Origin of the sequence: Hymenobacter polaris (assembly GCF_012927305.1) — a bacterium.
Lineage (GTDB): Bacteria > Bacteroidota > Bacteroidia > Cytophagales > Hymenobacteraceae > Hymenobacter > Hymenobacter polaris.
Genome location: NZ_JABBGH010000001.1, coordinates 2,336,242 through 2,393,912, shown reverse-complemented (window position 1 = coordinate 2,393,912; position 57,671 = coordinate 2,336,242). Strand labels below are relative to the sequence as shown.

Here is a 57,671-nt window from a genome sequence, read left to right as displayed (position 1 = left end):
GCCAGGTCAACGACGCCGTGAAGGAGTGCCGCCAGCTCGGCGACGCCGACTGGCTGGTGGTGCTGGGTTTCGCCTTCGACGACGCCATCGAGAACCGCGCCCAAACTACCAGCGCCGGCACCTTCCAGGTGACGCGCGCCCGCATCGGCGAAGACTTGCTGCAAGAGGGCCTGCTGAAAAAAGACAAAAAAGCGGCCTCCTTCGTGACCATCGGCGAGCCGGAAATCGGGCTGCTGCGCGACGCGGCCACCGGCTCGGCCACCGTGGAAGTGCGCGGCCTCGACATCTGGGACCCCATCAACAACCGGCTGGCGGCCCGCTCGGTGGAGGACATCGCCTACTGGATGCTCGACGACGACTACGACGGCTCGAATTTTCTGGTGCGGCAGGTGTTTTTCTGCGGCGGCGAAAAAAGCGAGTTTCGCAAGTGGCGCCAGAAGCTCGACTTACAAGCCAGCGCCTCGGCCAAGCAGCGGGCCGAGCAAACCCTGCGCATCGAGCTGGACGAGGACGCCTGGGAGCGGCTCTACGGCTTCCAGTCGCACCCCATCGAGGCGCGGCCGGGCCGGCGGGTGGCGGTGCGCGTCATCAGCCAGTTCGGCGAGGAAAGCACGCAGGTGCTGACGCTGTAGCAAGTTATTACTTATTTATTACCCCGCCTTCCACTCTACTATGCATACCAAACGCCCCGACCGATTAGCGGCCGGGGCGTTTCAATTAGCACCTATTTGGTGTCCGCCGTAGCCTAGGGCGTAAGTACCGTGTAGCCGAAGGGGCCGGTGGTAGCGGCGTAGGCCACCGCCTCGTTGGCTTGCGCCAGGGGGAAGCTGCGCACGTCCAAGCCATCGAGCGGGAGCAGGCCGGCGCGCACGAGGGCCAGCAGGCGGGCGGGGGCATCGGGCGAATACATGTACTGGCCCATCACGGTGATGGAGTGGCGCATCAGGTGGGCGTAATTGAGGGTGAGGCCCACGCGCAGGCCGCCCATCAGCACGGCGGTGCCACGGGGGCGCACGGCCATTACGGCGGCCTGGGCGGGCGCGGCGTCGGGCAGCGGGGACAGGATGTCGAGCACCTTGTCGAGGGGGCCGGCGGCCTGCTGCATGCGGGCAGTGTCGGTGGCCTGGTCGCCGGTGAGCACGACGGGCACCACGCGCGGGCCGTGGCGGCGCACCAGTTCGGCTAGTACGGCCTCGTTGCGGCCGGGCGCTACCACGTGGGCGGCGCCCATGGCCAGCGCCACGGCCACGCCGGCGCTGCCGTAGTGGCCGGTAGCTCCGCTGATGAGCACGGTTTCGCCGGCACGCAGGCCAGCCGCCAGCAGGCCACCGTAGGGCACCAGCATCGTGCTCATGGCGGCGGCCAGGCGGCCGGCCTCCGCGGCGTCGATGGGCCCTAGGGGCAGGGCGTTTTCGAGGGGCACCAGGATTTGCTCGGCGAAGGCGCCGTGGCGGAAGTGCGCTTGCAGGCGCTGAGCGCCGGGCGAGGGCGCAATCAGGCCTTGCAGCATAATGTCGGGGGCGGTGGCCTCGTCGCGGGCGCGCACGGTGGGGTCGCAGAGCACCCAGTCGCCGGGCTGGAGGCGGGTGGCGTCGGGGCCTACCGCCCGCACCCGGCCAATGGCGCCGATGCCAGGGGCCAGCGGCAGCAGCAGAGGGTATTGGCGGGCGCCGCTCAGTACCTCATTCATGTAGGAGATGACTGGGGCGGCCACCACGTCCACCACGGCCTCGCCCGCGCCGGGCTGCGGGTCGGGCAATTCTTTGAGTACCAGCGGCGTGTTAAACGCCCGTAGCACAGCAGCTTTCATGCAGCGACTTCATAGGGGTTGATGCGCGGCAAAGGTGGCGGGCGGGGGCGTTACCAAATGGTAAAAAGCAGCCCCACCCCCGGCCCCTCCCCTGTGGGGCAGGGGAGCCGCGGCACAAGCCTTGCGGTCGCTAGCGTCAGGCTCCCCTCCCCCGCAGGGGAGGGGCTGGGGGTGGGGCTACCCCGCCCGCCGCAACCGGCTCAACGACTGCGGGGTGATGCCCAGGTAGGAGGCCAACATGCGCTGGGGTACCTGCCGAGCCACTTCGGGCTGCCGCGCCAGCAGAGTGCGGTAACGGGCGGCAGCATCTTGGCCGAGGTAGGCGCGCTGCAAGGTCAGCTTCGCCAGCAGTTCGTGCTGGATGAGGCGCTGCAGCAGCGCGGGCAGGTAGGGCAACTGCTGGCTAAGCGCCGCTAGCCGGGCGTGGCTGATGGCCAGCACCTGCGCCGGGCACGCGGCCTGGATGCGCAACGGGCTGGGCTCCTGCCGCTCGAAGCTGGCCAGCAGCGTGCATAGCTGGCCCTGGGTGCGAAATGCGTGCGTGGTTTCGCGCGGGCCCGTGCCGTCGGTGATGCGCAATACCCCTTGCACCACGAAAAACAGTTCCTCGCATACGGTATTGGGGGCCGTCAGCCACTCGCCCTCGCCGGCCGGGCGCGGGTGCCAGGCGGCCAGCAGCGGGGCCTCGTCGGCCAGCGGAATGGGGCCAAACGCGCGCAGGCAGGCAAGCAGCGAAGCAGACATAGCGGCGGGCCCGGCCGGTAGTAGCCGGGCGGGGCTAGCATACGCAACTTGCCTCCGGCCGGGTCGGCGCGCCTTGGGATTTGCTACCCCGCCGCCTACATTAGTGCCCTACACCCCCCAGGCTGCCATGCACCTTACCCCCAAAGACCTCGACAAGCTGGTACTGCACCAGGCCGGCGTGGTGGCGCAGAAGCGCTACGCCCGCGGCCTGCGCCTCAACTACCCCGAGGCCGCCGCCCTACTCGCCACCCAGCTGCTGGAGTTTATCCGCGACGGCGAGTCGGTGGCCGCGCTCATGGACAAGGGCAAGCAGCTCCTAGGGTTCGTCGATGTGCTCGACGGGGTGGCCGAGCTGCTGCCCGAGGTGCAGGTAGAAGGCACCTTCCCCGACGGCACCAAGCTCGTGACCGTGCACCAGCCCATCTGCCGCGAGCACGGCCGCCCCGAGCTGGCCCTCTACGGCAGCGGCCTCAGCCGCCCGGCCGCCACCCCCGCGCCCGCCCCGCCCGCCCCCGTGCCCGGCGAGTACCTGCTGGCCGAGGGCGACCTCATCCTCAACGAAAACCGCGCGGTAATCGAGCTGGAAGTGCTCAACCGGGGCGACCGGCCGGTGCAGGTCGGCTCGCACTACCCCTTCTTCGAAACCAACCCCGGCCTGGACTTCGACCGGGCGGCGGCCTTCGGCTACCGGCTCAACATCCCGGCCGGCACGGCGGTGCGCTTCGAGCCGGGCGAGCGCAAGCGCGTGCAACTGGTAGCCCTAGCCGGCGAGCGCCGCGTGTACGGCGGCAACGGCTGGACCAGCGGCCCCCTGGATGAAGCCGGCAAGCAGCAGGCGCTGGGGAAGCTGGGGTAACTGAGGTTTTCACTCCTCAACTGATTCACCTATGAAACTCACCTTCTCAACAACTATACTTTATGTGGTTGCGACCTCTGCTTTTGGCCAAAGAGTTTTATCTACTAATCCTTTGGCCATAGAAGATTACAAGACCATTGAAAAATTCACCCTAGAAGTCACCCGACTTAATCTAGAAATTGAGCCACACGGCTTCAGCAAGAAAGTTCAGCAACTAGGAGAGGGTGAGCGTTTTGTAACGTTTGCTTCCTCTGGCAATACCATCAAATACTACAAAACGGGTAATGCCAAAGTAGGTGGAAAGCAATTTATATACAGCTGCAAATTCACTAACGCTGCTGCTATTGCAAGCTTGATTCCCTTCCTCTTGCAAGAGAAAAGCGCACTTATTCCAAAAAAATACCGAGCTTCAAACAAGATTAAGATAGAGGATACCGCTGGGTTTTACGAGCTTGATATTACATTCTCAGGCAATAAAATCAACCAGATAATTTACACAACGCATCCCGATTAATACTATGTCCCTCCCCCTTTCCCGCCAGGCGTATGCCGCCATGTACGGCCCCACTACCGGCGACCGGGTGCGCCTGGGCGATACCGATTTGCTGATTGAGGTCGAGCGCGACTACTGCGTGTACGGCGAGGAATGCAAGTTCGGCGGGGGCAAAACCCTGCGCGACGGCATGGGGCAGGCGGCCGGCATCGGCCCCGCCGAGGCCCTGGACCTGCTGATTACCAACGCGCTGGTGCTCGACTACACGGGCATCTACAAGGCCGACGTGGGCATCAAGGGCGGGCGCATCGTGGGGCTGGGCAAGGCCGGCAACCCGCACATCATGCCGGGCATTACGCCGGGCATGGTGGTGGGCGTAACCACGGAGGTGGTGGCCGGCGAGGGGCACATCCTCACGGCGGGCGGCATCGACTGCCACATCCACTTCATTTGCCCCCAGCAGCTTGGCGAGGCGCTGGCCTCGGGCGTGACCACGATGGTGGGCGGCGGCACCGGGCCGGCCGCCGGCACCACGGCCACCACCTGCACGCCGGGCGCGTTCTACATCGAGATGATGCTCAAGGCCACCGATGCCTTCCCGATGAACTTCGGCTTCCTGGGCAAGGGCAACACCTCGCGGCCCGAGGGGCTGGCCGAGCAGCTGCAAGCCGGGGCGCTGGGCTTCAAGCTGCACGAGGACTGGGGCACCACGCCGGCCGCCATCGACCAGTGCCTGGCCGTGGCCGAGCAGCACGACGTGCAGGTGTGCATCCACACCGATACGCTCAACGAGAGCGGCTTCGTGGAAAACTCGGTGGCTGCCTTCAAGGGCCGCACCATCCACTCGTACCACACCGAAGGCGCGGGCGGCGGCCACGCCCCCGACATCATCAAGATTTGCGGCGAGCCGAACGTCATTCCCTCCAGCACCAACCCCACGCGGCCCTACACGGTGAACACCCTGGACGAGCACCTCGACATGCTGCTCGTGTGCCACCACCTCGACAAGAACATCCCCGAGGACGTGGCCTTTGCCGAGAGCCGCATCCGCCCCGAAACCATCGCCGCCGAAGACATCCTGCACGACATGGGCGCGCTGAGCATCATCTCGTCCGACTCGCAGGCCATGGGCCGGGTGGGCGAGGTCATCACCCGCACCTGGCAAACGGCCCACAAAATGCGCCGGCAGCGCGGCCCCCTGCCCGAGGATGCCGCCGCCCGCCGCCCGCACGACAACTTCCGCGCCCGCCGCTACGTGGCCAAGTACACCATCAACCCCGCCCGCGCCCACGGCATGGCTGCCGAAATCGGCTCCATCGAGCTGGGCAAGCTGGCCGACCTCGTGCTCTGGAAGCCAGCCCTATTCGGCTCCAGGCCCGAGATGGTGCTTAAGGGCGGCGTCATCGTGCAGGCCCAGATGGGCGACCCCAACGCCTCCATCCCCACGCCGCAGCCCTCGTTCTCGCGCCCTATGTTCGGGTCGTATGGCCAGGCCGTGGGGCCGTGCTCGGTCGCCTTCGTATCGGGCGCCTCGCTGGAAACAGTAGCCGGCTACGGCCTCAGCAAGCGGGTGCTGCCGGTACAGGGCTGCCGCAGCGTCGGTAAAAAAGACATGGCGCTTAATGACTACCTGCCCAACATCGAGGTGGACCCGGAGACGTACCGCGTGACGGTGGACGGCGTGCATTTGACCTGCGAGCCGGCGCAGACGCTGCCGCTGGCGCAGTTGTATAACTTGTTCTAGCGGAGTACCCCCCCCCGGCCCCCTCTCCCTGGGGAGAGGGGGCCGGGGGGGGGCGAACGCCCGCACTACTCCCGCGCCGCCGTGTCCCTAGGCAGTACCGAGGCCGCCAGTTCCTCCTTCAAATCTAGCTCGTTTTCCAGCTGGCGAATTACTTCGTCGTCGTACTCATTTTGCTGGCGTAGCTGCATGAGGCGCTGGCGCTGCGTGCGCAGCAGCTCGGCCAGTACGGCGTTGTAGCCGCTTATGGTATCGGCGGCAGTGGGCGAGCCGTCGGCGTGGGCAGCCAACTCGTAGTGGTGTTGAAGCAAGTCGAGCAGCTCGTTGGCGGGCGCCTGGCCGTCGTAGCGCTGGGCTAGCTCGGTGAGCGACTCTTGAGCCAGCAGCTGCTGCAGCGCGCGGTGCTGCTCGGCGGCCGGGCGCAGGTGGTCGCGGTCCTCCACGCCGCCCACCCAGCGGATGAGCAGCGGCAGCGTGAGGCCCTGGCCGACCAGCGTGACCAAAATAACCACGAAGGTGATAAAAATGAGAAGGTTGCGCAGTGGGAACGGCTGCCCGCCCGCGCCCAGCAGCGGGATGGCCAGCGCCGCGGCCAGCGACACCACCCCGCGCATACCCGAGTAGCCGGCCACTAGCGGGCCGCGCCAGCCGGGGTGGTCGTCGGCTACCGTGATGAAGCGGCTCATAAAGGTGCTGAACGGTGAGCCTGCCAGGGCCGCTACCAGCCGCACCCCAATAATAACGGCGCTGATAAGCAGGCCGTACTCTACGGCCTGCCAGCGCGAGGTGCCGTCGAGGCCGGCTACCACTTCGGGCAGCTCCAACCCGATGAGCATGAACACGGCGCCGTTGAATACGAAGCCTAGGGTGTTCCAGGTGCTGTAGGCCTGCTGCCGGGCGGTGGCCGAAAAGACGGTGTGGCTATGATAAGATAGGAACAGCCCGCCGCTCACCACGGCCAGCACCCCCGAGCCGTGGGCCCCCTCGGCCAGCACGTACATCAAGTAGGGCGCCGTTAGGGTGAGCACGGTGGTGAGGTTGGCCGCCGGGCGCAGCCAGCGGTGAATGGCGTAGAAGCCCCCCGCTACCCCTAGGCCCACCGCTATGCCCACGCCCGTCATCAGTACTAGTCCCATGGCCGCCTGGTGCCACACAAAGGTGCCAGATACCACCGCCATCGTCGCAAACCGGATGACTACCAGGCCGCTGGCGTCGTTTACCAGGCTCTCGCCTTCCAAAATAGCCAGCAACCGGCGCGGCAAACCCATGCTACGCATAATGGAAGTAGCGGCCACGGCATCGGTGGGCGACACGATGCCGCCCAGCACGAAGCCCAGCGCCAACGTGCAACCCGGAATAAACGCCCGCGCTGCTAGCGCCACGCAAGCCGCCGTGAGCAGCACCATGCCGAAGGCAAAAAATAGAATTACCCGCCGCCAGCGCCAGAAATCCTTCCACGATGTGGTCCAGGCCGCTTCGTAAAGCAGCGGAGGCAGGAAAACCAGAAAAATCAAATCCGGGTTAATGCGAACCAGGGGCAGGCCGGGCAGCAAGCTGAGCCCTAGGCCCCCCAGCACCAGCAGAATAGGGTAGGCCACCCGCAGGCGTTGGCTTAAACCCACTAGCAGGCACACGGCCAGCAGCAAGCCCAGGCAGAGCAGTAGCGTATCGTGCATAAATTCACAAGCAAGCCCCGGCTAGCGCACGGAGTTAAGGGCCGAAAGTAAGGCTTACTAAGCTCGGTGGCAATGCGTTGGTTATGCTCGTCCCCCTAGGGCTCGCCCTGGCGGCTAAGGGCCGGGCAGCTGCGTAGTAGCAGTTATTGGGTTAGCGCGCCATGCCCTAGGCGAGCGGTTGCTACGGCCTAGGGCACTGGTATGGGCAGTTTTCGCTGGCTGCTTAGTTTTCGTTGTTGCGGGCGGCCTCGTCGCGGTTGAGCTTGGTGAGGAACGACTTGGTGAGCGGAGTTTCGACCTCGTAGCCTTTGCGGCGCTCGTTAGCAATGGCGCTCTCGCCGGTGGCGGGCAGGGCGCGGTTTACCCAGGCCAGGATGTCGGTAGTGGTGCCGGGGGCCAGGCCGTGGAAGCCCGCCAGCAGCTTGGCCGGCAGCGATAGAATCAGCTCGGCGTCGCCGCGGCGCATCGAGTTCCAAATGCGGCGGGCGGCTTGCTCGGCGCTCATCGTGAAGCCGGGCAGCGCGTCGGCAATGGCAAACCAGGCGTACTCCTTTTCGTGCTGGCCCTTCACATCGGCGTTTTCGGCGCTGCCGGTGCGCAGCAGGCCGGGGCACACGGTCGTCACGTAAATGCCGTACTGACTTAGCTCGGCCCGGAAGCCTTCGGACAAGCCTACCAGCGCAAACTTGCTGGCGCTGTAGGCCGAGAGGTGCGGAATGGCCACCTTGCCCCCCAGCGACGAAATATTGACGATGCGGCCCTCGCCGCGCTGCTTCATGCCCGGTAGCACGGCCTGCATGGTGTGGAAGGGCGCCCAGAAGTGCGTGTTCATGGCGTCCTCAAAATCGCGGGCGTCCATATTTTCGAGCGGACCGCCCACAATCACGCCGGCATTGTTTACCAGCACGTCGATGCTGCCTAGCTGCTGCTCTACTTCCTGCACCAGGGCCTTTACTTCCAGCGGGTTAATTAAGTCGCGGGCTAGCGCCAGCACCTGGGCATTGGGGCCGCCGTAGCGCAGCAGGTCGCGCCGGGCGCGGTCCAGCTCTTCCTCGTCGCGGGCGCAAATGGCCACGCGGGCACCTTCGGCTACGGCGCGGCGGGCCAGCACCAGCCCTAGGCCCCTAGAGCCGCCGGTAATGAGCACGGTGCGCCCGGTAAGCTCATACGAGCCGCGGCGGTTGCGCCACACGGAGGTAGCAATGGCAGCCGCGCTCAGGCCGGCCAGCCACAGCCACGAGGAAGACGATTTTTGGTGGGAAGACTTCATGCTCCTCTGTATGCATTTAGGGCCCGAAAGGTTGCACGGCTCAGGTGTTTGTAGGTCTTCGGTGCTGACCTCATCTTTGCTGGTAATCACCTAAGCAGTCAAGTATGGACCTGTTACTCGCTGCGGCGTGCCTATTGGCGTATCCAGTAGCACTGGCTATATGCTACTATCTCATTACTCTGCTGCACGAACTGGGGCACGCTATAGCAGCACTAGCTATCACCACCGGGCCAGTAGAGGCTTATGTAGGGTCATATGGGCTCGCAGCACCCAGCCGGCAGTTGCGGCTAGGGCGGCTGCGCTTGTACTTGCACCTGAATCCCCGGCTGTGGCGCCGTAGTGGCGGCTATTGCCAGCACGAGCCAGTAGCGAGCGCCTGGCAAAATATCTTGATTTTGCTGGCTGGCCCCGTCTTGCCGATGCTCGTGAGTGGGCTAGGCTTCTACATAAGTATGCAATACCCCAACGGCTGGTGGCGGCTTCCTCTGTTTCTAACTGCTTTTCTTGCTTTTTGGAGTATGCTGACCAATTTGCTTCGGGGTAACCAAGTAAAATTGGCCAATGGCCGCGAGGTCTTGAATGATGGAGCACAGATACGGCATTATTTGCGCCATCGCCAGCAATATCGCCTAGCGGCGCAGGCGCAGCAACATGCCGAAGCCGGCCGCTACGCCGAATGTGCTCAGCTATATGTAATCCTAGCTCAACAGTCCCCGCTCGAAGCTTGGATACTGCGTAACCTGCTGAATAGCTATTGGCTAAGCGGTCAGTTGGATGCCGCATTAGCCAGTAGCCAGCGCCTCGAACAGGAACTTGCCCAGGATTTTACCGACGAAGACCTCCTTATCCGCGCTAATTTATTAGCGTGGCAGGGTCGATATACGGAGGCTTTGGCCATCTATAAGCAGCTTCTTACGCAGCCAGCTCCGTACTATGCCGCTTACAACAGCCGGGGCTATACGCGCAGTCTACTGGGCCAGCAAGAAGCAGCCTTAGCCGATTTTGACCACGCCATTGCCCTTGAAATAGAGTTGGCTTATGCCTACGCCAACCGGGGGTTGGCGTGGTTGCGGCTAGGCCACTCAGCTAAAGCATTAGCTGATATTACGCATAGCTTGACGCTCAGTCCAACCGAAGTTTATGGCTACCGCAACCGGGGTCTCTACTACCTTGAACAAGATGATTTCGCTGCGGCCTTGGCGGATTTTAAGCAGGCCCAGTTGCTAAATCCCTTCTTTCACGGCATTGAGGAATGCCTGCGCCGGGCTGGTCAGCAAATAGGCGCTACCTCCTAGGTATGGCAAGTGCCCAAGGGTATGCTTAAAGCTACTTAACCTAGCTTATTCTCGAAAAAAGCCAGCGTTAGCGCCCAGGCCTCGGCGGCGGCATCGGGGTTGTAGCTCGAGCGCTCGTCGCAGTGGAAGCCGTGGTCGGCGTAGGAGATGATAGTATTGAGGTAGGGCTTGCCGGCCGCCTCCACGGCCGCTACTATCTGCTCGCGCTGCTCTTTGGAAATATGCTCGTCGAGCCCGCCCCAAAAGAATAGGTGCGGCGCGTGCAAATCGGGGGCCAGGCCCGCGTAGTGGTGCAGGCCCCCGCCGTAGTACGACACGGCCGCTTGCAGCGGCAGCGTGGCATTGGCCACGAAGGCAACCTGGCCCCCCAGGCAAAAGCCGATGGCCCCGATTTTATCGTTTTGCACCTGCTCCTGGCTTAGTAGCCAGTCGTAGGCCGCCTGCGCATCCTGGGCCAGGCCCTCGGCGGTAATGGCCCGATAGTGCGGCGCGGCGCTCGGAAAGTCGTCGTAGGCAATTTCGAAACCCGGCGCGGCGGTGCGGTGAAACAGCTCGGGCGCCACTACCACGTAGCCCGCAGCGGCCAGCCGGTCGGCCACGTTGCGGATGTGTTGGTTTACCCCAAAGGCTTCCTGAAAGAGAATGATGCCGGGCGCCAGGTCGGTATGCGCCGGGAAGGCCGTGTAGGCGTGCAGCTGGGTGCCGTCGGCCACGTTCAGAATAAGGTGGTTGGGAATTCTCATGGGAAAAGGTAAAAATGGACGCGCTTCGCTGCCAGCAACAAGGCGCCGCTACTGCATGTTTTGAAAGGCTTTTGCTGGCCTACCCGCCCTAGGGGCTCGTGGGCGCCACGGCCTGGCGCTAGCTCGGTAGCGGCAAAAAGGGCTTACTGCCAGCAATGGGTTGCTGTGGGCAGGCCAGTTGGTGGCAAATCGCTTCGACGTAATTAATTGAAGCCGATGAGATTACATATGGGCAAGTACTAATTTGGAACTTTTCTAAACAATCTATTTGGAAAAATTCCAGATAAGCGATGAATTTTGCGCCAGATTTGAATTAGTCTAAATAAAAACCGATGCGCCAACTTCTACTGCCCGTTTTGCTAGCGGCCACCGCGCTGCCCCTAGCCAGCTACGCCCAAGTCACCACGCCAGAGCCAGCCGCCAGCCGTTCGCGGCGCGGCACCGGCACCATCCGTGGGGTGATTAAAACCAGCGACGGGCAGCCCGCGGCGTTTGTGAGCGTGGGCATTGCCAAGCTCGGCAAGGGCGCCAACACGGCCGAGGACGGCACCTTCGTGCTAACGGGGGTAGAGCCGGGCACCCACTTGCTGCAAGTATCGTTTGTGGGCCTGCAGCCGCAGCAGCAAACTGTGACGGTGGTGGCCGGGCAAGCCACTAGGGCCGATTTTGCCCTCACCGAAAGCGCCGCCGACCTGAGCGAGGTAATCGTGACGGGCACTAGCGTGATTAACCGTCCGGCCTCGGCCAGCAAGGCCGACATCGCGCCGCTCGACCTGCCCCAGAGCATTGGCGTGGTGAGCAGCACCGTGCTTGCCGACCAGCAGATTAACCGCCTCGGCGACGCGCTGCGCAACGTAAGCGGCGTGTCGCTGACCCAGCAGCGCGGCGGCGTGGCCGAAACGTTCTCGGCCCGCGGCTCCAGCATCGGCGTGGGCGGGGCGGGCGGCAGCATTTTCAAAAACGGGCTGCTTTCCAACACTCAGGGCTTTCCTGATGCGAGCACCCTAGAGTCGGTAGAGGTGCTGAAGGGAGCGGCGGCCCTGCTCTACGGCAACGTGTCGGGCGGCTTGATTATCAATATGGTAACCAAGAAGCCGCGCTACGAGTGGGGCGGCTCGGTAGAAATGCGCGCCGGCAGCTACAACTTCTACAAGCCCATTATCGACGTGTACGGGCCGCTCACTAAAAACCTGGCTTTCCGGGTGGTGGGCACCTACGAAAACGCCCAGAGCTACCGCGATGTGGTGACCTCGAAGCGCCTGTACGTGAACCCCTCGCTGCTCTACAAGTTTGGTGAGAAAACCGACCTGCTGGTGCAGGGCGACTACCTGCGCTCCGACATTACGCCCGACGCGGGCGTGGGCATCATCAACCTCAATGCCGAGTCGCAGCTACTGCCCAATACGCCGCGCTCGCGCTACATCAACACGGCCTGGGCCTACAACGTGACCGACCAGGCCAGCGGCTCGGCGGTGCTCAACCACCGCTTCACGGACCAGTGGCGGCTGAGCGCCATTGCGGGCGTGCAGGATACCCGCGTGCACGGCTTTGGGGCGGCCGTGCCCAACAATGCCATTGCGGCCAACGGTGACTACACCCGCACCCTGAGCGCGGTAAACACCAGCGAGCGCGACTGGAACGGCCAGCTGAACCTGAACGGCAAGTTTGACACCGGCTTCCTAGGGCACCAGCTGCTGGTGGGCGCCGATGCGCTACGCATTACCAGCACCAGCGCCACCTTCAAGTACCAGGATGCCACGGGTAAGATTGGCCCGGCCTACGATAAGATTAACCTGCTCGACCGCTCGAAATACGCCGAGCGCTTCGACGTGCCCACCATCCTGGACACGGCGCGCACTACCTCGCCCTCGTATCGCTTCGGGGGCTACGTGCAGGATTTAATCACCATTACGCCCATGCTGAAAGTGCTGGCCGGCGTGCGCTACTCGTGGCAGAAAACGCAGCAAACCAGCATTGAGAACTACGATAAGCAGCGCACGCGCCCCGGCGTGGCCTTGGATAAGGTAGACAAGGCTTGGTCGCCGAAGGGCGCGCTTATCTTCCAGCCCCTGCCCATGCTGTCGTTCTACGGGAGCTACGCCAACAACTTCTTGATTAACACTGGCACCGACATCTACCTCCAAAACCTGTCGCCCTCTATTGTTGACCAGTACGAGGTGGGCGTGAAGAGCGAATTGTTTGGCAGCCGCTTGTTTGCCAACGCTACGGTGTACCGCTACGTGAACAACAACTTTGCCCAAATTGCACCTTTCGACCAGTTTGGCAAGCCCAACGGCAACACCAATATCAAGGAGCTGACCGGCGAAACCACCAGCGACGGCGTGGACATCGACGTGAGCGGCAGCTTCACCAAGAACTTCTACTTCAACACCGGCTACGCCTACAACTACGCCCGCTACACCAACGCCGGCACCACCGTGGGCAGCCCCGTGAGCGGCGAGCGCCTCACCAATAACCCGGCCCACACCGCCAACGCCTCTATCTTCTACACCTTCGACCAGCCCGGCCTGCGCGGCCTGAAGCTGGGGGCCTCGGCTTTTTACACCGGCCAGCGCCTAGGAGGCAACAACAACACCGTGGGCCAAACCGGCAACTACAGCCGCCTTATCACCCTGAGCGGCTTCACGACCGTCGATTTGTCGGTAGGTTACAGCTACCAGCACTTTTCCATCCTGGCCAAGCTCAGCAATATCACCAACGAGCTGAACTTTCTGGTGCACGACCGTTACAGCATCAACCCCGTCCCGCCCCGCCAGTTCCTGACTACAATAGCCTACCGCTTCTGAGCAATTGGTTGACTCAACCGGTTATAAACAACTAAAAAGAACGTCATGCTGAGCTCCGCGAAGCATCTCTCCCACGCCGTCTAGGGTCACTAACCCAACGAAGCGGCAGAGATGCTTCGGCAAACTCAGCATGACGTTCGGCTTATGTCTGGCTACCTCAGGCCGCGCGCCACACCTCCCAGCCCAGCTTGCCAATAAACACGCTCACCACCCCCAGGAACAGCACCCGCACGAAGCCCGTGCCGTAGCGCAGGGCCAGCTGCGTGCCCAGCCCCGAACCCAGCGCGTTGCAGGCGGCCATGGGCAGCGCAATTTCGGGCAGCACCTGCCGGGTAGCCACGAAGTAGCTGAGGCCGGCCACGTTGGTAGCCACGTTCACGATTTTGGCCGATGCCGAGGCCGCCACGAAATCGTAGCCAAACAGCCCCACGAAGGCAAACAGCAGCAGGCTGCCGCTGCCCGGCCCGAAAAAGCCGTCGTAAAACCCCAGGCTAACCCCTAGGGCCGTGCCCGCCAGCAGTTCGGCGCGGCCGTGCAGGCGCGGGGCGTGCAGGCTGCCAAAGTCTTTGCGCCAAAATGTGTAGGCGGCCATCAGCACTAGCAGCGCCAGCACCAGCGGCTTCACCAGCTCTTTGCTGAGGCCGCTCACGGCGCGGGCGCCCAGCAGCGCAAAGCAGCCCGCCACCACCGCCGTAACGGCCACCGCGCGCCAGCGAATGGGCACGCCCCGCAGCCCCCGCAAGTAGCGCGCCGCCGATACCGCCGTGCCCGCGAGGCTGGCTACCTTGCCCGTACCCAGCAGCGTAGGCACCGGCACCTTCGGCAGCAGGAGCAGCAGCGCCGGCAGCTGAATGAGGCTGCCCCCACCCACCATGCTATCGACCAGGCCCGCCCCTAGGGCCGCCAGGCACAGCCAGGGTAGGGTAGGCGGGAGGTCGGGTAGGGACATGATTGTTAGGGTAAATGCTTAAAACAGCACGTCATGCTGAGCTTGCCGAAGCATCTCTACCGCGCAAGTAATCCTAGTGTTTAGAATTACTTACGTGGTAGAGATGCTTCGGCAAGCTCAGCATGACGTTCTCTTTTTCTTCGGCTGAGAGCCTTAAAACGGCGGCTCCTCGAAGCTGTTGCCCTTAGGCAGCGCTTGGGTGGGCTCGTTCATGCGCGAGCCCAGGCGGATGGTTTGCGGGGCGCCGTAGCTGGCCGCGTCGCCGCCCGCGCCGCCTTCGTTGTCGAAACTGCTGCTGGGTAGCCCGCCGGGCGTGTACGAGCTGTCGCCGAAGCCGCCGCCCCCGTCGAAGCCGTCGAGGTCGGCAAACTTGGTGAAGCGGCCGATGAACTTGAGTTGCACGGTTTCGAGTGAGCCATTGCGGTGCTTGGCAATGATGACCTCGCCCATGCCCTGGGTGGGGTTGCCCATTTCATCCTCGGTAATCTTGTAGTACTCTGGGCGGTACAGGAACACCACCATATCGGCGTCCTGCTCGATGGAGCCCGATTCGCGCAGGTCACTCAGCTGGGGCTTCTTGTCGCCACCGCGCGTTTCCACCGAGCGCGAGAGCTGCGAGAGGGCCAGCACCGGCACGTTCAGCTCCTTGGCCAGGCCCTTGAGTGCCCGCGAGATGCTGGCGATTTCCTGCTCACGGTTGCCGCCCGGCCGGCCTGGCTCGCCGCCGCTCATCAGCTGCAGGTAGTCGATGATAATCATCTGGATATCGTGCTGCGACTTGAGGCGGCGGCACTTGGCCCGCAGCTCCCGAATGCTGAGCGCGGGCGTATCATCAATGAAAATAGGGGCCGTCGAGAGCGACGAAATCTTGTGGTTGAGCTGCTGCCACTCGTAGTCGGCCAGGTTACCCTTCTTAATCTTCTCCGAATCCAGCTCCGCCTCGGCCGAAATCAGACGGTTGACGAGCTGCAGCGACGACATTTCGAGCGAGAAAATGGCCACTGGCTTTTTGAAGTCCACCGCCGCATTGCGCATGGCCGACACCACGAAAGCAGTTTTGCCCATGCCCGGCCTAGCCGCAATAATCACCAGGTCAGATGGTTGCCAACCGCTCGTCACGCGGTCGAGGGCGGCGAAGCCGCTGGGCACGCCGGTCAGGCCGTCCTTCTGGTGCTTCTTTTCCTCCAGCTCCTTAATGGCTTTCACCATCAAGTCGGCCATGCTGTCCACGCCCTTGCGCATGTTGTCTTCCGAAATTTGGAAGATGGCTTTCTCGGTGGAGTCGAGCAGCTCAAACACGTCCATCGTGTCCTCGTAGGCGTCGCGCAGCACGTCGCTGGCGTTGCGAATCAACTCGCGCTTGATGGCGGCCTCCAGGATTTTGCGGGCGTGCGACTCGACGTGGGCGGCCGAGTTGATGTGCATGGTGAGGCCCGCCACGTAGCCCACGCCGCCGGCGCCTTCCAGCTCGCCCATCTCGCGTAGCTCCTGCACCACCGTAAGCTGGTCGATGGGCTCCGACTTATCAAACAAGTTGTTGATGGCCTTGTAAATACGCTGGTGGCCGTCTTTGTAGAAGCTGTGCGGCTTCAGAATGTCGATAACCGTGGTGAGGGCATCCTTCTCGAGCATGAGGGCGCCGAGCACGGCCGCTTCCATTTCGAGGCGCTGGGGCGGTAGCTTGCCGGTGGGCGAGGCGGGCACGGGCACGCGCACCCCACGCACGCCCTGAAAGGCGGCGGCAGCGCGGGCGGCAGATTGCTTGAGACGGTCGTCCATACGGTCAGACATTGGGTAAGCGTGGGAAGAGCGGAAAGCGCAGAATATAACGTAATAAGCAAACCGGTTTCAGCTTAAAAAGCGGCTGAGCCGGCTAGGGCGTAACTAACAAAGCTAACCACCGCGGCTAAGTAGTACAAGGATTATTAGTTGCAATTGGACTAAGCGGCCTCTGCGCAAGCACCATAGCTTTTGCCAGGCCCAGGCGGCGCGCCCACCGGGCCGGCCGGCCAGCCCAACCAGCTAAGCCGCCGTACTTTCGCGCCCCGCACTAAGTCGATTTTAGCCCCTTGGAACGCATTCACCTCATTGCCGTCGGCGGCAGCATCATGCACAACCTGGCGCTGGCCCTGCACCGGCGCGGGGCGCAGGTCACGGGCTCCGACGACGAGATTTTTGAGCCCGCCCGTACCCGCCTGGCCGCCGCCGGCCTGCTGCCCGCCGCCGAGGGCTGGTTTCCCGAAAAAATCGACGCGGGCCTAGGGGCCGTGATTGTGGGCATGCACGCCCGGCCCGACAACCCCGAGCTGGCCCGCGCCCAGGAGCTGGAACTGAAAATCTATTCCTTCCCCGAGTACATCTACGAGGCCAGCAAGGACAAGCAGCGCGTCGTCATTGGTGGCTCGCACGGTAAAACCAGCATCACGGCGCTCATTCTGCACGTGCTGCGCTTCCACGGGCGGCAGTTCGACTACGCGGTGGGCGCCCAGCTGGCAGGCTTCGATTTGATGGTGCAGCTGACCGATGAGGCGCCGGTTATCATCATCGAGGGCGACGAGTACTTGTCGTCGCCGGTGGATAGGCGGCCCAAGTTTCACTTGTACCAGCACCACATCGGGGTGATTTCGGGCATCAGCTGGGACCACATCAACGTGTTTCCGACCGAGGAAATCTACCGCGAGCAGTTCCAGATTTTTGCCGACCAAACGCCTAAGGCCGGCGTGCTCATCTACGACCGCGACGACGAGCAGACCCAGCTTGTGGCCGTGCCCACCAACCCCGACGTGACGTACATCGGCTACGGCCCGCACGAGAGCGTGGTGCGCGACGGCAAAACCTACCTGCTCACCAAGCGCGACGAGGAGGTGCCCATCCAGGTATTCGGCGCCCACAACCTGCGCAACATATCGGCCGCCAAAGAGGTGTGCAAGCAGCTGGGTATCAAGGGCAAGGATTTCTACAAGGCCGTGGCCACCTTCCCCGGCGCGGCGCGGCGCCTGGAGCTGGTGCAAGCCGGCGCCACTTCGGTGGTGTATAAGGACTTTGCCCACGCGCCGAGCAAACTGCGCGCCACCGCCCAGGCCCTCAAGCAGCAGTACCCCGCGCGCCGCCTCGTGGCTTGCCTCGAGCTGCATACCTTCAGCTCGCTCAACCCGGCGTTTCTGCCCCAGTACGCGCACTGCTTCGACGCGCCCGATGTGGCCGTGGTTTACTTCAACCCCCATGTGCTCGAGCATAAGCGCCTGCCGCCCCTGGCCCCCGCGGCGGTGCAGCAAGCCTTCGCCCGCCCCGATTTGCAGGTTTTCACCGACAGCCGGGCCCTAGGGGAGTTTCTGCACCAGCAGGCCTGGGCCGACACCAACCTGCTGCTGATGACCAGCGGCACCTTCGACGGGCTGGACCTGGGCCAGCTGGCCACGGACGTGGTGGGGGAGGCACGGGATTAGGGCAGTAGAAATAGAGAAGCGGTCATGCTCATCTGGCGTCCGCCTGCCGAAGCATCTCTACCGCTCCGTTAGCGAATCGTGCAACGATGTAGTAGAGATGCTTCGGCAAGCGGACGCCAGATGAGCATGACGGGCTTTTTATGTTTGCCACCAAATAAAAAAGGCCCGGTAGCTACTTGCTGCCGGGCCTTTTCACCAAACCGAACCCTAGGGCTTAGTTCTTCAGCGAAGCCATGTCGATGACGTAGCGGAAGCGGACTTCCTCATCCAGCATGCCATCGTAGGCTTTGTTGATGTCTTGAATGTCAATGAGCTGCGTCTCGGGCAGAATATTGTGCTCGGCGCAGAAATCCAGCACTTCCTGGGTTTCGGCGATGCCGCCGATGACGGAGCCAGCCACCGAGATGCGGTGCATGGCCAGGTTCATGTTGTTGAGCGGCGCCTTATAAGGGCCCAGCAAACCCACCGTGGTTAGTGAGCCGTTGCGCTTGGCCAGCGGCACGTAGTCGTTGATGTCGAAGGCGTCGGGGATGGTGATGAGGATGAAGTCGTACTGGCTGGCGTGGGCTTCCATCGCCTTCGAGTCGGTCGAAAGCAAGACCTCGTGGGCGCCCAGCTGCTCGGCGGCGGCTTGCTTGTCCTTGTCGCGGGTGATGGCAGTTACCTGCGCACCCATGGCGCGGGCCAGCTGCACGGCCATGTGCCCTAGGCCCCCAATGCCCACCACGGCCACGCTGCTACCGGGGCCCACGCCCCAGTGCTTGAGGGGAGAGTAGGTGGTGATGCCGGCGCACAGAATAGGCGCGGCGGCTTTGATATCGAGCTGGGCCGGAATGCGCAGCACGAACGACTCCTTCACCACAATGTCGGTGGAGTAGCCGCCGAAGGTGTTGAAGTCTTTGTTCTGCGGCTTCATGTAGCCGTTGTAGGTGGCCGTCCAGCTCACGGGGCCTTCGCAGTAGTTTTCCTCGCCGTGGGTGCAGGGCTCGCACTGCCCACACGAGTCAATCATGCAGCCCACGCCCACGATGTCGCCCACTTGAAACTTGGTCACCTCGCTGCCAATTTCCTGCACGCGGCCCAGCACCTCGTGGCCCGGCACGCAGGGATAAATCGTGTTGTGCCAGTCATTTTTTACCTGGTGCAGGTCGGAGTGGCACACGCCGCAGTACAGCACCTCGATGTGTACTTCGTCGGGTTTGGGGGCGTAGCGCTCGACTTCCATTTCTTTCAGGCCGCTGAAGATGGAGTTGCTGGCGCCGTAGGCTTTGACTTTGTAGGACTGCATGGGAAACAGGAGGTTGGTTTAGGGAAAAGGAACCGTAGAATGAAACGTGTCGCACGGACGCGTGTACTTACGCGTCAAGCTGTCAGTGAGTTATCACGAGGCTTTCAGTGATAATTATTTAGTTGGCCTAAGCGCCTGATTGCAAAGGCCAACGCTGTGGCTACGGTGCGGCCAGGGTATCGATAGGGCTGGGTTTCGCGTAGCAGCAGGCAACCAAGGCCCCTAGGGCCGGTAAGCCTCCTTTTTCAATTCCCTCCTCTTTTGTGATATGAGCAAGCAACAACAAGCCCCCGCCAAGAAGCCCCGCGTGTGCGTGACGGGCGGGGCCGGCAAGCTAGGCAAGGTGTGCGTGCAGGACCTGCTGGCCCACGGCTACGACGTATTTGTGCTGGATACCGTGCCCGCCGCCAAGGACGTGCCCCACATGGTGGTCGATTTGGCCGACTTCGGGCAAACGCTGGACGCGCTTTCGTCGGTAGGCCAGGAAATTTACGCTGGGGTGCAAAACCAGGCGTTTGACGCGGTGGTGCACCTGGCGGCCATCCCGGCCCCGCGCCAGTACTCCGACGCGCACACGTTCCAAAACAACATCATGGGCACCTACAACGTGTTTGAGGCCAGCCGCCGCCTAGGCATTCGCAACGTGGTGTGGGCCAGTTCGGAAACCACCCTAGGGGAGCCCTTCGAGAACGACGCGCCCTACGCGCCGGTGGACGAAGACTACCCGCTGCGGGCCAAGAGCGCCTACGCCCTGGCCAAGGTGCTGATGGAGGACATGGCCCGCCAGTTCTGCTACCAAACGCCCGATTTCAAGCTCATCGGCCTGCGCTTCTCCAACGTGATGGAGCCGCAGGACTACGAGAAATTTGCCAGCTACCAGGCCGACCCCGAGCTGCGCAAATGGAACATGTGGGCCTACATCGACGCCCGCGACGGCGCCCAGGCCATTCGTAAGGCCGTGGAGTGGCAGGCCACCGGCATGCACGCCTTCATCATCGCCAATGCCGACACGGTGATGGAGAAGCCCTCGGCCGAGCTGCTGCGCGAGGCGCTGCCCGGCGTGGAGGTGCGCAAAGAGCTGGCCGGCCACGAAACCCTGCTGTCGATTGACAAAGCGCGCAAGGAGCTGGGCTACGAACCGACGCACACGTGGCGCGATAAAGCAAACTGGCAGTAGGGTTGTTGTTTAAATGTGCGGATAGGGAAATAGGTAGATGTAAAAATTGAAAGAAGGCGGTCATGCTGAGCTTGTCGAAGCATCTCTACCGCATCGTTCGGGTATCGTTCGGTAGAGATGCTTCGGCTGCGCTCAGCATGACCGCCTATTTCCATTTTCTACATCCACCTATTTCCCCATCCGCACATCTCCTGCATTTTCCACATTCGCACATTAAAAACCTATGGAATTTACCCGCCTGGGCCGCACCGGCCTGCACGTATCCAAAATTTGCCTAGGGTGCATGACCTACGGCGAGCCCACCGAGCGCTGGCAGTGGGCCCTCGACGAAGAGCAGAGCCGCCCGTTCATCAAGCAAGCGCTGGAGCTGGGCATCAACTTCTTCGACACCGCCGACGTGTATTCGAACGGCAAGAGCGAGGAAGTAGTGGGCCGCGCCCTGCGCGACTTCGCTAAGCGCGACGAGGTGGTGCTGGCCACCAAGGTCTTCAACCCCATGGGGCCGGGGCCAAACGATAAAGGTCTCTCGCGCAAGCACATTATGAGCGCCATCGACGCCAGCTTGCAGCGCCTGGGCACCGACTACGTGGACCTCTACCAGATTCACCGCTGGGACTACGACACGCCCATCGAGGAAACGCTGGAGGCGCTGCACGACGTGGTGAAGGCCGGCAAGGCGCGCTACATCGGGGCCAGCAGCATGTACAGCTGGCAGTTCGCGCAGGCCCTCTACCTGGCCGATTTGCACGGCTGGACGCGCTTCGTGAGCATGCAGCCGCACTACAACCTGGTGTATCGCGAGGAGGAGCGCGAGATGCTGCCACTCTGCGAAAACCAGGGCATCGGCGTCATTCCGTGGTCGCCGCTGGCCAGGGGGCTGCTCACGGGCGGCCGCAGCAAGGCCCGCAACGAAACCAAGCGCGCCGAAACCGACGGCTTCGGCAAGAGCCTCTACGGCCGCGACGACGACTTCGCCGTAGCTGCCCGCGTGGACGAAATCGCCAAGGAGCGCGGTATTCCCGCCGCCCAGGTAGCCCTGGCCTGGATGCTCTCGAAACCCGTCATCACCGCCCCTATCGTGGGCGCTAGCAAGCCCGGCCACCTGGAGGATGCTGTGGCCGCCGTAGGCGTCAAGCTGACGCCGGAGGAAATCAAGCGGCTAGAGGAGCCATACCGCGAGCACCCGGTGCTTGGCTTCTCGTAGGTTTGGGGGTTTGAAACTAGTTATGCGGCTGTCATTGCGAGCTTGCGCAGCAATCGCACCAGCGCGACCCCTAGGGCCATCGTGCTGGTGCGATTGCTGCGCAAGCTCGCAATGACAGCCGTAATTCGTTCAACTTCCTTTCCAATTCCATGCGCTACCTCATTGCCCCCTGTACCGTGTATACTGGCTCGGCCGCGCTGCCGCACTACGCCGTGCTCGTCAATGGCGACCGGGTGGAGGCGCTGCTGCCCGTGGTAGCCGCGCCCACCGACCTGCCCCGGCGCGACGGGCGCGGCCTGCACTTGTGCCCCGGCTTTGTAGATGTGCAGTTGTACGGCGGGGGCGGGGTGCTGTTTTCGGTAGACCCTACCGTGGCTACGCTAAAGACCCTAGGGGCCTCCCTGCGCCGCGAGGGCACCACCAGCTTCGTGCCCACCATGCCTACTAACTCGCCCGATATGATGCGGGCGGCCGCCGCGGCCGTGCGCGAAGCCCAGCCCACGGTGCCCGGTCTGCTGGGCCTGCACCTGGAAGGGCCCTACATCAACCCCGGCAAAAAAGGCGCCCACCAGGAGGAGTTTATTCAAGTGCCTACCCCTGAGGATATAACGGTCTTGCTGCGCGAAACCCAGGACGTGCTGCGCCTGCTGACCCTGGCCCCCGAGCGCGTGTCGCCCGAGGTGGCCAGGCAGCTGCAGCGAGCGGGCGTGGTGCTGTCGGCGGGCCACTCGCTGGCCACCTACGACCAGGCTACGGCGGCGTTTGGTAGCTACTACCGGGCCGCCACGCACCTGTTCAACGCCATGTCGGGCTTCGAGAGCCGGGCGCCGGGCCTGGTGGGCGCCGTCTACGACCACCCCACGGCCCAGGCCAGCATCATCGCCGACGGTGTGCACTGCGACTACGCGGCCCTGCGTATCAGCCAGCGCATCATGGGCGAGCGCCTGTTCCTCATCACCGACGCGGTGGACAGCAGCGACCACGGCGCCTACCGCTTCCGGCGCGAGCACAACTACTTCGTCAACGAAAACGGCACCCTGGCCGGTTCGGCCCTCACCATGCCCCAGGCCGTGGCCAACTGCGTGCGCCAGGCCGGCATCGGGTTCGAGGAAGCCCTGCGGATGGCTACCCTCTACCCGGCCCGCCTGCTGGGAATGGACGGGGAAATCGGCCAGCTCAGCCCCGGCGCGCGCGCCGATATGTGCCTGCTCGACGAGGACTTTGCGGTGGTAGCCACTGTGCAGGGCGGCGACTGGCAGGAATATAAGTGATTGGTGGCTAGCGAGCAGCAAAAGGTGGTCATGCTGAGCTTGTCGAAGCATCTCTACTGGGCCGCCTAGGTTGTGCGGTAGAGATGCTTCGACAAGCTCAGCATGACCACCTTTTGCTGCTCGTTACCTCAATCTTTCCTATTTACCTCTTTACGCTTCTTCCCGCTGTCGTTGACGAGGAGCACGGCCAGGGCGGTGAGGGTGAGGCGCAGAGCCCATTTGGTGGCGGTGCTCATTACTGGTGCACAAAAACTTGGTTGGAAGGCAGCACCTTGAGCTGGCAGTTGCCGCCCACCGAGCCGTCGCCGCAGGTGGCGCCCATGATGTGGCCATCCTCAAAGTCGAAGAAGCAGGTGGGGCAGGCGGTGCCGGTCAGCACGTAGCGGTCGGCGTTGGGCGTGAGGTAGTAGGTGCCATCGTCGGAGCCGCGCAGGGGCAGCGCGATAGCCCGGAAGTTGCCCTCCTTCTGGCCCATGCCAATGAGGTAGTACGGGGCGCGGGGCTTATCCTTGGGGTCGTCAACCGGGGCCTGACGCACCAAAATGCGGTCGATGGTGGTGCCGTCGCCCAGCTGCCGCATCAGGGCCATCGAGAGGGTAGGCTGCGACGTTTTGTAGGTAATCTTACCCGCCTCGCCCACCTGCATAATGAGGCGGCTGCTGGCCGAGCCTGCCAGGGCCGCCGCGGCGCTGGCCGCCGCACTGCGGCCGCTGTAGTCGTGCGAGGGCAGCGAGCGGTCGCGGCTGCCGGTGCGGGTGGTTTCGCAGGCGGCGGTGCCGAGCAGCAGCGCGCCCGCCAGCAAGGCAGGTAGTGGGGGTAAGCCAACTAGGCGAGGAAAAGCGGGCATGTTTATTTAGATAGCGAGCGGAGGGGAGCGAAAGACAAATATCGGACGGCCGACTGGCAAGCTGACCTAGGTTATCCCTAAAAAATATTTCTTAAGCCCAAAAACCAACATCCTGCCGCCCCCGCCGGGCAGCCCCGCCGCGCGGCTGGCCACGGCCAACAGCAGGAGAGAACTGCCCTAACGAGGGCGGCAGGATGCAACGTAAAGGCTGGGCCCTAGGGCCCAGCCGGGCGTCAAGACCTAGGCGCGGCTAGCGCGGCTTGTAATATTTCAGCGCCTCGGGCATGTCGGCCTTGATGTCGGCAATGCGCTGGGCGTCGGCGGGGTGGTCGGAGAGGAAGGCGGGCGTGCTATTCTGGCTCTGGGCGGCCATGCGCTGCCAGAAGGCAATGGCGCCTTCGGGGTTGTAGCCGGCCATGGCCATAAAAATGAGGCCTAGGTGGTCGGCCTCGCTTTCCTGACGGCGACTGAAGGCCAGCATGCCCAGCTGCGAGCCGGCGCCCACGGCACTCAAAAAGATATTTTTGGTGGCCGTGGGGTTTTGCGAGAGCGCGGTGCTTAGGGCGGTGCTGCCGAGCTGGGCCACTAGCTGGTCGCTCATGCGCTCGGCGCCGTGCTTGGCTACGGCGTGCGAAATCTCGTGGCCTAACACTACGGCCAGGCCGTTCTCGTCTTGCGTAAGGGGCAAGATACCGGTGTACACCACTACCTTGCCGCCGGGCATGCACCAGGCGTTCACCGTTTTAGGGTCGTCGATGAGGTTAAACTCCCAGTTGTAGCCGTCAAGCTGCGCGCTCTGGCCCTGCTGCTTGAAATAGAGCTGCACGGCGTTGGCAATGCGCTGGCCCACGCGCTTCACCATGGCCGTTTGCTCGGCGTTGGTCGAGAGCTTGGATTCGGCCAGGGTTTGCTTGTACTGGGTTACGGCCAAGCTATTCATCTCGCTGTCGCCCACCAGGCTTAGCTGGCGGCGGCCCGTGATGGGCACCGTGGCGCAGCCAGCGGTGAGCAGTAGACTGGTGCCTAAAAGAAACTTTCGAAGCATAACTAAAGAAGATGGTTTGGTGACAGCTGGAAGTGCAAGGACCGCGCCAGGGGCGCAGGGGCTATACGCAACCCACCGGGGCAAATGTTTACTTTGCAGGGTGGCCCGCCTGGGCTGCCCTACCTGCCGAGCCCCATCCCATGAAAATTATTTGCATTGGCCGCAACTACGCCGACCACATAGCCGAGCTGCACAACGAGACACCCGCCGCCCCGGTCATCTTCCTCAAGCCTGAGACGGCGCTGGTGCAGCGCGGCCAGCCCTTCTTCGTGCCCGCCTTCTCCCACGACGTGCACTACGAGCTGGAGCTGGTGCTGCGCGTGTGCAAAAACGGCCGCCACATCGAGGAGCAGTTTGCCCACACCTACTTCGACGCCATTGGCCTAGGGGTCGATTTCACGGCCCGCGACGTGCAGAGCGAGTTGAAAAAGAAGGGCTTGCCCTGGGAGCTGGCCAAGGCTTTCGACGGCTCAGCGCCCATTTCGCCCACCTTCCAGCCGGTGGCCGACTTCCCCGAATTTGCCAATATTAACTTCCGACTGGAAGTAAACGGCGAGGTGCGCCAGCAGGGCAACTCGGGGCTGATGCTGCACCCGTTTGCCAAGATTATCGCCTTCGTGTCGCAGTACATCACCCTCAAGCAGGGCGACCTCATCTTTACGGGTACGCCCGCCGGCGTGGGGCCGGTAAAGCCCGGCGACGAGCTGCGCGGCTACCTCGAAGGCGAGCTGCTGCTGGAAGTGCCGGTGCGGTAACTATGCTGGCCGCCGCAAAGACGCTGCAGCGCCTTCCGTCGTTAGGGCGGCGGCGGCATTTGTAGAACCGAATAATCCCTAGGCCGCCCGGCCGCCCGCTGCCCCTAGGGGTGCCGGGTAGCGCGTGGCGGCTGTAAGCTAGCTAGTATTTTGTTGAATATCACTTTATTGCGTCGGGTGGGGCTGCCCGTCGCGAGCGGCCTGCTGTTGCTGGCCCTCACCGCCCGCAGCCAGGATGAAGGCACCGACGACACCACCACCCGCCGCCAGACCGGCCCTATCCGGCCCGCCGCTACGGCCGTGGCAGGCGCCTCGGCGGGGGCCATTGCGCCGGGCTACTTCCTGTTTCCGATTGCGCCGGGGCAGCCGGGCTACCTGGCCGCCAGCATGGGCGAGTTGCGCCCCAACCACTTCCACGGCGGCCTCGACATCAAGACTGGGGGCGGGGTCAACAAGCCGGTGTTCGCCTCGGCCGATGGCTACGTGTCGCGCCTCAAGCAGTCGTCGTTTGGCTATGGCAACGTGCTCTATATCACCCACCCCAACGGCCTGACGACGGTCTACGGCCACCTCAACAAGTTTGAGGGGCCGGTGGCTCAGGAACTGCTGCGCCAGCAGTACGAGAAGCAGACCTACGAGCTGGAGCTATTCTTCAAGCCCGGCCAGTACCCGGTGCGGCGGGGCGAAGAGGTGGCCCTGAGCGGCAACACCGGCGGCTCGGCTGGGCCGCACGTGCACTGGGAAGTGCGCGACGGCCAGGACCGGCAGCTGAACCCGCTGCAGTGGGGTGGCTTTGCCGAAATTGCGGACCATACTGGGCCCACCTTGCAGGCGCTGGCCGTGGTGCCCCTAGGGATAGCGGCGCGGGTGCGGGGGCAGTTCGAGCGGGCGCTGCTGGTGCCCAAAACGCAGCCGCTGCCCGGCGCCCGCACGGTTTTTCCCGATACCGTGGCCTGCACCGGGCAGGTGGGGCTGCTGCTGCAAGGCTTCGACCGCTTCGACAACGCCTGGAACAAGAACGGCATCCAGCGCGTGACGGTGCGCGTGAACGGGCAGCCTTATTACCAGCACATTATCGACGCGGTGCCCTTTCCCAACGGCTCGCGGCAGGTCAACAACTTCGTCGATTACCTCTACCAGCACACCGGCGGGCGCCTGCTGCAAAAGCTGTGGGTGGACGAGGGCAACGACCTGGGCTTTTACACCCCCGCCGGCGCCGGCCAGGGGCTGCTGAACGTGGAGCCGGGTAAGGTGTACAGCATTGATATTGAGCTGGCTGACTCGTACCGTAACCAAAGCCAGGCCCACCTTGTGCTGCGCGGCACCGCGCCGGTGGCCTACGCGGCTATTCCCGGCCGCCTAGGCCCCGCCGGCCCGCCCAAGCTGCGCTACACCATTGAGCGCAACATCTTGAAAACCATTGTCACGACCCCTAGGCCCGACTCGGGCGATGCCCCCGCCAACCTGCTGCTGCGGCGCGGCGGCCGCCAGCTCGAACTGCGCCCCAGCTACTCGGTGGGCCCCGAAACCACCTACCTCTACGACCTGCGCGCCGGCCTGCCCGACTCGCTGGTTTATGGGCAAGTGCGCAAGGTGTTCGACCGGCAGGTGCTGATACCGGCCGGCCAGGAAACTAGCTACACCACCCCGCACCTCAACCTGGTGTTTGGGCCCCAAACGCTGTTTTCACCCCTCTACCTGGGCACCAGCTGGAAGCCGGCCACCGCCGCCGCCCCCGAAACCTGGGTGGTGGGCACTCCTATGGTGCCGCTCTACTTGCCCCTTCGCCTCACGCTGCGGCCCACCGCCCGCCCCGCCGACCCTCGGCGCACGGCCATCTACAGCATTACGCCCACCGGCGGCCGGGCCTACGCGGGCGGCACCTGGAACGCCGACAGCACCCAGATTTCATTGAATACCAAAGTATTTGGGCAGTACCGCCTCTATACCGATACCAAAGCGCCCGAGGCGCGGCTGCTAAGCCGGGCGGGCGGGCAGCTGCTGTTTCGGGTGGGCGACGACCTTTCGGGCCTGGCCTCGTACCAGCTGCTGGTGGGTGGGCGCTTCCGGCTGCTGCGCTACGAGTACAAGAACAACACGCTCTTTACGGTGCCCGGCGATACCCTAGGCCCCGCCCTGCGCGGTGCGGCCCAGCTGCGCCTCACCGACCAGGCTGGCAACGAGCGCGTCATTCCACTCAATCTTTGATGCGCTAATGTGAAAATATAAAAATGTGCTAATGAGTGTACAGTAGTTGCGAGTAGCGTACAACTAGCACATTTTCAGATTTCTACATTGGCATATCTCAACATTAGTATACCATCTTTATGCTTCCCGAACCCGGCACTATCGCCCCCGACTTCACCGCGCCCGACCAGTACGGCAACCCGTTCACCCTGAGCAGCCTGCGCGGCCAGCGGGTGGCGCTCTACTTCTACCCCAAAGACGACACGCCCGGCTGCACCGCCCAGGCCTGCAACCTGCGCGACAACGAAAGCCAGCTGGCCGCCCAAGGCGTGAAAGTGGTGGGCGTGAGCACCGATGACGTGGCCTCGCACCAGAAGTTCGCCACCAAGTACGACCTGAATTTCTCGCTCGTGGCCGATGCCGACAAACGCATCGTGGAGGCCTACGGCGTGTGGCAGGAGAAAAAGAACTACGGCAAAACCTACTGGGGCACCGTGCGCACCACCTTCCTCCTCGACGCCAACGGCCTGATTGAGAAGGTCATCAAGCGCCCCGATACCAAGGAGCACGCTGCTCAGGTGTTGAAGTGAGAACGCCAAAAGGGCGGTCATGCTGAGCTTGTCGAAGCATCTCTACCGCATCGCCTGAATCGTTGCAACGAAGCGGTAGAGATGCTTCGGCAGGCTCAGCATGACCGCCTTGTTGTGCTTTTACCCCCACCCCTCATTGACCAGCAGAATCTTCCCGATGTGCTTGCTGCTGGCCATCAGCTTTTGCGCGGCGGCGGCTTCGGCCAGCGGGAAGGTGCGGTCGATGACGGGGCGGAGCTGGCCGCTGGCCGCCAGGGGCCACACGTGGGCTTCTACCGCGGCGGTGAGGGCGGCTTTGTAGTCGGCGGGGCGCGGGCGCAGCATGCTGCCGCTCAGGCGCAGGCGCTTGCTGATGATGTCCATCAGGTTCAGCTCGACCCTAGGGCCCTTCTGGGCGTTGAGGTACTGCAGGCGGCCGTCGGGGGCCAGCAGGCGCAGGTTTTTGGCGGTGTAGTCGCCGCCCACGATGTCGAGAATGACGTTGATGGTTTCGCCTTGCAGCGCCTGCTCAAAGTCCTCGGCGTTATAGTCAATGCAGCGGGCGGCGCCGTACTGCTCGGCGGCGCGGCACTTATCGGGCGAGCCGGCGGTGGCCAGCGCCCGGCTGCCCAGGGCCGTGGCTAGTTGAATGAGCGTGAGGCCGATGCCGCTGGTGCCGCCGTGCACGAGCACCGTTTCGCCGGGCTGCAGGGCCGCCTGCTGAAAGACGTTGGACCACACGGTGAGCACGGTTTCGGGCAGGCTAGCGGCCTCTGCCAGCGTCCAGCCGGCCGGGATGGGCAGGCAGTGGCGGGCGTCCACGGCGGCGTATTCGGCGTAGCCGCCTTCGGCCAGCAGGGCGCATACTTGGTCGCCCACTTTCCAGCGTAGGGCCTGGGCGCCTACTTCCACCACCTCGCCGGCCACTTCCAGACCGGGCACCTTGCCGGCCACCGGCTCCTGGCCGTACTTGCCGGCGCGCTGGGCCAGGTCGGCGCGGTTGAGGCCGGCGGCGCGCACCCGGATGAGCACCTCGTGGGGGGCTGGCTGGGGCTGCGGGCGCTCTTGCAGCTGCAGTACCTCGGGGCCACCGGGCTGGGTGATGACAATGGCTTGCATAAGGGAAGAGGGGAGGGGAGAAGGGCAAATGAATGGCCCCTTTACGCAGAAAAAGCTCCTGGGGCCCGCCGCCGGCCCTAACCCGCGACCCGGCCGGCGAGTTATAGCCCTGTTCTCCTCTCCACAAACGCGGTTCACTGACCGCGCAAGATGCTTTCAACATGGAAAAACTAATTGGTAAAGTGGCCCTGGTGACGGGCGCGGGCAAAGGCATTGGCAAGGCCGTGGCCGAGGCGCTGGCCCGCGAGGGCGTGCACGTGGGCCTGCTGGCCCGCACCGAAGCCGACCTGCAAAGCCTAGCCGCCGAGCTGCAAAAGCTGGGGGTAAAAATCAGCGTGGCCGCCGCCGACGTGGCCGACCAAGCCGCCGTAGACGCCGCCGTGGCCCACATCACCAGTGAGCTGGGCCCCATCGACATCCTCATCAACAACGCAGGCATCGGCACCTTCGCCAAATTCTTAGACATGCCGGTGGCCGAGTGGGAGCACATTATCCAGGTGAATCTGCTGGGTGTGTACTACGTGACGCGCGCCGTGCTGCCGGCCATGCTGGAGCGCCAAACCGGCGACATCATCAACGTGGCCTCGACCTCGGGGCAGCGCGCTTCGGCGGGCAGCAGCGCCTACAGCGCCAGTAAATTCGCCCTGCTCGGCCTGACCGAGGCCCTGATGCAGGAGGTGCGCAAGAGCAACATTCGGGTGAGCGCCCTCACGCCCAGCACCGTGGCTACCGAGCTGGCCATCAACAACAAGCTCACCGACGGCAACCCCGACAAGGTGATGCAGCCCGAGGACCTGGCCGAGTTCATGGTGGCCCAGCTCCAACTCAACCGCCGCATCTTCATCAAGGAGGCCGGCATGTGGAGCACGAATCCGTAGTAAGCTGTTAGCTAGTAGCTGCTGGCTGTTAGCTTGAGCTAGTGCAAACGCAGCTAACAGATGGTATTCACGAGCGTCATGATGAGCCCCGCGAAGCATCTCTACCGCGCCCCTAGGGCATCGTTCGGTAGAGATGCTTCGCGGGGCTCAGCAGGACGTTCTGGTTTATGAGCAAACAGCCGAGTGCCGTGTGCAAAAGGCCCTAGGGTGGCATCGGGTGAAAAAGCCTTTTTCCACCCGCCTATGTTTCCACTCTACCAACTCGCGCTGGCCCTGGTGCTGTGCTGGCTGAGCCTGCCCGTGCTGGCCCAGCAGCCGCTGGCCCGCGCCCGGCAGCGCAGCTACCTCACGAAGATTTTCCGACTGACGCAGGCGCAAACCCGCCAGCTGTTTGCGCACGGCCTGCAGGCGGCGCGGCCCAATTTTTTTACGGTGCCGGTCGATTCCTTCCCGACCGACTCGGCCTTGGTTTACCAGGCGCACCCTAGGCCGCTGCCGCTGGGCTACTACCTGGTGGCGCACACCGAGGGCCCGCAGCTGGTGTACTGGCTGCGCGCTGAAACCGGCCGCACCCTCGAAGTGCTCGACAACCAGACCGACCTGGTGCTGGTACTGCGCGACTCTCTGGGTGGGCTGGTGCCCGATGCGCGAGTGGCCCTGCGCCGCCGCGCTGTGCCCTACGACGCCGCCACCCGCACCTACCGCCTGGCAGGGGCGGGCCGCGCCGGGCTGGTGGCTGTCACGCAAGGTGGCCGCACCACTTTCCACCCGCTCACCTGGCAAAATGCCTACTCGCCCGGCAGCTACGGCCGCGTTCACTGGCTGCGGCGCGTGGGCTACCGAGCGCTCTACGGCTTCCCGCTGGGCTACCTAAGCCAGCCGGTGCGCCGCACGGTGCAGGACCTACAGCATGCCTCCGAAGCCGATTTTGGGGTGGTGGGGCTGCTGCGCTCGCCCTTCAACGAAGATGTGCGCGAGGAGCGCCACAGCCAACGCGCCCAACGCCGCTGGCGGGGCTACCTGCTGCTGAGTGAGCCGCGCTACCGCCCCACCGGCGACACCCTGCGCCTGAAGGCCCGCGTGCTGCGGCGCGGCAGCGGCCGCCCCTACACCCGCCCGCTTACGCTGTGGCTAAGCGGCAACGGCCTCAACCGCGCCAAGCGCCTGGCCGAGCTGCGCCCGGTGCGCCCCGGCACCTACGAGTACGCCCTGCCGCTGACCGATACCCTAGGGCTGCGCGCCGACACCCGGCCGATGCTAGAGCTGGAGGACCGCCGCGGCGCGACCCTGCTGAGCGAGAGCTTTCGGTATGAAGACTACGAGCTGAAAAACAGCCACTACACCCTGCGCCTGCTCGAGGAGGAGCCGCGGCGCGGGCAGCCGCAGGCGGTATTCGTGCGGGGCACCGACGCCAACGGGCTGAACCTGCTCGACGCGCGGGTACAGCTGGCAGTAGTGCCCGTAGCGCCGCCCGGCGCGCTGCCCGGCCGACGGCTGTTCGTGGCCGATACGCTCTGGACCCACGCCCAAGCGCTCGACCCGGTGGGCGAAACGCGCATCGACCTGCCCGCCCGTATCTTCCCCAATGCCGATTTCAGCTACGACGTGCGAGCCACGCTGCTAACCGCCGACAACGAGCGCCGCACCGAGCACCGTCAGGCGGTGTACCACCGCGACGCCGGCCGCTTGCTGCTCACGCTCAGCGCCGACACCCTGCGCGCCAGCTACGACTCGCTGGGCCGCCGAGCGCCGCACCGCGCCTGGCTGGAAGTAGTAGCCGCCAATGAAACCCAGCACCCTAGGGTCCCCGAGCGGGTGTTGCTGCCCCTAACCCGGCCCCTCGACCCGCTGGCTGCCGCCTACGTGCTGCGCGACGACGCCAACCGCACCACCCGCCTCTACCTGGCGCCCGACAACGCCAGCCTGCAATTGCAGTCGGACCGCACCGCCGACTCGGTGCACCTGCGCGTGGACAATCCGCGCCGGCTGCCATTCTGGTACTTCGTGTACCGGGGCCAGGTGCTGCGCTACCGCGGCTACGGCACCGCTTACGCTCTCGACCTCAAGGACGGGGGCGACGAGCCCTGGCACGTGTCGCTGCACTACCGCTGGGGCGCGGCCACGCGGGCGGCCGAGTACACGGTGGCCGCCCCGCAGCGCCAGCTGCTCATCACCACCACCCAGCCCGACTTGGCCTACCCCGGCCAGCACCTGCGCCTGGGCTTCACGGTGACCGATGAGGCCGGGCGGCCCGTGCCTGACGCCGACCTGGCGGCCTACGCCTACACCAGCAAGTTTGAGGCGAGCGCCCCGCCTGCGCTGCCCAGCTACGCGCGGCCGGTGGCGGGGCGGCGCTCGCGCCGGCGCTTCGCCCTGCGCGCGGGCCTGGCCAACGACGCCAGCCAGGCCGGCCGCCAGAGCCTTGACTGGCCGCGCTGGCAGCACCAACTGGGGCTCGACTCGCTACAGTTTTACCACTTCCTCTACCCCGAAACCGGGACGTTTTTCGAGTACCGCTCCGCGCCGGGCGGCCTCACGCAGGTGGCGCCGTTCGTGGTCGATTCGGGCCGGGTGCAGCCGCCGGTGGCGTTTTACCTCGACGAGCAACCCGCTTACATCGAGGCCCTCGGCAACCAGCAGCCCTACGCCGCCGTGGCCGGGCCGGGCCTGCACACGCTGCGCCTGCGCCTGCCCACCCGCGACATCACCCTGCGCGATGTGTACCTGCAGCCCGGCCACAAGCTCACGCTCAGCATTGACCCCAACCACCCCTGCCGCGAGCTGACCGTGGCCCCGCGCCCCGCCCAGCTCACGCCCACCGAAGACCTGGGTTTGCGCCGCGCCATCGTGGCCGTGCGCGACGAGCCCGGCACCGTGGCCCTGCGCCAGGGCCCGGCGCTCCGCCCGCTGGGCCCGCCCACTTACCGCGGGCTGCGGCTGGCGGGTCCCTTCCGGCCCGACTCGCTGCAGCTGCTGCGGCTGCGCGGGGCCACTTCGCGCTTCCTCTTCGAGCCGCTGTACGACTACACGTTTTACCCGCGCACCATCAAGCAGAGCTGCCTGGAGCCCAGCACCCTAGGGTACCTGAATGGCACCGCCGGGCGCGACTGGCTGCCGCTGGGCGACTTCGCCCTCACCTCCGACTACCTGCAGCACCTGCGCGAGCCCGCCTTCGGGTACCGGCCGCGCCTGCTGGCCCCGGCGCCCCAGGGCAGCGGCCGGCTGGTGCTGCGCCTGCCCTACGACCGGCCGCCCGGCACCCAGCTGGCGGCCCCGCTCTACACCCTGCTCACCCGGCCCGACCAGCCCAAGTTTTCGCGCCTGGGCTACGGCCTGGAGCCGATGGCGGGCCTAGCCCCCGGCCGCTACCAAGTAGCCGTGCTGCTGGCCGACAGCACCAGCCTGCTCCTGGCCGAGCCCGTGCTGGTAGAAGCCCACGGCACCACCTACGTGCAGCTGCGCGGGGCCGACCACCGGCCGGGCGACGCGCTGCGCCGTCGCATCGAGCGGCTGTTTGCCGGCCTGGCCCAGCAGCTGGCCCCCAACGAGCCGCCCGCCCGCCGCGAAACCCGCGCAGAGCAGCCCAGCAGCCCGCGGCCCGACTGGCGCACGCTGGTGGGCCGCGTCACCGACGCACAGGGTGAGGGCCTGCCCGGCGTCACGGTGCTGGCCAAAAACACCACCTTCGGCGTCTCTACCAACGTGGATGGCTACTACGCCCTGCAAGTGCCGCCGCAGGTGGCCGAGCTGGTGTTTTCCTACGTTGGCTACGTCCGCCAGGAATTGGTTATCGGCAACCACAGCGTGCTCAATACCAGCCTGGTGGAAGACGTGCAGCAGCTGCAAGAAGTGGTGGTAGTGGGCTACGGCGTGCAGCAGCGAGCCAACCTGACGGGCTCCGTTATGATGCTGCAAGGCCGGGTGGCGGGGGTGCAAATTAATGGGCAGCCCGGCGTGCGCATTCGCGGCAACAGCTCGGTGACGGCCAGTAACCCGCCGCTGCTCATCGTGAACGGCCTGCCTTTTTCCGGCGACCTCAGCCAGATTTCGCCGCAGGATATTTTGGAAACCAAGGTGCTCAAGAGCGAGGCGGCCACTGGCATTTACGGAGCGCGGGGCGCCAACGGCGTTATTCTCATCACCACTCGGGCGGGCGCCACGTTCCGGCCCGGCGCGGCGGGGGCGGCCCCCGAGTTGCTGCCCGGCGCCGACCCGCGCCTGAGCTTGCGCCGCCATTTCCGCGACAATGCCTGGTGGCGGCCTACCCTGCTCACCGATGCCCTAGGGCGGGCGCACACCGACGTGGTGCTGCCCGACGACGTGACCGGCTGGGACACCTTCGTGGTGGGCTCCGACGGGCACGGGCGCGTGGGCGGCCTCACGGGGCGGCTGCGCTCGTTTAAGGCGCTGCGGGCCGAGCTGGCGGTGCCGCGCTTCCTGGTGGCCGGCGACCGGGTGCAGGCCCTAGGCAAGGTGCTTAACTATCAGGGCGACACGGCGGCCGTGACTACCAGCTTCCGCCAGGGCGGCCGGGTGCTGCGCCAGCAGGCCCGCCGCGTGGCGGCCTCGGCGCTCGATACGCTCACCTTTACGGCGCCGCCCGCCCAGCTCCTGGGCCCGCCCGATTCGCTGGAAATCACCTTCGTCCTGAGCCAAGCCAGCGGCTACGCCGACGGCGAGCAGCGCCGCCTGCCCGTGCTGCCCGCCGGCACCACCGAGCAGGTGGGCACCTTCGTAAGCCTGCTACCCGCCGACACCACCGTGCGCCTGCCCCTCGACCCGCGCCTAGGCCCCGCCACCGTGCGCATCGAGCGCGACGCCCTGCCCGTGCTGCTGGCCGAGATTGAGCACCTGGAGCAATACGCCTACCTCTGCAACGAGCAGATGGCCTCGCGCCTGCAAGGGCTGCTGCTGGAGCAGCGCATCCGGGCGGCGCAGGGGCAGCCCTTCCGCCGGCAGCGCAACGTCAATTTCCTCATCCGGCGCCTGCTGGCCGGCCGCCACCAGCCCGAGGGGCTGTGGGGCACCTGGCCCACGTCGGCGGTCAGCCCCTGGGCCACGCTGCACGTGGTGGAGGCGCTGCAAGCCGCCAGCGAGGCGGGCTTCGCGGTGAATTTCAACCGCGACGAGGTAGTGCGCTACCTGCTGGCCGAGCTGGACGCCACGCTGCACCCTAGGCCTGTTGTGGCTACCAACCGCCCCACTACGACGCTCACGCGGGGCTACTTCTTCGCCGCCCCCGACGACCAGATTCGGCTGCTACACGTGCTGCACGCGCTGCACGCCCCGGCCGACTACCCCACCTACGTGCGCCGCCTCGAGCAGCAGCTGTCGAGGCCGCGCCTGCCCCTCGACCGCTACCTGGCCCTCACCGAGCTGCGCCAAAAGCTGGCCCTGCCTTACCAACTCGACACCCTGCGCCGCTACCGCCTGCGCACCACCCTAGGGGGCGCCCTGTATGCCGATACCCTGCACGTGCCCAGCTACTTCCGCTACCTGCTGCCCGACCGCGTGGGCACCACCCTACTGGCCTACCGCGTGCTGCGCACCCAAGGCGGCCACGAGGCCGAGCTAACCCGCCTGCGCGCCTACCTGCTGGGCTTGCGGGGCGGCGGCCACTGGCTCAGCACCTACCAAACGGCTCAAATCCTCGCCACCATCGGCCCCGACCTGCTGGCGGGCAGCCCGGCCGGCCCCACCACCCAGGTGGACCTAAGCGGCGCGCCCGAGCTGCCCAGCGGCCCCCAAACGCAGTTTCCGCTGGCGCTGAAGCTACCCACGGCGCCGGCCGCCCTCACTATCCGCAAGACCGGCCCGCTGCCCGTGTACGCCACCGCTTACCAAACGCGCTGGGTGCCCAGCCCCGAAGCCGCCACCAAGCCCTTTACTGTCACGACGACCCTAGGGGGCCAGGCCGGCCGCCGCGTGCAGTTGCCCGCTGGCCGCCCCACCGAGCTAGTCATCACCGTGGAGGCGCCCGCCGAGTCGCGCTACGTGCTGCTCGAGGTGCCCATCCCGGCCGGCTGCTCCTACGGCGACCCGGCCGCCCCTAGCCCCGTGGAGGTGCACCGCGAATACCTGAAGCAGCAAGTCGGCATCTTTATCGACTACCTGCCGGCCGGGCGGCACACCTTCCGGGTGGCGCTGCAGCCGCGCTACCGGGGTCAGTACACTCTCAACCCCGCCCGCGCCGAGCTGCTGTACTTCCCCACCAAGTTCGGCCGTACTACCAGCAAGCAGGTGAGGGTGCAGTAGTTTTTCACCGCAGAAGACGCGGAGGCTTACGCAGAGGAAGCGCAGAGGTCATTCTTCTGCGCTTCCTCTGCGTAAGCTTCCGCGCCTTCTGCGGTGAAAACACCCTAGGCCTATTCCGCCACATGGAACAGCGCCTTCACGGCCGTGACGAAGAAGTTGACGCCGATGGCCAGCGTGAGAAAGCCCATGATGCGGGCCAGCGCGGCCATGCCCGGCCGGCCCAGCAGGCGCGTGAGCCGCAGCGACGACACCAGAATGACGAAGGCGGCGGCCGCCACCAGCACGAAGCCCAGCACCGTCATCACCTTATCCAGGGGCGTGGGCCGGAGGAAGCCGATGCACAGCGCCATCGAGCCCGGCCCCGAGAGCATGGGCATGGCCAGCGGCGTAAAGCTGATGTCGTCCTTCTGCTTGCTCTCTTCCAGCGCGTCGGGGCCCACGCGGTCGCGGTTGGCACCGGGCGTCAGCAGCTCGAAGGCCGAGCGCATCAGCAAAATGCCGCCCGCAATGCGCAGGTGCTGAATGTTGATGCCAAAGAAGCTCAGGATGTAGGCACCGCCAAAAAAGGCGACCGTCAGAATGGCCACCATGTAGGTGCAGGCGCGCAGGGCGGTTTGCACCCGGTCTTTGTTGCTGTCGTCGCTGGTCAGCGTCAAAAAAACCGGCATGGCCCCGAAGGGATTTACCACCGAAAACAGCGTAGTGAAGGTGGCGAGCAGTACTTCCATGCCGCAAAGGTAGCGGCCGGGCCTAGGGCAAAACCGATTCTGCGGCACGATTTTAGGCGTGGCCCCGACCAGCTTCTACTTTTGTACAGTGTCCACCTTCTTTTACGTTTGTTACGGCCTAGGGCTGCTGCTGGGCGGCGCGGGGCTGCTCGCCACCCTGCTGCCGCTGCTGCGCCAAACCGCCTGGTGGATTCGCGTGTTCGACTTTCCGCGCGTGCAAATAGTGGCCGGGCTGCTCACGGGGGCGCTGCTGCTGGCCCTGCCCGGCCCGGTGCTGCCCTACGCCCCGCTGGTGTGGGCACTGCTGCTGGCGGCGGTGGGCTACCAGCTCCTGCGCATCTGGCCCTACACGCCGCTGCACCGCAAGCAGGTGCTCGACGCCCAGCGCAGCCCCGGTGAGGATGCCCACCACATTAGCCTGCTAGTTACCAACGTGCTGATGTACAACCGCGACGCCTCGCGCTGCCTAGGCCTCATTCGCGAGCACCGGCCCGACGTGGTGCTGGCCGTCGAAACCGACGACTGGTGGCTGAGCCAGCTGGCCACCATTACCCCCGACTACCCCCATACCTGCCACGCCCCGCTGCCCAATACCTACGGCATGCTGGTGTTTTCGCGCCTGCCGCTGGTCGAGAAGGACATGAAGTTTCTGCTCGAAGCCGATATTCCGTCCTTCCACGGCCGCATACGCCTGCGCAACGGCACGCTCGCCAACCTGCACTTCGTGCACCCCAAGCCGCCCGCGCCCCAAGAGTCGAAAGACAGCCTGCGCCGCGATGCCGAGCTGCTGGTGGTGGGCCGCGCCATTCAGCACCACGACGGGCCCACTATCGTGGCCGGCGACCTCAACGACGTGGCCTGGTCGCACACCTCGGAGCTATTCCGGCGGTTGGCGCGGCTGCTCGACCCTCGGGTGGGGCGCGGCCTGCTGCCCACCTTCCACGCCGACCACCAGCTGCTGCGCTGGCCCCTCGACCACGTGTTTCACTCGCCCCACTTCCGGCTGCAGGACCTGCGCCGCCTGCCCCACATAGGCTCCGACCATTTTCCCATCTACATCCGCCTCAGCTACGAGCCCCAGGGCTGGCACGAGCAAGCGCAGGAGCTGGAGCTGCCCGACGCCGAGGACCGCCTCGAAGCCCGCGAAAAGATAGAGGCGGCCGGCCAGCCTCAGGCCGCCGCCAGCACCCAGGCCATTAGCTAGTCCGCCGCCCTAGGGCCCGCCCCAGGCACCACGCTGCGGAAGACCCTAGGGCCCCTCACCAAGCAAAAGAGGCTTCTGCGTCATGCGCAGAAGCCTCTTTTGCTTGGTGAGGGATTCAGCTAGTTGCTGGTGGTAGAGGCCCGGCGCTCGCGCGAAACCACGGCCTCCTGCATGGGGGGGCGGCGGCTGATGAGCACGCTGAGGCGGCCACGGGACGCGCGTACAATGGGGCGCACGCGCAGCGTAAGGCGCTGGCGAACGGGGTCGCCGAAGCCCAGGGCGAAGTTGCGCAGCTTGGGCAGCGCATCGTCGCCCAGCAGCTTGTAGGTGTTCATCTCAAAGTCCAGGGGTACCCGCACCGAGTCGTGGGCGGGCAGGTCGACGGCCTGCGCCAGCTTGCCCGAGCCCAGCAGCTTGCCATCAACTAGCACCGTGTAGTCGATGCCGGTGAGGGTAGTCTCCTCCAGGTTAGGATTATACGCATTGAGAAGCAGGCGCATCTTCAGCGGCAGGTTCTTGTTCACGTAGCCCTCGATGAGCTGGTTGCGGCGCGGCAGGTCTACGTCGCTGGGCTGGTGTAGCGGCAGCACGTTGAGGCTGCCCAGATAGGCCTCCTCCACCGCGCGCACCCGTATCTGGGGCTCCAGCCGGGCGGCTTCCTCGTGGCGGGTTTCGCGGAGCGTGCAGCTGCCCAGCAGCAATGCCCACGGTAGCGCACCCAGCAAACGGCGAAAGGGCAAAGCAGTTTTCATAGAATAGCAGATAAGGTAGGTTGGCTAATCGAGGACCAAAACAATACTATAAAAACCGTGCCGCCGGCCCTTATTCGACCAATGCGGCCAAGTGCCGGTTGCACCCCTGGGCTTGCTAGCTGAGGTGGCTGGCGCGCTGCTACGCGCCTAAGTCAACTGCGCACCTCCGGGATTTAGTATAGCTGGCCGCCTAGGCCTGGCTACGTAGCGATAAGGATACGGGTAAGAAGGATAGAAATAGGATAAGTATTGGCTAGCTAAGATAAGCGCCCGCGTGCAAGCGCACGGCCACTAGCTTACCAAAAAATATAAACTTACTAAAATTCAATTTATCACTTAATGCATTGACTATCAAAATTAATAATCTAAAAAATAGCCGTGCTTGAGGAAGTGCGGCTATGTTTACTCTCATTTCTTGAATTCAAAATACAAGTATTTTTTCGGGGGCGCTAGCTCGGCAGTTTCCCTAGGGGCCAGCCGCAAGTAGAGGCCTAGGTTAAACACGATGACGCCCAGCATCAGGATGCGCAGCCCGTGCGCCCGGTCGGTGGCCGAGTAGGCGTAGGTGCGGCGGACATCGGGCAGCTCGCGGCGGTGAAAATACGGCCGGGCCTCCACCAGCAGGTCAAATAAGCCGCCCAGCAGCGCCAGCCCGTAGCCGGCCAGCCGCCCGCCATGGGGCTGGTTTCGGGCTGGGCCAACTCGGCGGCCCGTCGCCGCTGCAGCGTGGCCGCCGATACCACCTGGCCGCGCAGCAGCAGCAGCAGCCGAGCCAGGGTCACGTCGAGGTTGCTCCCCTCGCCGGGGCGCACCAGCAACTCATGCAGTTCGGCATTGCCGAAGCTATAGAGGTAGTGGTCGAGTGGCAGCTCGCTAGCCGCTGCTCATGCAACTGCTCTTGTAGCTGCTGGGCCTGCTCAAAATCGACGGCGCGCAGCTTCACTACAAACGTGGTAATAAGCTGCGGACTGGCCACCAAAGGACTGAGGGCCAACTAGTCGGCCTCCACAGCGGTTTCAGTGGCAATGCCCCGCGCTGCCAGTAGCGGCTGTGCTTCGGCGGCCGATGCAAAAACCTGAAACGGGGTAAAGGTTGCTGGCAGGAATAAAGATTGCTGGCATAACCAACCGAGCCTGAACGCCGGCTAAGAAAAGCCATCTAAACGCAAAAAGGCCGGAAGCAATGCTTCCGGCCTTCCCTAGCGTAGTCAACCAGCAAAGCTGGCGTATCCACGAAATCAGTTCAATCCGTTAAATCTGCGGTCTACTTGCCGTCTACTTCCTCGTAGTCCACGTCGGTTACGTGGTCGCCGGCCGGCTGGCCCTGGCCTTGGCCGTTCTGGCCATCGGCGCCGGGGAAGCCCTGGCCGCCCATGGGGTCGCCACCTTGGGCGCCCGCCGCGGCATACATCTCCTGCGAGGCCGTTTCCCAAGCTTTGTTCAGCGCGGCCACCCCGGCGTCGATACCGTTGATGTCCTTGCTGTCGTGGGCCTTCTTGAGGTCAGCGAGGGCGCTTTCCACGGCGGTTTTGTTGCCACCGCTCAGCTTATCGCCAAACTCCTTCAGCTGCTTCTCGGTCTGGAAGATGAGCGAGTCGGCTTGGTTTACTTTCGTGATGCGCTCGGTTTCGGCTTTGTCGGCGTCGGCGTTGGCAGCGGCTTCGCTGCGCATGCGCTCGATGTCGGCTTCCGAGAGGCCCGAGCTAGCTTCGATGCGGATTTTCTGCTCTTTGCCAGTACCCTTGTCCTTGGCCGTCACGTTCAGAATGCCGTTGGCATCGATGTCGAACGTTACCTCAATCTGCGGCACGCCGCGGGGCGCGGGCGGAATGCTGTCGAGGTGGAACTTGCCAATGGTGCGGTTCTGCGAAGCCAGCGGGCGCTCGCCTTGCAGCACGTGGATTTCTACGCTCGGCTGCGAGTCGGAAGCCGTCGAGAAGGTTTCCGACTTCTTGGTCGGAATGGTGGTGTTGCTTTCGATGAGCTTGGTCATTACGCCGCCCATCGTTTCGATACCCAGCGAGAGCGGGGTCACGTCGAGCAGCAGCACGTCTTTCACCTCGCCGGTGAGCACACCCCCCTGAATGGCGGCGCCGATGGCTACCACCTCGTCGGGGTTCACGCCCTTGCTTGGCTTCTTGCCGAAGAACTTCTCTACCTCTTCCTGGATGCGCGGAATGCGGGTCGAGCCACCCACCAGGATTACCTCGTCAATCTGCGAAGCCGACAGGCCGGCGTCTTGCAGCGCCTTTTTGCAGGGCTCCATCGAGCGGCGCACCAGCTCGTCGCTCAGCTGCTCAAACTTCGAGCGGCTTAGCTTCACTACCAGGTGCTTGGGGCCGCTGGCGGTGGCGGTGATGTAGGGCAGGTTGATTTCGGTTTCGCTGCTGCTGCTCAGCTCAATCTTGGCTTTCTCAGCGGCTTCCTTGAGGCGCTGCAGGGCTAAGGCGTCTTTGCGCAGGTCCAGGCCTTCGTTGTCGCTGGCGAACTGGTCGGCCAGGAAGTTGATGATAACCTGGTCGAAGTCGTCGCCGCCGAGGTGGGTATCGCCGTTGGTGCTCAGCACCTCAAACACGCCGTCGCCCAGCTCCAGCACCGAGATGTCGAAGGTGCCGCCGCCGAGGTCGTACACGGCAATTTTCTGGTCTTTATGCTTCTTATCCAGGCCGTAGGCCAGCGCAGCGGCCGTGGGCTCGTTGATGATGCGCTTCACGTCGAGGCCCGCGATGGCGCCGGCCTCCTTGGTAGCCTGGCGCTGGGCGTCGTTGAAGTAAGCCGGCACCGTGATAACGGCCTCGGTCACGGTGGTGCCCAAGTAGTCTTCGGCCGTCTGCTTCATCTTCTGCAGAATCATGGCCGAGATTTCCTGAGGCGTGTAGGTGCGGTCGTTCACCTTCACGGCTACCGTATTGTTGGGGCCGGGCACTACGTCGTAGGCCACGTACTCTTTCTCCTTGGACACCTCGTTGAAGTGGCGGCCCATGAAGCGCTTGATGCTGGCAATGGTGTTTTTGGGGTTGGTAACGGCCTGGCGCTTAGCCGAGTCGCCTACCTTGCGCTCGCCGTTTGGCAGAAACGCCACAATCGACGGCGTGGTGCGCCGGCCTTCGGAGTTCGGGATTACAACCGGCTCGTTGCCTTCCATGACGGCAACGCACGAGTTGGTGGTGCCCAAGTCAATACCGATGATTTTGCCCATGATTATAAGTGGGAGTGAAGTTTAAAAAGAGGAGTGGTGTCTTGGTTGTGGTTACGGCTACGAAGCCGCTGCAAGCCTAGTTACAAGCCCCGTACCAGCCGCGTTTTTCTGCCACTTTGGCGGGCCCAGGGCCCTAGGGATAGCCGGCCGCCGCCAGCTCGGCATGAAAAGCCTGGTTAGCCAGCGCGTAGGCTGACGGAGTTGCCGGCTAGCCGCCCTCGCCCGCGCATACGGCAAAAAGAAGGCAGCACTATATTTGCGACATATCACACTAAATCAGTGAGTTAAAACAAATTAAACCCCAATTTTTCTCAAAAACTTTCTATTATTTTTCTTATCGTTTACCCCTCATGAAAATTTTTTTATTTCCCGCCTTGGCGTTATTGGTAGCTGCGTCGGCCTGCAAAAAGAACGATGACACACCGGCCCCCGCCACCATGCAGGTGACGGGCAACCTGAGCGCGGCCAACTCGGTGCCCGCCGTCAGCGTGGCCTCGTCGGGCATCGGCCAGCTAACGGGCACCTACGATTCCAGCACCCATCTGCTGACGTACAACGTTAATTTCTCGGGCTTGACGGGGCCTGCCACCATGGCGCACATTCACTATGGCGACACCAGGCACGCCGGGGGCGTGGCCATTGCGCTAACGGTGCCAGCGGCCACCAGCGGTACTATCAGCGGCAAAATTCCGCTGGTGATGACGACGGCTTCGGGCTCGTCGCCCGCGGCCTCGCAGCCCGATTCGCTGCTGACAGGAAAGCTATACGTGAATATTCACACGGATAAGAATCCGGCCGGGGAAATTCGCGCTAACCTGCTGGCGAAATAAAACCACCCTAGGGCACCGCTGCCGGGCCGGTTACCGCAAGGTGGCCGGCCCTTTCGTTTGGGCAAAAGCGCGCAACTTTGCGACCCTGGCCGGGTCTATGCCCCGCTATTTTTTCCCTATGAAAGTACTTGCCCTCGCCCAGCTACCGGGCTGCCTGCTGCTGGTAGCCGCCGCCCACGCCCAGGCGCTGCCCACGCCCACCACCGAGCCCACCAGCCCCTACCGCGCCTCGGCCACCAAGGTCAGCGACCTGGTGCACACCAAGCTGGCCGTGCGCTTCGACTACGCCAAGCGCTACCTCTACGGCCAGGAGTGGGTGACGCTGGTGCCCCACGCGTACCCCACCGATTCGCTGCGGCTCGATGCCAAAGGCATGGACATCAAGGCAGTAGCCCTGATGAACGGCGACGCGCGCCAGCCCCTCAAGTTCGACTACTCGGACAAGATGAACCTGCGCATCAACCTGGGCCGCACCTTCAAGCCCGGCGAGCAGTACATCGTGTACATCGACTATACGGCCAAGCCCGACGAGCTGAAAGTACAGGGCTCGGAAGCCATTACCGACGCTAAAGGCCTGTACTTCATCAATCCCGACAGCGCGGTGGCGGGCAAGCCGGTGCAAATCTGGACGCAGGGCGAAACGGAGGCCTCATCGGCTTGGTTTCCCACCATCGACCGGCCCAACCAGAAGACGACCGACGAAATTGCCCTGACGGTGCCGGCCAAGTACACCACCCTCAGCAACGGCAAGCTGGTGAGCCAGGTGGCGGCCGGCCCCGGCCTGCGCACCGACACCTGGAAGATGGATTTGCCCCACTCGCCCTACTTGTTTATGATGGCGGTGGGCAACTTCAAAATCTACAAGGACACTTGGCGCGGCAAGGAAGTCAACTACTACCTGGAGCCCAAATACGCGCCCTTTGCCAAGCAGATTTTCGGCAATACGCCCGACATGCTGGAGTTTTTCTCGAACCGCCTAGGGGTAGAGTTTCCGTGGAATAAGTACGCCCAGATTGTGTGCCGCGACTACGTGAGCGGGGCCATGGAAAACACCACCGCCACGCTGCACGGCGAGCAGGTGCAAATGACCGACCGCGAGCTGCTGGACCGCGAGTACGAGAGCGAGTCGGTTATCGCCCACGAGCTGTTTCACCAGTGGTTTGGCGACTACGTGACCACCGAAAGCTGGAGCAACCTGACCGTGAACGAGTCGATGGCCGACTTCTCGGAGGCGCTGTATGCCGAGCACAAGTACGGCCGCGACGCCGGCGATGCCCACGGCTACCAGAACCTGCAGCGCTACCTGCGCAACCCCGCCGACGCCAGCAAAAACCTGGTGCGCTTCCACTACGGCGACAAGGAGGACATGTTTGACCTGGTGACCTACCAGAAGGGCGGCGCCATTGTGCAGATGCTGCGCAGCTACCTGGGCGACGAGGTGTTCTTCAAGGGCCTGCAGAAATACTTGACCGACAACAAGCTGAGCAACGGCGAGGCCCACCAGATGCGCCTGGCCATGGAAGCCGTGTCGGGCCAGGATTTGAACTGGTTCTACAACCAGTGGTACTTCGGGGCCGGCAACCCGGTGGTCACGATTGACTACGCCTGGGACGCGGCCAAGAAGGTGCAAAGCGTGACCATCAAGCAAACGCAGGAGGGGCAGACTTTCCGGCTGCCGCTGGATATTGATTACTACGTGGGCGGCAAGGTGCAGCGCCAGCGCGTGCTGATGACCGAGGCCAGCCAGACCTTCACCATGCCCCTAGGGGCCAAGCCCGAGCTAGTGAACGTGGACGCCGAGAAGTACACAGTGTGGCAGAAAACCGACAACAAGCCCCTGGCCGAATTTGCTTACCAGTACGGCCACGCCCCGCTCTACGTAGACCGGCTGGAGGCCCTGAAAGCGGCCGCCGCCGCCCAAACCACTAGCCCAGCGGCGCGCGCCGTGGTGCTGGCCGCCCTCCAGGACAAGTTTTACGGCCTGCGCATTGCGGCGCTGAGCGCGCTGAAGCTCGACGACAAAGCCGTAGCCAAGGCCGCCGCGCCCGCCGTGCGCCGCCTGGCCGCCGCCGATGCCAACACCCACGTGCGGGCGGCCGCGCTGGAAGCCCTAGGGGAGCTAAAAGACCAGAAGGACGCCAAGCTCATCGGGGAAGCCTTCAGCAGCCCCTCGTATGCCGTAGAGAATGCCGCGCTAACGGCCCTCGGCAGCATCAACCCCACCGCCGCTCTGGCCAAGGCCAAGGCCCTGGAAGGCGACGCCAACCTAAGCCAAGGAATTACCACACTGTACGCGCAGGCGGGCGGTGCCGAGCAGTGGAACTTCATCAAGACCAGCTACGACCAGGCCACCGGCTACCGCAAGTACGCCTTTATCCGGCCGATGCTGCAGATGCTGGGCCGCCTCGACGACCCCACCGCCTTCGCCGAAGATGTGCAGCGCCTGCAAGCCATCGGCCTCAACCCGCAGCTGCGGGCCCAGGGCGCCGACAAGATGCTGATGCAAGCCATTCGGGCCAGCGCCTCGCAGCAGAAGGGCGCCAACGCCGCCAAAAATCAGGCGGCGGCCCAGGCGGCCGTGCAAGCCATCGAGGCCGGCAAATAATTCAGGTCAATAGAAAGCTGGCGGTCATGCTCATCTGGCGTCCGCCTGCCGAAGCATCTCTACCGAACAACCCCTAGGCGGCGCGGTAGAGATGCTTCGGCAGGCGGACGCCAGATGAGCATGACCGCCAGCTTTTAGCTTACGCAGTAAGCCTAGGGCCGGCGGGGCTGGTTTATTCCCCAATCGACCGCTGGCCGGGCGCGGCTACCTAGTGGTGGCTGGCAATCGACTGCTCGTTGAATTAAAAAAATAAAGTGGGCGCGACGCGCGGCGGTGAACCATCGCCTGGGGTTGCGTGTCGGGGTAGCCATGCGCAAGACCACTCCGCTGGTGCTGGCCGCTTTGCTCGCGAGCCGTCTCACCCCCGCCCTGGCCCAGAATACCCTCGACGAAAACAATGACAATGCCGAGGCGCCCTTCGTGCAGCACATTCGGCCCGACCGGCCCGGCCAAACCATTTCGGCGGGGGTACTGCGGCAGGGGCAGTTTCAGCTCGAAACCGGCTGGCAGCACTACGCCGCCCCAGGCGGGGCGGGGCTAAACAGCGCCACTGCTACGCTGCGCATCGGGTTTTTCAACAGTATGGAGTTTCGCCTCACCCAGTCCCGCGTGTTTGGGCCGGCGAGCAGCGCGGGCGCGGGTGGGAGCGAGGTGCCCACTTTTCGGCCCGACTCGGTGGGCTGGGCGCCACTCACGGTTGGCACCAAGCTGATGCTGACGGCCGACCGCGCCGCCCGCTTCCAAGCCGCCATGCTGCTGGAGGCCGCCCTGCCTGGCACCGGCCAAAACGGCCTGCGCCGCAGCACCTGGGCCCCCGGCGGGCGCCTGCTGCTCAGCCAGCAGCTGGGCCAGCGCGCGGCCCTGGAAGGCAACTTCGGCTTCAGCCAGCAGGGCCTCACGGTGGCCGACGCCCTGAGCGGGCAGTACCTGGGGTCGCTGGCCCTCACGGCGCCGCTGGGTAACCAGGCGGGCTACTTTCTGGAAGCCTACGGCCGCGGCCGCCACGAGCTAACCACCGGCGCCACCGCCGGCCTCTACTACCGCCCCTGGACGGGTTTGCGCTTCGATGCTACCCTAGGCAAGGTGCTGGGCGGCCCGGCGGCCGGCGCTACCACCGTGAGCGTGGGCCTGGCCCTGCGGCTGGGGCAGCACCCGCTGCCGCAGTAGCGAGGCTCGGCGGGCGCCCTAGGGGGTAGCTAGGCAGCCCAAGGCCCTAAGCTGGCTGCGCTGCCTGGCGGGCCCCAGCCTTGGCGCTGGCCAGCGAGTCGTAAAAAGCAGTTTGCAGCACGTACTGGTTGCGCGCCTCGGCAGTGCCCTGGGCGTAGCGCTGGGTGGCAATCTGCCCAAATACCGTTTCGGCCACTACCACGCTCACTTCGCGCAGGCCGGCGGCCGTGGCGCGCGGGTTAAACTCGGCAATGAGCCAGGCCTGGGCTTTGGCCGGAATGGCGCCCATCTGGCGCACATCGCCCACCCAGCCCCAGGGTTTGGCCGGCGTCGAGTGGGCTTCAAAGTAGTCGAGGGCAAACTGCTGCAGGGCGATAAAGTCGGTGGCGTTGGCAAAGGCGTGCCATTGGGTGATAACGCACGGCACGCTGGCATCAACCAGCACCGACCCGTAGGGCTGCGAAAAAATAACTTGGTCGGACATAAAAAAGCGTAACTAAGCCGGCTAAAGCTAACTAGGTAAGCTGGTTAAGTAAGCGTGCGCCGCTGCTTCGTCGGAAAAGTTACGGCTGCGGTTACCGTTGGTGGTGCCGAGCTGCAGCTCTTGCACCCCCAGCCGGCTAAATACGTCGGTGGGCAGCAGCGTGGCTAGCTCCAGGTGGGCAGGGCGGGCAATGCCGGCAGCCGTCCAGTTGGCTTGCGTCCACTGCTTCACGGCATCGGATAGCGGTTTCAGCTGTCGTCCGTCCAGCAAAATCCGGTACCAGCCGCGCTGCAGCAGCAGCTGGCCCAGCTGGGTAAGCAGCGGCTGCAAGTCGGCAATGCGGAGCGGGGTGGGGGCGTAGCGGACTTCGGCGTAGCCCGCCGGGTGGGCCAGCAGAGTGCCGGCCGCGTTGGTAAAAACGGTGGTAGCAGCAGAGGTAGGCATGAGCCAGCTAAGGAGCGCAAACGAAATAGGCCTACTAACCAAGCTAGCCCCCACCTGGTTTGAAAGCCAAGCCCTAGGGTAGGTTTTCAAAGCCAGGCGGGGGCTAAACGGGGCCGGGAACCTAAGCAGGGCAGCCTACACCAGTTCGGCTAGCTCGAGCCAGCGCAGGCCTTTTTCGTCCAGCTCAGCGCCTAGGGCCTGCAGGCGGGCCGCCCAGGCGCCTAGGTCCTGGTGGCTGCCCTGGCCGGCGTTCAGCTTGTCGGTTAGCTGCTGCTTCTCGGCTTCGAGGGCGGCCAGGTCTTTTTCCAATTGCTCATACTCGCGCTTCTCGGCGTAGCTGGCGCGCTTTTTGGCCGGGGCAGGGGCTAGGGGCGCGGCTACGACGGGCGCAGCGGCCGCTACCTTGGCGGCGGCGCGAGCGGCCTTGGCGGCTTTTTCCTCGGCCTCCAGGGCAGCTTCCACCTCGCGCTCGGCCAGGTAGTCACGGTAGTCGGTGTAGTTGCCGGGGAAGTTGAGCACCGCGCCGCCCGGCTCCAGCACGAACAGGTGCTCGGCCAGGTTATCGAGGAAGTAGCGGTCGTGGCTCACGATGAGCAGGCAGCCCGCGAAGTGCAGCAGGAAATCCTCCAGGATGTTGAGCGTGCTCAAATCCAGGTCGTTGGTGGGCTCGTCGAGAATCAAAAAGTTGGGGTTCTTCACCAGCACCCGCAGCAGCTGCAAGCGGCGCTTTTCGCCCCCGCTTAGCTTGCTCACCAGCGTGTACTGCTGGGCCGGAGGAAACAGAAATAGCGTCAGAAACTGGCTGGCCGTCAGCACGTCGCCGTTGGCCAGCTCCACCACTTCGGCCACCTCCTTCACGATGTCAATCACGCGCTGGCTGGGGTCAAACTCTAGCTCGGTCTGGGTGTAGTAGCCAAAGACGGTGGTCTGGCCCACATCAATCTGGCCGCTGTCAGGCTTCAGCTTGCCCGTCAGCATGTTGAGCAGCGTGCTCTTGCCCGCGCCATTGGGCCCTACCAGCCCGATGCGGTCCTTCTTCTTGAACACGTAGCTGAAGTCGTCGAGCACCACCTTGTCGCCGAAGCGCTTGCTGAGGTGGTCAGCCTCAATGATTTTGCCGCCCTGGCGGGTGGTTTTCACGCTCAGCTCCAGCTGCTGCTTGCTCAGGTTGGTGCTGGCCTTCTCCTTGGTCACGTAAAAGGCGTCGATGCGGGCCTTCTGCTTGGTGCCGCGGGCCTGAGGCATGCGGCGCATCCACTCCAGCTCCTTTTTGAAGAGCTGCCGGGCTTTCTCCACTTCGGTAGCTTCGCGCATCTCGCGGTCGGCCTTCTTTTCCACAAAGTAGGCGTAGTTGCCCTGGTAGCGGTACATGCTGCCCTTGTCCAGCTCCACAATCTCGTTGGCCACCTTGTCTAGGAAGTATCGGTCGTGGGTCACCATCAGCAGCGTGAGGCTGGGCGAGTTCAGCCGGTTTTCAAGCCACTCGATGGTAGCGAGGTCCAGGTGGTTGGTGGGCTCGTCGAGCAGCAGAACGTCGGGCTCCTCAATGAGCACCCGCGCCAGGGCCACGCGCTTGCGCTGCCCACCGCTCAGCTTGCTCACGTTGCGTTGTAGCAGTTCCCCTAGGATGCCCAGCTTGCCCAGTATCTGCTGCACCTGTGATTCGTAGTCCCAGGCGTTGAGGGCGTCCATGCGCTCCATCACCTTTTGCAGCTCGTCGGGGTCGGCGTGGGGGTCGTTCACCACGTGCTCGTAGGCCTTCACGGCGCGCAAGGTGTCGTTCTGGCTGGCGAATATAGTTTCCTCCACCGTCAGGCTTTCATCAAACACCGGCTGCTGGCCCAGGTACGTCACCCGGATGCCCTGGCGGCGGCTCACGCTGCCCGTATCGGGGTTTTCGAGGCCAGCCAGCACCCGCATCAGGGTGGTTTTGCCGGTGCCGTTGATGCCCACAAAGGCGATGCGCTGCCCTTGCTGCAAGCCAAAGTTGAGGTCCTTAAACAGCCAGCGGTCGGCGTAATTCTTCGAGATATTCTCGGCGGATAACAAGTTCATAAGTACCCGCAAAGGTACGGCCGTTCGGACCCGGCCCCGCTGCCCGGCTGGTCCCGCCGGCCGGGCAGGCGCAAAGGCGGCGCCAGGGCCCTAGGGGTAACTTGCCGCTGCAACCGCCGCCCGCGCCTTTCCCCATGCTGCTCACCATCACCACGACCTACCAGCCAGCTACCGACCTCGGCTACCTGCTGCACAAAAACCCCGCCCGCCTGCAAAGCCTGGAAATTACGGGCGGCCAGGCCCACGTTTTTTACCCCGAAGCCACCGCCGAGCGCTGCACGGCCGCCCTGCTGCTCGACCTCGACCCGGTGGGTTTGGTGCGCGGGCGCGGCCAGGGCGACGGCTTCGCCCTGGAGCAGTACGTGAACGACCGGCCCTACGTGGCGTCGTCGTTTCTGAGCGTGGCGCTGAGCAAAGCCTTCGGCACCGCCATGAATGGCACCTGCAAGGACCGCCCCGCCCTGCCCGCCCAGGCGCTGCCGCTGGCCATCACGGTGGCCGTGGTGTCGGCGCCCGGCCCCGACTGGCCGCGTCGCCTCTTCGAGCCCCTAGGCTACGCGGTTGAAACCGAGGCGTATCCGCTCGACCCCACCCAGCCCGCATGGGGCGCCAGCCCCTACTACACGCTGCGCCTGCGCCACGAGGGCCTGCGCCTGCAAGACGTGCTCACGCACCTCTACGTGCTGCTGCCGGTGCTCGACAACGACAAGCACTACTACGTAGACCAAACTGAAGCCGAAAAGCTGCTGCACCGCGGCGGCGACTGGCTGCCCCAGCACCCCGAGCGCGGCTTCATTACGCGGCGCTACCTGCGCTACCTGGCGGCGATGGTGAACCCCACGCTGGCCCGGCTGCTGGAAGGCACGGAGGAAGAATTGCCGGAGCCGGAAGTAAGTACCGTGGACTCTGCGAGTCCGCGCGAGCAGGGGCAAGCAAACAGTGCCGCAGAAACGGCGAGCCCACAAGCAGAAACAGACGAAACCACTCGCGGACTCGCGGAGTCCACGGTACAGCAGCCCAAGCTCAGCCTGCACGACCAGCGCCTCCAGCAGGTGGCCCACGAAATCTACCAGCTGGCCCCCAAGCGGGTGCTCGACCTAGGGTGCGGCGAGGGCAAGCTGCTGCGCCTGCTGCTGCGCCAGCCCAAAATCGAGTTTATCCGTGGCATGGATGTGTCGCACCAGGCGCTGAGCCGGGCCGCCCAGCGCCTGCACCTCGATGAGCTGTCGCCCCGCCAACGCGCCCGCATCGAGCTGATTCAGGGGTCGCTGCTGTACCGCGACGAGCGGCTGGCCGGCTTCGACGCGGCGGCGCTGGTGGAGGTAATCGAGCACCTCGACGAAAACCGCCTGGCCGCCCTCGAAGCCGTGGTATTTGCCCAGGCGCGCCCGGCGCACGTCTTCGTCACCACGCCCAATGCCGACTACAACCAGCTCTTCGAGAAGCTCAACGCCGGCGACTTCCGCCACGACGACCACCGCTTCGAGTGGACCCGCGCCGAGTTTGCCAGCTGGGCCACCGGCGTGGCCGAGCGCCATGGCTATCAGGTGCGCCTCGTGGCGATGGGTGACGAAGTGGAGGGGGTAGGCGCCCCGTCGCAGATGGCGGTGTTTGAATCTATTTAATAGAATCGGATAAGACAGGTTTCTTATTGGTTTTTAATTTCAGGTTGTCCTTGTAAATTTCTAAAGTGAGATTCCCTACATCATCAATAGTGTTTACACCCCATACTATGCTATCATTAGTCATAAAATAAAATCTTTTCCCCTTTGCTGTTTCAATATTGAGTGTATCGAAAGGTCCTTTTTGTAATGGACTGACACCTATAATACCTGTAAATTTTAGGCTAGGGTCGCCGGTAAAACCTCCTGATTCGGCTTGCACTAACACTTTTCCATTGAAAATCGATTGCGGATTAAAGAATGAGAAAGTCTCTTGTATCACACCTTGCGATACAGCAGAGTCGCTCGTCATCAAACGATGATTTTTAATAGCTAAATCAACATTCTTATTTTTTAATTTCTGCATCTCATCATCTTGGGCTTCCTGCTTATCCAATTTGACTATTCCTACCACTACTAATAAAGCAGCTATGCCATAAGTTATGCCAACAGGCGCATTAAATTTGAACAACTTTGTTTCAATAGTTGAATCAGACTTATGCTGACCTAGATTTATTAGTGAAATAACGATAGAGTATATACCACTAAAGAAGAAGAAAGCACCTATTATTACTACAAAAAACGAAGTATGATGATTGGTTTCCATCTAATAAAATAGTTTACTACAATTTTTAAATTGTTGACTTTTTGCTTCGACTAGTGCAGAATGAGCCCTGTTAGTAAAGCTAGTGTAGTCATCGCCAGCTTTAAACTCGGTTACTCCACATGATACTGTTAATTTATAACGCGCTTCATCTATCACAAAAGTTGCATTCTCAATAAGCTTCCTTTTCCTTTCTGCTGCTTTAAGAGCATCATCTGATGACGTTTCACTGGCAACCACCAAAAACTCGTCTCCTTTGAGGAATTGCCTAAAAACCTCATCCGTAGCCCTCTTATCCTTTCCTAGCAGTTCCCCAACTGCTTTTAAAACTCTATCTGCAGTATTATATCCGTACGTAGTATTAAAATTCTTAAAATTATCTACATCAATTAATATAATTGATAACACCTTTTTATCATGAATACTTTCCTTAATTTTATCTATCACATATTCCTTAAGAGCTTTATAATTTTTTAAGCCTGTCAACTCGTCTGTAAAATTATCTATTTCCAATATTTTGTATTTTTTATTAAATATTTATATTAATTATTATTGTAGTGATAATGACAATGAACGCACTAAGCAAAATAATCCAATATAAAGAAATACTTAATTTTTGAAAAATAATACTGAAAAATGTTGAGTTGCTAGGGATGAGTTTAGAAAAGAAAATAATATTATTGACGGGACAGCCCACTTCAAGATATCATAAACAAGCTTTGAAAGAGCATCTTTTCTAAATTTAGAAATCGAATCCTTTATGTAATCCATCATAAGTAATTTTTAGACTTAAAGATAAAGGTGCTAACTTCTTCTTCCGCTTCCAATGCCCCAAGATACCCTCAAGCTCCCCGAACTCTCCCTTATTGTCCTCATTGGTAGCTCGGGGGCGGGCAAGTCCACGTTTGCCCGGCGCTTGTTCAAGCCCACCGAGATAGTGTCGTCGGACGTGTGCCGGGGGCTGGTGGCCGACGATGAGAACGACCAATCGGCGAGCGGCGACGCCTTTGAGCTGCTGCACTACCTGGTGGCCAAGCGCCTGAAGCGCGGGCTGCTCACCGTGGTCGATGCCACCAACGTGCAGGCCGAGAGCCGCAAACCGCTGGTGGCCCTGGCCCGGCAGTACCACGTGCTGCCGGTGGCCATCGTGCTCGACGTGCCCGATGCCGTGGCCCACGCCCGCAACGCCCACCGACCCGACCGCCGCCACCTAGGGCCCCACGTGATAGCCCGCCACCGCCAAGACCTGCGCCGCAGCCTGCGCAACCTGCGCGAGGAGGGCTTCCGGCACATCTTCCACCTGCGCGGGGTAGAGGAAGTAGATGCCGTGCAAGGTATCGTGCGCGACCGCCTCTACAACAACCGCCAGGAGGAAACGGGGCCGTTCGACATCATCGGCGATGTGCACGGCTGCTACGACGAGCTGCTGGCGCTGCTGGGCACCCTAGGGTATGTAGTAGAGGATGAGCCAGTGGTGGACGCGCGGGATTTGGGCATCCGGGTGACCCCACCCCCCGGCCCCCTCCCCTCCGGGAGAGGGGGAGCCGGCCGTAAGCAAATAGGCGACTCTATTAAAGGAGGAGTTAGTGGCAATGAAGCAAGTCACTTGACGTCAGGCTCCCCCTCTCCCGGAGGGGAGGGGGCCGGGGGGTGGGGTACCCGCAAGGTCATTTTCCTAGGTGACCTCGTGGACCGCGGCCCCGCCTCCCCCCAAGTATTACGCTTGGTAATGAGCATGGTGCGCAGCGGCGCTGCGCTGTGCGTGCCCGGCAACCACGATAGTAAACTATTGCGCCACCTCAACGGCAAGAAGGTGACCGCCAACCACGGTCTGGCCGAAACCCTGGCCCAGCTCGAAAGCGAGTCGGACAGCTTCAAGGGGCAGGTGCGGCAGTTTCTGGATGGGCTGGTGAGCCACTACGTGCTCGACGGTGGCAAGCTGGTGGTGGCCCACGCCGGCCTGCCCGCGGAGATGCAGGGCCGGGGCTCGGGCGCCGTGCGGGCTTTCGCGATGTACGGCGAAACCACCGGCGAAATCGACGAGTTTGGCCTGCCCATCCGCTACGAGTGGGCCCGCGAGTACCGCGGCCGGGCGATGGTGGTGTTTGGCCACACGCCCGTGCCCGATGCCGAGTGGCTCAACAACACCATTGATATTGACACGGGCTGCGTGTTTGGCGGCCGCCTCACGGCCCTGCGCTACCCCGAGCGCGAGCTGGTAAGCGTGCCCGCCGCCCGCGTCTACTGCGAGCCGGCGCGCCCGCTCAACTACCGAGCCGCCCAGCTCGCAGCGGCCGGCACCGCCCCTGGGGGCGACCTCAGCGCCCAGCACCAGCAAGACGATGTGCTCGACATTCGGGACGTCACGGGCAAGCAGTTTATCGAAACCCGGCTGTTGCGCGGCGTGACCGTGCGCGAGGAAAACGCGGTGGCCGCCCTAGAAGTCATGTCGCGCTTTGCGCTGCACCCCAAGTGGCTGCTGTATTTGCCGCCCACCATGTCGCCCACCGAAACCTCGGAGCTGCCCGACCTGCTCGAACACCCCGCCGAAGCCTTCGCCTACTACCACAAGCTAGGCGTGGAGCGCGTGGTGTGCGAGGAAAAGCACATGGGCAGCCGCGTGGTCGTGGTGCTGGGCCAGGACGAGGCCGCCATCCAGCGCCACCTAGGGCTGACGGGCGAGGGCATCGGCAAGTGCTATACCCGCACCGGCCGCAATTTCTTCACCGACAAGGACCTGGAAACGGCCTTTTTGGCCCGCCTGCGCGACGCGCTGACCACGGCCGGCTTCTGGGAGAAATTCAGCACCGACTGGGTGTGCCTCGATGCTGAGTTGCTGCCGTGGTCGGCCAAAGCGCAGGAACTGGTGAAAAACCAGTACGCCGCCGTGGCCGCCGCGGCCACCGCCGCCCTGCCTCAGGTCGAAGCCGTGCTGGCCGAAGCCGCCGCCCGCGACCTCGACGGGGCCGACGCATTGCTGGCCCGCACCACCGCCCGCCGCCAGGCCGCCGCCGACTACGCCGACACTTACCGCCGCTACTGCTGGCCCGTGCACGCGCTCGACGACCTCAAGCTGGCGCCCTTCCACCTGCTCGCCACCGAGGGCAAAACGTACTTCGACCGCGACCACGCCTGGCACATGGAAACCCTGCGCAGCCTCGCCCTCGCCGACCCCGGCCTGCTGCGCGCCACGCCCTACCGCGTGGTGCCCCTAGGTGACCCCGCCGAGGTAGAGAGCGCCACGCAGTGGTGGACCGACCTCACCGCGGCCGGCGGCGAAGGCATGGTGGTGAAGCCCTACGACTTCATCCCACAGGGCCAAAAGACCCTCGTGCAGCCCGCCCTTAAGTGCCGGGGCCGCGAGTACCTGCGCATCATTTACGGCCCCGATTACCTGCTGCCCGGCAACCTGGAGCGCCTACGCCAGCGCAACGTGAAAGCCAAGCGCAACCTGGCCCTGCGCGAGTTTGCCCTAGGGGTGGAAGGGCTCGAAAGGTTCGTGGCCGGGCAGCCGCTGCGGCGTGTGCACCAGTGCGTGTTCGGCGTGTTGGCGCTGGAAAGCGAGGCGGTAGACCCTAGGCTGTAAGCAAAAGATTGTCAAAAAAGCCGTCATGCTCATCTGGCGTCCACTTATCGAAACATCTCTACCGCTTCGTCTGGGTGACGTTCGGTAGAGATGCTTCGACAAGCGGACGCCAGATGAGCATGACGGCTTTTTTTAATAAGTGTTATTTCTATTGCAGCTGCCCCAGGCTGTTTTTGATGCGCTCAAACGCAGTGCGCAGCTTGTCGTCGGCTGCGGCGGTGCTAAAGCGGATGCAGTCGGGCGCGCCAAACGAGTCGCCGGCCACCGAGGCCACGTGCGCGTCGTTGAGCAGGTACAGGGCCAGGTCGCCCGAGTCGTGGAGAACAGAGCCATCGGGCGCGGTGCGGCCGAAGAAGGCAGTCACGTCGGGGAACACGTAGAAGGCGCCCTCGGGCACGGGCATTTTCAAGCCGGGAATGTCCTGGGCCATTGCCACTACCAGGTCGCGGCGGCGGTGGTAGGCTTGCACCATCTCATCGGCCGAGGCGCGGCCGCCTTGCAACGCAGCCAGGCCGGCGCGTTGCGCGATAGAGCAGGTGCCGGACGTCATCTGGCCCTGTAGCTTGTCGCAGGCGGCGGCAATGTCTTGGCGGGCCGCCAGGTACCCTAGGCGCCAGCCCGTCATGGCGTAGCCTTTCGAGAAGCCGTTGATGGTAATCACCTGGTTTTTCACCTCCGGGAACGAGGCCAGGCTCACGTGCTCGCCGGCGAAGTTGATGTACTCGTAAATCTCGTCGGCGATGGCGAAGATGCCGGGGTGGCGGGCCAGCACCTCGGCCACGGCGCCCAGCTCGGCGCGGCTAAATACGGCGCCGGTGGGGTTGCAGGGCGAGGAGTACATAACGGCCTTGGTGCGGGGCGTGATGGCGGCCTCAAACTCGGCGGCCGTCACCTTGTAGTCGTTTTCCAGGCTGCCTACGATGGGCACGGCCACGCCCTCAGCCAGCTCCACGATGGCGGCGTAGCTCACCCAATAGGGCGAGAAGATAATCACCTCGTCGCCGGGGTTCACCAGCGCCAGCACGGCGTTGGTGAGCGACTGCTTGGCGCCGGTGCTCACCACAATCTCGGTGGGTTTGTAGCTTAAGTTATTGTCGCGCTGAAACTTATCACAGATGGCCTGGCGCAGGTCGAGGTAGCCCGGCACCGGCGTGTAGAAGGTGTAACCCTCGTCGAGCGCCTGCTTGGCGGCATCCTTGATGTACTGCGGCGTCTGAAAATCGGGCTCCCCGAAGCTCAGGTTGATGACGTCGATGCCCTGGGCAGCCAGCTCGCGGCTTTTCTTGGCCATGGCAATGGTAGCCGACTCCTGCATGTGAAGCACGCGGTCGGAGAGGATGGTAGTAGGCTCGGCCGCCAGGGCCGGCGCAGCAGCGCTCGATGACATAAGCTAGTCTAGACTAATTGGGAAATAGGCTAATCACAAATGTATCGGCATTGCTGGCTAAAAGCGACGGAAGTGCAAGTAATTTGCTGATTTAGTCTTATTAACAAGGAAATCCGGTAGATGCATGCTGTACTACTAATGGCCTGTTATCGCTGGTGCGAACTTCCCCGCGCCCTGCTCGGAAGTGGCTCCGCGTGAGTAGGTGCCAGCTCCCCGGCACAAGGAGGTTCTTGCATATTTATAGTTCTGCTTAGAATAATAATCTGCCTTGTTGGTTAAATACCATATTTGAAGTATAAAACTAAGTAAATAAGTGTATTAGCTTATTATTTTGGGATAACTTTGTTGCCTTTCTACTTGTGCTTAGTTACGTCTATTATGCTATCCGTTGGTGCTACTATTACTTCTTCACCCTGCCCTGAAACCGGAGATGTTTGGCGAACTCAACTTGATGCGCAACTGCTGGAACTGCGCCAGGCGCTAGCCACTACCCAGGCCCTCGTCGCCCGCCAGACTGATTACATCCTAGAGCTACTGGGCC

Annotated in this window: 43 protein-coding genes (2 of these 43 only partly in view); 22 read left to right on the top strand and 21 right to left on the bottom strand. The window is 63.4% G+C overall.

What is annotated here, in order from left to right; genetic code table 11:
* Nucleotides 1-632 carry the 3' end of a site-specific DNA-methyltransferase gene (locus HHL22_RS10070; protein WP_169530846.1) on the top strand. It extends 1,960 nt beyond the left edge of the window, so 632 of the gene's 2,592 nt are visible here — the last part of the coding sequence; its start codon lies beyond the left edge, outside the window; it ends in the stop codon at nucleotides 630-632.
* Between the two features lie 113 nt (nucleotides 633-745).
* Here the strand turns inward: HHL22_RS10070 and HHL22_RS10065 are convergent, their stop codons facing one another.
* The gene (locus tag HHL22_RS10065) at nucleotides 746-1,810 is read right to left on the bottom strand and encodes a zinc-binding dehydrogenase (RefSeq protein ID WP_169530845.1); all 1,065 of its coding nucleotides are present in this window, start codon (nucleotides 1,808-1,810) and stop codon (nucleotides 746-748) included.
* Nucleotides 1,811-1,987: 177 nt separating this feature from the next.
* The gene (locus HHL22_RS10060; protein WP_169530844.1) at nucleotides 1,988-2,554 is read right to left on the bottom strand and encodes a Crp/Fnr family transcriptional regulator; all 567 of its coding nucleotides are present in this window, start codon (nucleotides 2,552-2,554) and stop codon (nucleotides 1,988-1,990) included.
* 127 nt (nucleotides 2,555-2,681) lie between these two features.
* Between HHL22_RS10060 and HHL22_RS10055 the strand changes: the two genes are divergently transcribed.
* Genes HHL22_RS10055 through ureC form a run of 3 tightly spaced genes read left to right on the top strand, consistent with a single transcriptional unit; the run spans nucleotide 2,682 to nucleotide 5,647 of the window.
* Nucleotides 2,682-3,410 (top strand): urease subunit beta, encoded by a 729-nt coding sequence (locus HHL22_RS10055; protein ID WP_169530843.1) that lies wholly within the window; start codon nucleotides 2,682-2,684, stop codon nucleotides 3,408-3,410.
* 31 nt (nucleotides 3,411-3,441) lie between these two features.
* Nucleotides 3,442-3,924, top strand: a complete 483-nt coding sequence (locus HHL22_RS10050) for a hypothetical protein (RefSeq protein WP_169530842.1) — start codon at nucleotides 3,442-3,444, stop codon at nucleotides 3,922-3,924.
* Nucleotides 3,925-3,928: 4 nt separating this feature from the next.
* On the top strand, nucleotides 3,929-5,647 hold the full coding sequence (gene ureC, locus HHL22_RS10045; RefSeq protein WP_169530841.1) for an urease subunit alpha: 1,719 nt from the start codon (nucleotides 3,929-3,931) through the stop codon (nucleotides 5,645-5,647).
* 65 nt (nucleotides 5,648-5,712) lie between these two features.
* Here ureC and HHL22_RS10040 read toward each other — a convergent pair whose 3' ends face one another.
* The gene (locus HHL22_RS10040) at nucleotides 5,713-7,320 is read right to left on the bottom strand and encodes a Na+/H+ antiporter (RefSeq protein ID WP_169530840.1); all 1,608 of its coding nucleotides are present in this window, start codon (nucleotides 7,318-7,320) and stop codon (nucleotides 5,713-5,715) included.
* A 223-nt stretch (nucleotides 7,321-7,543) separates the two neighbouring features.
* Nucleotides 7,544-8,590, bottom strand: coding sequence for an SDR family NAD(P)-dependent oxidoreductase (locus tag HHL22_RS10035; protein ID WP_169530839.1), 1,047 nt, complete (start codon nucleotides 8,588-8,590; stop codon nucleotides 7,544-7,546).
* A gap of 452 nt (nucleotides 8,591-9,042) precedes the next feature.
* Here HHL22_RS10035 and HHL22_RS10030 point away from each other — a divergent pair, with 452 nt between their 5' ends.
* Nucleotides 9,043-9,885, top strand: a complete 843-nt coding sequence (locus tag HHL22_RS10030; RefSeq protein WP_169530838.1) for a tetratricopeptide repeat protein — start codon at nucleotides 9,043-9,045, stop codon at nucleotides 9,883-9,885.
* Nucleotides 9,886-9,920: 35 nt separating this feature from the next.
* Here the strand turns inward: HHL22_RS10030 and HHL22_RS10025 are convergent, their stop codons facing one another.
* A complete protein-coding gene (locus tag HHL22_RS10025) occupies nucleotides 9,921-10,628 on the bottom strand; it encodes a dienelactone hydrolase family protein (protein WP_169530837.1) in 708 nt (235 codons plus the stop codon).
* Nucleotides 10,629-10,960: 332 nt separating this feature from the next.
* Here HHL22_RS10025 and HHL22_RS10020 point away from each other — a divergent pair, with 332 nt between their 5' ends.
* The gene (locus tag HHL22_RS10020; protein ID WP_169530836.1) at nucleotides 10,961-13,435 is read left to right on the top strand and encodes a TonB-dependent receptor; all 2,475 of its coding nucleotides are present in this window, start codon (nucleotides 10,961-10,963) and stop codon (nucleotides 13,433-13,435) included.
* A 157-nt stretch (nucleotides 13,436-13,592) separates the two neighbouring features.
* On the opposite strand, the gene HHL22_RS10015 is transcribed toward HHL22_RS10020, so the two are convergent.
* Both HHL22_RS10015 and dnaB read right to left on the bottom strand, forming a co-directional pair.
* Nucleotides 13,593-14,384 carry a sulfite exporter TauE/SafE family protein gene (locus tag HHL22_RS10015; RefSeq protein WP_169530835.1) on the bottom strand — a complete coding sequence of 264 codons (792 nt, stop codon included), beginning with the start codon at nucleotides 14,382-14,384 and terminating at the stop codon, nucleotides 13,593-13,595.
* Between the two features lie 153 nt (nucleotides 14,385-14,537).
* On the bottom strand, nucleotides 14,538-16,175 hold the full coding sequence (gene dnaB, locus HHL22_RS10010) for a replicative DNA helicase (RefSeq protein ID WP_206680703.1): 1,638 nt from the start codon (nucleotides 16,173-16,175) through the stop codon (nucleotides 14,538-14,540).
* A 278-nt stretch (nucleotides 16,176-16,453) separates the two neighbouring features.
* Here dnaB and HHL22_RS10005 point away from each other — a divergent pair, with 278 nt between their 5' ends.
* Nucleotides 16,454-17,830 (top strand): UDP-N-acetylmuramate--L-alanine ligase, encoded by a 1,377-nt coding sequence (locus HHL22_RS10005; protein ID WP_169530834.1) that lies wholly within the window; start codon nucleotides 16,454-16,456, stop codon nucleotides 17,828-17,830.
* Between the two features lie 214 nt (nucleotides 17,831-18,044).
* On the opposite strand, the gene HHL22_RS10000 is transcribed toward HHL22_RS10005, so the two are convergent.
* Nucleotides 18,045-19,118: an NAD(P)-dependent alcohol dehydrogenase gene (locus HHL22_RS10000; RefSeq protein ID WP_169530833.1), complete on the bottom strand. Its 1,074-nt coding sequence runs from the start codon at nucleotides 19,116-19,118 to the stop codon at nucleotides 18,045-18,047.
* Nucleotides 19,119-19,386: 268 nt separating this feature from the next.
* Between HHL22_RS10000 and HHL22_RS09995 the strand changes: the two genes are divergently transcribed.
* The 3 genes from HHL22_RS09995 to nagA all read left to right on the top strand — a co-directional run bounded on the left by HHL22_RS09995 (nucleotide 19,387) and on the right by nagA (nucleotide 22,770).
* Entirely contained in the window at nucleotides 19,387-20,295 is a 909-nt protein-coding gene (locus HHL22_RS09995; protein WP_169530832.1) for an NAD-dependent epimerase/dehydratase family protein, read from the top strand.
* Nucleotides 20,296-20,518: 223 nt separating this feature from the next.
* Nucleotides 20,519-21,499, top strand: coding sequence for an aldo/keto reductase (locus tag HHL22_RS09990; protein ID WP_169530831.1), 981 nt, complete (start codon nucleotides 20,519-20,521; stop codon nucleotides 21,497-21,499).
* 149 nt (nucleotides 21,500-21,648) lie between these two features.
* On the top strand, nucleotides 21,649-22,770 hold the full coding sequence (gene nagA, locus HHL22_RS09985; protein ID WP_169530830.1) for an N-acetylglucosamine-6-phosphate deacetylase: 1,122 nt from the start codon (nucleotides 21,649-21,651) through the stop codon (nucleotides 22,768-22,770).
* 235 nt (nucleotides 22,771-23,005) lie between these two features.
* Here nagA and HHL22_RS09980 read toward each other — a convergent pair whose 3' ends face one another.
* Both HHL22_RS09980 and HHL22_RS09975 read right to left on the bottom strand, forming a co-directional pair.
* Nucleotides 23,006-23,617 carry a hypothetical protein gene (locus tag HHL22_RS09980; protein WP_169530829.1) on the bottom strand — a complete coding sequence of 204 codons (612 nt, stop codon included), beginning with the start codon at nucleotides 23,615-23,617 and terminating at the stop codon, nucleotides 23,006-23,008.
* Between the two features lie 250 nt (nucleotides 23,618-23,867).
* On the bottom strand, nucleotides 23,868-24,662 hold the full coding sequence (locus tag HHL22_RS09975; RefSeq protein WP_169530828.1) for a M48 family metallopeptidase: 795 nt from the start codon (nucleotides 24,660-24,662) through the stop codon (nucleotides 23,868-23,870).
* Nucleotides 24,663-24,802: 140 nt separating this feature from the next.
* Here HHL22_RS09975 and HHL22_RS09970 point away from each other — a divergent pair, with 140 nt between their 5' ends.
* From HHL22_RS09970 to bcp, 3 genes are all read left to right on the top strand, one after another.
* Entirely contained in the window at nucleotides 24,803-25,417 is a 615-nt protein-coding gene (locus HHL22_RS09970; RefSeq protein ID WP_169530827.1) for a fumarylacetoacetate hydrolase family protein, read from the top strand.
* Nucleotides 25,418-25,570: 153 nt separating this feature from the next.
* Nucleotides 25,571-27,625, top strand: coding sequence for a M23 family metallopeptidase (locus HHL22_RS09965; RefSeq protein WP_169530826.1), 2,055 nt, complete (start codon nucleotides 25,571-25,573; stop codon nucleotides 27,623-27,625).
* Nucleotides 27,626-27,744: 119 nt separating this feature from the next.
* Nucleotides 27,745-28,194, top strand: a complete 450-nt coding sequence (gene bcp, locus HHL22_RS09960) for a thioredoxin-dependent thiol peroxidase (protein ID WP_169530825.1) — start codon at nucleotides 27,745-27,747, stop codon at nucleotides 28,192-28,194.
* Nucleotides 28,195-28,314: 120 nt separating this feature from the next.
* Here bcp and HHL22_RS09955 read toward each other — a convergent pair whose 3' ends face one another.
* A complete protein-coding gene (locus tag HHL22_RS09955) occupies nucleotides 28,315-29,292 on the bottom strand; it encodes an NAD(P)H-quinone oxidoreductase (RefSeq protein ID WP_169530824.1) in 978 nt (325 codons plus the stop codon).
* Nucleotides 29,293-29,453: 161 nt separating this feature from the next.
* Between HHL22_RS09955 and HHL22_RS09950 the strand changes: the two genes are divergently transcribed.
* Nucleotides 29,454-30,170, top strand: a complete 717-nt coding sequence (locus tag HHL22_RS09950; RefSeq protein ID WP_169530823.1) for a 3-ketoacyl-ACP reductase — start codon at nucleotides 29,454-29,456, stop codon at nucleotides 30,168-30,170.
* A 243-nt stretch (nucleotides 30,171-30,413) separates the two neighbouring features.
* Nucleotides 30,414-36,425 (top strand): carboxypeptidase-like regulatory domain-containing protein, encoded by a 6,012-nt coding sequence (locus HHL22_RS09945; RefSeq protein ID WP_169530822.1) that lies wholly within the window; start codon nucleotides 30,414-30,416, stop codon nucleotides 36,423-36,425.
* A 110-nt stretch (nucleotides 36,426-36,535) separates the two neighbouring features.
* Here HHL22_RS09945 and HHL22_RS09940 read toward each other — a convergent pair whose 3' ends face one another.
* Nucleotides 36,536-37,153 (bottom strand): MarC family protein, encoded by a 618-nt coding sequence (locus HHL22_RS09940; RefSeq protein ID WP_169530821.1) that lies wholly within the window; start codon nucleotides 37,151-37,153, stop codon nucleotides 36,536-36,538.
* A gap of 88 nt (nucleotides 37,154-37,241) precedes the next feature.
* On the opposite strand from HHL22_RS09940, the gene HHL22_RS09935 reads away from it, so the two are divergent.
* Entirely contained in the window at nucleotides 37,242-38,357 is a 1,116-nt protein-coding gene (locus HHL22_RS09935) for an endonuclease/exonuclease/phosphatase family protein (RefSeq protein WP_169530820.1), read from the top strand.
* A 119-nt stretch (nucleotides 38,358-38,476) separates the two neighbouring features.
* Here the strand turns inward: HHL22_RS09935 and HHL22_RS09930 are convergent, their stop codons facing one another.
* The 3 genes from HHL22_RS09930 to dnaK form a co-directional block, all read right to left on the bottom strand.
* Nucleotides 38,477-39,109 (bottom strand): NDR1/HIN1-like protein, encoded by a 633-nt coding sequence (locus HHL22_RS09930; RefSeq protein WP_169530819.1) that lies wholly within the window; start codon nucleotides 39,107-39,109, stop codon nucleotides 38,477-38,479.
* A 408-nt stretch (nucleotides 39,110-39,517) separates the two neighbouring features.
* Nucleotides 39,518-39,727 carry a hypothetical protein gene (locus HHL22_RS09925; protein WP_169530818.1) on the bottom strand — a complete coding sequence of 70 codons (210 nt, stop codon included), beginning with the start codon at nucleotides 39,725-39,727 and terminating at the stop codon, nucleotides 39,518-39,520.
* Between the two features lie 645 nt (nucleotides 39,728-40,372).
* Nucleotides 40,373-42,307, bottom strand: a complete 1,935-nt coding sequence (dnaK, locus tag HHL22_RS09920) for a molecular chaperone DnaK (RefSeq protein WP_169530817.1) — start codon at nucleotides 42,305-42,307, stop codon at nucleotides 40,373-40,375.
* Nucleotides 42,308-42,657: 350 nt separating this feature from the next.
* Here dnaK and HHL22_RS09915 point away from each other — a divergent pair, with 350 nt between their 5' ends.
* From HHL22_RS09915 to HHL22_RS09905, 3 genes are all read left to right on the top strand, one after another.
* Nucleotides 42,658-43,137, top strand: coding sequence for a CHRD domain-containing protein (locus HHL22_RS09915; RefSeq protein ID WP_169530816.1), 480 nt, complete (start codon nucleotides 42,658-42,660; stop codon nucleotides 43,135-43,137).
* Between the two features lie 118 nt (nucleotides 43,138-43,255).
* The gene (locus HHL22_RS09910) at nucleotides 43,256-45,742 is read left to right on the top strand and encodes a M1 family aminopeptidase (protein ID WP_169530815.1); all 2,487 of its coding nucleotides are present in this window, start codon (nucleotides 43,256-43,258) and stop codon (nucleotides 45,740-45,742) included.
* Between the two features lie 309 nt (nucleotides 45,743-46,051).
* On the top strand, nucleotides 46,052-46,909 hold the full coding sequence (locus HHL22_RS09905; RefSeq protein ID WP_169530814.1) for a transporter: 858 nt from the start codon (nucleotides 46,052-46,054) through the stop codon (nucleotides 46,907-46,909).
* Between the two features lie 46 nt (nucleotides 46,910-46,955).
* Here HHL22_RS09905 and HHL22_RS09900 read toward each other — a convergent pair whose 3' ends face one another.
* The 3 genes from HHL22_RS09900 to HHL22_RS09890 all read right to left on the bottom strand — a co-directional run bounded on the left by HHL22_RS09900 (nucleotide 46,956) and on the right by HHL22_RS09890 (nucleotide 49,892).
* Complete coding sequence (locus HHL22_RS09900; protein ID WP_169530813.1) at nucleotides 46,956-47,393, bottom strand: hypothetical protein; 438 nt, start codon at nucleotides 47,391-47,393, stop codon at nucleotides 46,956-46,958.
* A gap of 27 nt (nucleotides 47,394-47,420) precedes the next feature.
* A complete protein-coding gene (locus HHL22_RS09895; protein WP_169530812.1) occupies nucleotides 47,421-47,837 on the bottom strand; it encodes a hypothetical protein in 417 nt (138 codons plus the stop codon).
* 135 nt (nucleotides 47,838-47,972) lie between these two features.
* Complete coding sequence (locus HHL22_RS09890; protein ID WP_169530811.1) at nucleotides 47,973-49,892, bottom strand: ABC-F family ATP-binding cassette domain-containing protein; 1,920 nt, start codon at nucleotides 49,890-49,892, stop codon at nucleotides 47,973-47,975.
* 134 nt (nucleotides 49,893-50,026) lie between these two features.
* Here HHL22_RS09890 and HHL22_RS09885 point away from each other — a divergent pair, with 134 nt between their 5' ends.
* Nucleotides 50,027-51,517 (top strand): 3' terminal RNA ribose 2'-O-methyltransferase Hen1, encoded by a 1,491-nt coding sequence (locus tag HHL22_RS09885; protein ID WP_169530810.1) that lies wholly within the window; start codon nucleotides 50,027-50,029, stop codon nucleotides 51,515-51,517.
* Here the strand turns inward: HHL22_RS09885 and HHL22_RS09880 are convergent.
* Both HHL22_RS09880 and HHL22_RS09875 read right to left on the bottom strand, forming a co-directional pair.
* Entirely contained in the window at nucleotides 51,510-52,160 is a 651-nt protein-coding gene (locus HHL22_RS09880; RefSeq protein WP_169530809.1) for a hypothetical protein, read from the bottom strand. The genes HHL22_RS09885 and HHL22_RS09880 overlap by 8 nt on opposite strands.
* Nucleotides 52,161-52,670, bottom strand: a complete 510-nt coding sequence (locus HHL22_RS09875) for a GGDEF domain-containing protein (RefSeq protein WP_169530808.1) — start codon at nucleotides 52,668-52,670, stop codon at nucleotides 52,161-52,163. It abuts the gene before it with no gap.
* Nucleotides 52,671-52,983: 313 nt separating this feature from the next.
* Between HHL22_RS09875 and HHL22_RS09870 the strand changes: the two genes are divergently transcribed.
* Nucleotides 52,984-55,743: a polynucleotide kinase-phosphatase gene (locus HHL22_RS09870; protein WP_169530807.1), complete on the top strand. Its 2,760-nt coding sequence runs from the start codon at nucleotides 52,984-52,986 to the stop codon at nucleotides 55,741-55,743.
* A 148-nt stretch (nucleotides 55,744-55,891) separates the two neighbouring features.
* Here HHL22_RS09870 and HHL22_RS09865 read toward each other — a convergent pair whose 3' ends face one another.
* A complete protein-coding gene (locus HHL22_RS09865; RefSeq protein WP_169530806.1) occupies nucleotides 55,892-57,130 on the bottom strand; it encodes a pyridoxal phosphate-dependent aminotransferase in 1,239 nt (412 codons plus the stop codon).
* Nucleotides 57,131-57,508: 378 nt separating this feature from the next.
* Here HHL22_RS09865 and HHL22_RS09860 point away from each other — a divergent pair, with 378 nt between their 5' ends.
* Nucleotides 57,509-57,671 carry the 5' end (the start) of a hybrid sensor histidine kinase/response regulator gene (locus HHL22_RS09860; protein ID WP_169530805.1) on the top strand. 2,693 nt of this gene lie beyond the right edge of the window, so 163 of the gene's 2,856 nt are visible here — the first part of the coding sequence; it begins with the start codon at nucleotides 57,509-57,511; the stop codon falls past the right edge of the window.

What these genes read in the sequence shown, in the direction of transcription:
- HHL22_RS10065 (WP_169530845.1), bottom strand. Translation starts at nt 1,810, where the DNA reads ATGAAAGCTGCTGTGCTACGGGCGTTTAACACGCCGCTGGTACTCAAA.
- HHL22_RS10060 (WP_169530844.1), bottom strand. Translation starts at nt 2,554, where the DNA reads ATGTCTGCTTCGCTGCTTGCCTGCCTGCGCGCGTTTGGCCCCATTCCG.
- HHL22_RS10055 (WP_169530843.1), top strand. Translation starts at nt 2,682, where the DNA reads ATGCACCTTACCCCCAAAGACCTCGACAAGCTGGTACTGCACCAGGCC.
- HHL22_RS10050 (WP_169530842.1), top strand. Translation starts at nt 3,442, where the DNA reads ATGAAACTCACCTTCTCAACAACTATACTTTATGTGGTTGCGACCTCT.
- ureC (WP_169530841.1), top strand. Translation starts at nt 3,929, where the DNA reads ATGTCCCTCCCCCTTTCCCGCCAGGCGTATGCCGCCATGTACGGCCCC.
- HHL22_RS10040 (WP_169530840.1), bottom strand. Translation starts at nt 7,320, where the DNA reads ATGCACGATACGCTACTGCTCTGCCTGGGCTTGCTGCTGGCCGTGTGC.
- HHL22_RS10035 (WP_169530839.1), bottom strand. Translation starts at nt 8,590, where the DNA reads ATGAAGTCTTCCCACCAAAAATCGTCTTCCTCGTGGCTGTGGCTGGCC.
- HHL22_RS10030 (WP_169530838.1), top strand. Translation starts at nt 9,043, where the DNA reads ATGCAATACCCCAACGGCTGGTGGCGGCTTCCTCTGTTTCTAACTGCT.
- HHL22_RS10025 (WP_169530837.1), bottom strand. Translation starts at nt 10,628, where the DNA reads ATGAGAATTCCCAACCACCTTATTCTGAACGTGGCCGACGGCACCCAG.
- HHL22_RS10020 (WP_169530836.1), top strand. Translation starts at nt 10,961, where the DNA reads ATGCGCCAACTTCTACTGCCCGTTTTGCTAGCGGCCACCGCGCTGCCC.
- HHL22_RS10015 (WP_169530835.1), bottom strand. Translation starts at nt 14,384, where the DNA reads ATGTCCCTACCCGACCTCCCGCCTACCCTACCCTGGCTGTGCCTGGCG.
- dnaB (WP_206680703.1), bottom strand. Translation starts at nt 16,175, where the DNA reads ATGTCTGACCGTATGGACGACCGTCTCAAGCAATCTGCCGCCCGCGCT.
- HHL22_RS10000 (WP_169530833.1), bottom strand. Translation starts at nt 19,118, where the DNA reads ATGCAGTCCTACAAAGTCAAAGCCTACGGCGCCAGCAACTCCATCTTC.
- HHL22_RS09995 (WP_169530832.1), top strand. Translation starts at nt 19,387, where the DNA reads ATGAGCAAGCAACAACAAGCCCCCGCCAAGAAGCCCCGCGTGTGCGTG.
- HHL22_RS09990 (WP_169530831.1), top strand. Translation starts at nt 20,519, where the DNA reads ATGGAATTTACCCGCCTGGGCCGCACCGGCCTGCACGTATCCAAAATT.
- nagA (WP_169530830.1), top strand. Translation starts at nt 21,649, where the DNA reads ATGCGCTACCTCATTGCCCCCTGTACCGTGTATACTGGCTCGGCCGCG.
- HHL22_RS09980 (WP_169530829.1), bottom strand. Translation starts at nt 23,617, where the DNA reads ATGCCCGCTTTTCCTCGCCTAGTTGGCTTACCCCCACTACCTGCCTTG.
- HHL22_RS09975 (WP_169530828.1), bottom strand. Translation starts at nt 24,662, where the DNA reads ATGCTTCGAAAGTTTCTTTTAGGCACCAGTCTACTGCTCACCGCTGGC.
- HHL22_RS09970 (WP_169530827.1), top strand. Translation starts at nt 24,803, where the DNA reads ATGAAAATTATTTGCATTGGCCGCAACTACGCCGACCACATAGCCGAG.
- bcp (WP_169530825.1), top strand. Translation starts at nt 27,745, where the DNA reads ATGCTTCCCGAACCCGGCACTATCGCCCCCGACTTCACCGCGCCCGAC.
- HHL22_RS09955 (WP_169530824.1), bottom strand. Translation starts at nt 29,292, where the DNA reads ATGCAAGCCATTGTCATCACCCAGCCCGGTGGCCCCGAGGTACTGCAG.
- HHL22_RS09950 (WP_169530823.1), top strand. Translation starts at nt 29,454, where the DNA reads ATGGAAAAACTAATTGGTAAAGTGGCCCTGGTGACGGGCGCGGGCAAA.
- HHL22_RS09945 (WP_169530822.1), top strand. Translation starts at nt 30,414, where the DNA reads ATGTTTCCACTCTACCAACTCGCGCTGGCCCTGGTGCTGTGCTGGCTG.
- HHL22_RS09940 (WP_169530821.1), bottom strand. Translation starts at nt 37,153, where the DNA reads ATGGAAGTACTGCTCGCCACCTTCACTACGCTGTTTTCGGTGGTAAAT.
- HHL22_RS09930 (WP_169530819.1), bottom strand. Translation starts at nt 39,109, where the DNA reads ATGAAAACTGCTTTGCCCTTTCGCCGTTTGCTGGGTGCGCTACCGTGG.
- dnaK (WP_169530817.1), bottom strand. Translation starts at nt 42,307, where the DNA reads ATGGGCAAAATCATCGGTATTGACTTGGGCACCACCAACTCGTGCGTT.
- HHL22_RS09915 (WP_169530816.1), top strand. Translation starts at nt 42,658, where the DNA reads ATGAAAATTTTTTTATTTCCCGCCTTGGCGTTATTGGTAGCTGCGTCG.
- HHL22_RS09910 (WP_169530815.1), top strand. Translation starts at nt 43,256, where the DNA reads ATGAAAGTACTTGCCCTCGCCCAGCTACCGGGCTGCCTGCTGCTGGTA.
- HHL22_RS09905 (WP_169530814.1), top strand. Translation starts at nt 46,052, where the DNA reads ATGCGCAAGACCACTCCGCTGGTGCTGGCCGCTTTGCTCGCGAGCCGT.
- HHL22_RS09900 (WP_169530813.1), bottom strand. Translation starts at nt 47,393, where the DNA reads ATGTCCGACCAAGTTATTTTTTCGCAGCCCTACGGGTCGGTGCTGGTT.
- HHL22_RS09895 (WP_169530812.1), bottom strand. Translation starts at nt 47,837, where the DNA reads ATGCCTACCTCTGCTGCTACCACCGTTTTTACCAACGCGGCCGGCACT.
- HHL22_RS09890 (WP_169530811.1), bottom strand. Translation starts at nt 49,892, where the DNA reads ATGAACTTGTTATCCGCCGAGAATATCTCGAAGAATTACGCCGACCGC.
- HHL22_RS09885 (WP_169530810.1), top strand. Translation starts at nt 50,027, where the DNA reads ATGCTGCTCACCATCACCACGACCTACCAGCCAGCTACCGACCTCGGC.
- HHL22_RS09880 (WP_169530809.1), bottom strand. Translation starts at nt 52,160, where the DNA reads ATGGAAACCAATCATCATACTTCGTTTTTTGTAGTAATAATAGGTGCT.
- HHL22_RS09870 (WP_169530807.1), top strand. Translation starts at nt 52,984, where the DNA reads ATGCCCCAAGATACCCTCAAGCTCCCCGAACTCTCCCTTATTGTCCTC.
- HHL22_RS09865 (WP_169530806.1), bottom strand. Translation starts at nt 57,130, where the DNA reads ATGTCATCGAGCGCTGCTGCGCCGGCCCTGGCGGCCGAGCCTACTACC.